Below are 44,297 nucleotides of genomic sequence, written 5' to 3' on the forward strand. Positions count from 1 at the left end.
ATTTGCCTGGCGGCAACAGCGCGGTGGTCCCACCTGACCCCATGCCGAACTCAGAAGTGAAACGCCGTAGCGCCGATGGTAGTGTGGGGCCTCCCCATGCGAGAGTAGGGAACTGCCAGGCATCAAATAAGTGAAGAAGCCCCGGACGAGAGTCCGGGGCTTTTTTACGTCCGTACTCCGGCAAATTTACCGCTAAAAACCCCTCCATAACGACTTATTTAACCCTGAAAAAATTCTAACGCGCTCTTTTCCCTACCTTATTACTGCTGCTCATCGCGCGGCGCTCGCGGCTATTGCCGTTCAATGCTGAAACATTTTCATAAACCGCATGAAGACTCGACATCCAGCGGCAGCCAGGCTAATCTCGGGCATCTGGATGTCTAAACGTTTATATGGTTATCAGCAAGAGGTCAGCAGGTTATGCCAATCAGGATCCCCGACGAATTACCGGCAGTGAATTTTTTGCGTAATGAGAATGTCTTTGTCATGACCTCATCGCGCGCCAGTGTTCAGGAGATTCGTCCGCTTAAAGTGTTGATCCTTAACCTGATGCCTAAAAAAATTGAAACGGAAAACCAGTTTCTGCGCCTGCTCTCTAACTCGCCGCTGCAGATCGATGTCCAGCTGTTACGCATCGACAGTCGCGAGTCGCGCAACACACCAAGCGAGCATCTGAACAACTTCTACTGCAACTTCGACGATATCGCTAACGATAACTTTGATGGCCTGATTGTCACCGGTGCGCCGCTGGGGCTGGTTGATTTCAATGATGTTGCCTACTGGCCACAGATTCAGCGCGTGCTGCACTGGGCAAAAGAGCACGTCACTTCTACCCTGTTCGTTTGCTGGGCGGTGCAGGCGGCGCTTAACATCCTGTATGGCATTCCTAAACAGACGCGACAGAACAAGCTGTCTGGCGTCTATGAGCATCAGATCCTTCATCCGCACGCGCTGTTAACGCGCGGATTTGATGACAACTTCCTGGCGCCGCATTCACGCTATGCTGATTTTCCCAGCCAGCTGATTCGTGACTACACCGATCTCGAGCTGTTTGCCGAATCAGAAAGCACCGGCGCCTATCTGATGGCGAGTAAAGACAAACGCCTGGCGTTTGTCACCGGCCATCCGGAATATGACGCTCTCACGCTGTCGGGGGAGTACCATCGGGACTATGAGGCTGGTCTGCACCCTGAGGTGCCGTTCAACTACTTCCCGCAGGACAACCCGGAATTGCCGCCGCGCGCCACCTGGCGTAGCCACGGCAACCTGCTGTTCTCTAACTGGCTCAACTACTACGTCTACCAGATTACGCCATTCGATCTGCGCCACATGAATCCAACGCTCGAGTAGAACGCCTGCTAACAACGCGTTTAAACCTTCCGTGACAGCCGCGTGATGTCGCGGCTTTTTTTTGCCTTTTTTCTATGATGGAACGTATTGCCTTTATTTCGTGAGATTAAATTACAGTTAAATCAGATAAATAAAATCAAATAACCAATAAAATGGAAATAGTTTTTGAAATTAAAATAAAAATGATTATGCTCTGATCTTGCCGGTTAAAAAACACCCTACAGCCCGATCCTGTCGTTAGAAAAAGGATCAAACCAGGAGGCAGCCCGCATGACAGACACGGTTATCAGCCCGACACTGACCTTTAGCCAGCCCTTTACCCACGCGGAGAAGCAGCTGCTGACGCCCGAAGCCATTGATTTCCTGCACTCGCTGGTGGTGCGCTTTGCACCCGAGCGCGAGCGTCTGCTGAAAGCGCGTCAGCAACGCCAGCAGCGCTACGATCAGGGGGCGTTGCCAGACTTCGATTCGGAAACCGCTTCCATTCGGCAAAGTGACTGGCAGGTGAGGCCCATTCCTCAGCTGCTGCGCAATCGCCGCGTCGAAATCACCGGTCCGCCAGATCGCAAAATGGTGATCAATGCGCTGAACGCTAACGTCAAAGTGTTCATGGCCGATTTTGAGGATTCGCTGGCACCGACCTGGCAAAAACTGCTTGATGGTCAGCTGGCGCTGCGCGATGCGGTTAACGGCACGCTGAGCTTCACCAGCGAAAACGGCAAGATCTACCAGTTACGATCCGATCCGGCGCTGCTGATGTGCCGGGTTCGCGGCTTACATCTGGATGAGAAGCATGTTGAGTGGCGCGATCGGGCCATTCCCGGCGGGTTATTCGACTTTGCGCTCTATCTGTTTCACAACGTCACCGCGCTGCTGGAGAAGGGCCACGGTCCGTGGTTCTATCTGCCGAAAACCGAGCATGCGGCGGAAGTGGCATGGTGGCGGGAAATCTTCCGCTTCAGTGAAGATCGTTTCGATCTGCCGCGCGGCACAATCAAAGCCACGGTATTGATCGAGACGCTGCCCGCGGTATTCCAGATGGATGAGATCCTGTGGGAACTGCGCGATCACGTGGTTGGCCTCAACTGTGGTCGCTGGGATTACATCTTCAGCTATATCAAAACGCTGGGCCAGCATGGTGACCGCATTCTGCCGGATCGTCAGCAGATCAGCATGGACCAGCCGTTCCTCGAGGCTTATTCGCGCCTGTTGATCAAAACCTGCCACCGGCGCGGTGCGCTGGCGATGGGCGGCATGTCGGCGCTCATCCCGGCCAAAGACGCTGAACGCAACGCCTGGGTGATGCAGAAAGTGCAGGAGGACAAAGCACGGGAAGCGGGCAACGGCCATGACGGTACCTGGGTCGCACATCCCGGTCTGGCGGATATCGCCATGGCGGAGTTTGACCGTCAGCTGGGCGATCGCCCCAATCAGCTGCACGTCAGTCGTGAACAGGATACGCCGATCACCGCCGAGCGCCTGCTGCGCCCGTGCCGTGGTCAGCGCACCGAAGCCGGGATGCGCGCCAACATCCGCGTTGCGCTGCAGTATCTGGAAGCGTGGATCAGCGGCAATGGCTGCGTGCCTATTGATGGGCTGATGGAGGATGCCGCTACCGCAGAGATTGCCCGCACCTCCATCTGGCAGTGGATTCACCACAAGCAAATCCTCAGCGATGGTCAGCTGGTGACCGCCGCGCTGTTCGAACAGTTTCTTGATGAAGAGCTGGCGGCCCTGCGCCACAGCCTGGGTGACACGCGCTTTGACGCCGGTCGCTATGAAGATGCGGCTGCGCTAATGGCGCAAATCACCACCGACGAACAACTGGTTCCTTTCCTCACCCTGCCGGGCTACCGCCTGCTGCCCTGACTCTGGAGATACTGCTATGTCAAATCGTACCCAACAGATCGCTCAACTGGAAAACAGCTGGCTGGCATCTCGCTGGCAGGGCATTACCCGTCCTTACAGTGCCGAAGAGGTCATTAACCTGCGCGGCTCCGTTAATCCCGCCTGCACGCTGGCGGATCGCGGCGCGAGAAAGCTGTGGGCACTCCTGAACGGTGAGGCGAGCAAAGGCTATATCAACAGCCTCGGAGCCCTGACCGGCGGACAGGCGGTGCAGCAGGCGAAAGCCGGCATTGAGGCGATTTATCTCTCCGGCTGGCAGGTGGCGGCCGATGCAAACCTGGCCGGGCAGATGTATCCGGACCAGTCGCTGTATCCGGTCAATTCGGTGCCGAACGTGGTGGAACGTATCAACCAAAGTTTTCAGCGCGCCGATCAAATCCAGTGGGCGAGCGGACTGTCGCCGGACGATGACGGCTTTATCGATTACTACCTGCCGATTGTCGCCGATGCGGAAGCCGGATTTGGTGGGGTGCTCAATGCTTTTGAGCTGATGAAAGCGATGATTCAGGCCGGTGCCGGCGCGGTGCACTTTGAAGATCAGCTGGCGGCAGTGAAGAAGTGCGGGCACATGGGCGGCAAAGTTCTGGTGCCGACGCAGGAAGCGATTCAGAAACTGGTGGCGGCGCGGCTGGCGGCCGATGTGATGGATGTGCCCACGGTGCTGATTGCGCGCACCGATGCCGACGCTGCCGATCTGATCACCTCCGATTGCGACGAGCGTGATGCGCCGTTTATTACCGGGGAACGGACCGCTGAAGGCTTCTTCCGCACCCATGCCGGTATCGAACAGGCGATAGCCCGTGGCCTGGCGTATGCGCCGTATGCCGATGTGCTGTGGTGCGAAACTTCCACGCCGGATCTGGCGCTGGCGCAGCGCTTCGCCGAGGCGATTCACGCGCAGTATCCCGGCAAGCTGCTGGCTTACAACTGCTCGCCTTCGTTTAACTGGAAGAAGAATCTCGACGATCGCACCATTGCCCGCTTCCAGCAGGCGCTGAGCGAGATGGGCTACCGCTTTCAGTTCATCACCCTGGCGGGTATCCACAGCATGTGGTTCAACATGTTCGACCTCGCACACGCTTATGCGCAGGGCGAAGGCATGCGCCACTACGTGGAAAAGGTGCAGCAGCCGGAATTTGCCGCACGCGAACGCGGCTACACCTTCTCTGCGCATCAGCAGGAAGTGGGCACTGGTTATTTTGACCGCATCACCACGGTGATTCAGGGCGGCAGCTCGTCGGTTACCGCACTGACCGGCTCCACCGAAGCCGCACAGTTCTGATCAGCGTACTCGCGGTGCGCAGCATGGCGCACCGTTTCACTGGCTCACGCTTGCCGGAGATTGCCGATGTCACCGAGAGAATCCCTTATCGCCCACACGATTCTGCAGGGTTTTGATGCGCAGTACGGCCGCTTTCTCGACATTACCGCAGGCGCGCAGCAGCGCTTTGAACAGGCGGACTGGCAGGCGGTGCAGCAGGCGATGAAAGCGCGTATCCATTTGTACGACCATCACGTCGGGCTGGTCGCCAATCAGTTGCGCATCCTCAACGAGATGGCCGACTGGGATGACGCTTTCTGGCTGCGGGTGAAAAGCCATTATGCCACGCTGCTGCCGGGCTATCCGCGTCATGAAATTGCCGAAAGCTTTTTTAATTCTGTCTATTGTCGCTTGCTGGGGCACAGCCACTTACTGCCTGAGCGGCTGTTTATCCTGCCGTCGCAGCCGTACGCGCCCGCGCCGCCGGCGCAGCGACCGCTGTCGCGCCTGTACCGGCCGCAGCACAGCTGGCATGAAACGCTGCGTCAGGTATTGAATGACATTCCGTTGCGGCTGACGTGGCAGGATCAGACCCGCGACATCGGCTGGATTGTGCGTCATCTGCACGAGCAGTTCAGCGCGGCACAGCTGGCCAATGCCACGCTGGACGTCGCCAGCGAGCTGTTTTATCGCAACAAAACCGCCTGGATTGTGGCGCGGCTGCAGCTGAGCGCGGGCGAGATCGTGCCGTGTCTGCTGCCGATCCAGCGCGATGACGCCGGGCGGTTGTGGATTGATACCTGTCTCACCGACAGCAATGACGCCAGCATCGTGTTTGGCTTTGCCCGCGCCTATTTCATGGTGTATGCGCCGGTGCCGGCCGCGCTGGTGGCCTGGCTGCAGCCGATTTTGCCGGGCAAAACCCTCGCCGAGCGCTATATGGCGATTGGCTGCCAGAAACACGGTAAAACCGAATGCTATCGCGAATATTTAGATTACCTGGCGCACAGTCAGGAAGCGTTCACCATCGCGCCCGGCGTGCGCGGTATGGTGATGCTGGTATTTACGCTGCCCGGTTTTGATCGGGTATTTAAGGTGATTAAAGATCGCTTCGCGCCGCAAAAAGAGGTGACGGATGCGCAGGTGCGCGCCTGTTACCGGCTGGTCAAAGAGCATGACCGCGTCGGGCGCATGGCTGACACCCAGGAGTTTGAGCATTTCGCCATCCCGCGCGCGCGCATTCCGGCGGCGCTGATGGCGGAATTTGAGCGCGACATTCCGGAAAAAATCGAGCTGCGCGATGACGTACTGATCATCCGCCACTTATGGCTGGAGCGTCGTATGCAGCCGCTTAACCTGTGGCTGATGCAGGCGACGCCGGAACAGCGCCAGCACGCCATTGAGGAGTACGGCGATGCGATTTGTCAGCTGGCGGCGGCCAATATCTTCCCCGGCGATATGCTGTTTAAAAACTTCGGCATGACGCGCCATGGCCGCGTGGTGTTTTACGACTATGATGAAATCCGCCCGATGACCGAGCTGGTGTTCCGCGATGTCCCGGCGGCGCGTTACGAAGAGGATGAGCTGCAGGCCGAGCCGTGGTACAGCGTCGGGCCGGATGATGTGTTTCCGGAAACCTTCCGCTACGCGCTGTGCAGCGAACCGGCGACCGGAAAATTGCTGCAGGCGCTGCATCCGCAGTTGTTCGATCCTGGCTGGTGGCGCGCACTACAGACGCGGATCCGTGCCGGGCATATTGAGGAGGTGATGGCGTGGCGCGCCGGACAGCGTTTCAGCGCGCGCTACGCGTTAGTGGCCGCCTAGCGGCCGGCATAGCTTAGCGTCACCTGCTTCGCCGCGCGGATCACCAGCGCCCCGAGTTCAGTAATGCGGTCGTCGGTCATGCGCGCCAGCGGGCCGGAGATGGAGATGGCGGCAAATGGTTCGCCGTGTTCATCATAAATCGGTGCCGCCACACAGCGCAGGCCGAGCGCGTGCTCCTCGTCGTCGTGCGAAAAACCCATCTTACGGATCAGGGCCAGATTCTCCTTCAGGCTATGCGGCGACATCAGGGTTTTCGGCGTGTAGTGATGCAATCCCTTCTGATGCAGCAGAGCGGTGACCTGATCATCGCTAAGGTGAGCGAGAAACGCTTTGCCGGCACCGGACGCATGCATCGGCAACTTGCCGCCAATCGGCGCTGACATGCGCATCAGCTGGGTGCACTGTACCTGGTCAATAATCACCGCCTGATAATCACTGAGATCCAGCACCGCCAGATTCACGGTTTCGCCGGCTTCTTCCATCAGCCGGCGCAGGATCGGGTGCACGATCGCCAGCAGATTGCGGCTCTGCAGAAAACTGCTGCCGACCACAAAGGCATGAGCGCCAATGGTCCATAAACCGAGGTCGCCCACCTGATGCACAAATCCCTGCTGCTGCATGGTGGTCAGCAGGCGATGAGTGGTGGAGTTGGGTAGCCCGGCCTGTTGCGCCAGCTCGGTCAGCGCCACGCTACCGTGTGATTCGGCAATCAGCTCCAGCAAACGCAGCCCGCGCGTCAGAGATTGTACCTGGCCGCCGACAGGGGCACTGGCCGCCGGAGCCGTACGGGGTTTTTTGCCGCGTTTCGCGGGCGCAGGGGTTGCCATAACATCTCCACAGTCATTGCAGGTATGGAAACCATTTTCGTTTTTAATGGTATGAATGCAAACGCTGGCTGACTGGTCGGATCTGCTGGTCATTTTGCCGCCGGTGGCCGCAAACGGGTGACTTTTGCTCATTTGAAAGTTGTGCCAGTATGACTGGCTGGCATTTAGCCAACGTAATGACGTGGATGGGGCAAGAGTGAGCAATAAAACCGCAACGCTACAGCAGCAGCTGGCACAACGCATCATGATTCTGGACGGTGGCATGGGCACCATGATCCAGAGTTACAAACTGGATGAGCAGGATTTTCGCGGCAGCCGCTTCGCTGACTGGCCGTGCGATGTGAAGGGCAATAATGACCTGCTGGTGCTGAGTAAGCCGGACGTCATTCGCGAAATCCACGATGCTTACCTGGCGGCTGGCGCGGATATTCTCGAAACTAACACCTTCAACGCCACCCCGATTGCCATGGCCGATTATGAAATGGCCGCGCTGTCGGCGGAGATCAACTTCGAAGCGGCGAAACTGGCGCGCGCCTGCGCCGACGCGTGGACGGCAAAAACGCCCGATCGCCCGCGCTACGTTGCTGGCGTGCTCGGCCCGACCAACCGCACCTGCTCGATCTCGCCTGACGTCAACGATCCCGCGTTTCGTAACATCACCTTCAATCAGCTGGTGGACGCCTACCGCGAATCGACCCATGCGCTGATTAGCGGCGGTGCTGACATCATCATGATCGAAACGGTGTTCGATACCCTGAATGCCAAAGCGGCGATTTATGCGGTACAGAGCGAGATGGAAGCGATGGGCGTGACGCTGCCGCTGATGATCTCCGGCACCATTACCGATGCGTCAGGCCGTACGCTCTCCGGCCAGACCACGGAAGGATTCTACAACTCACTGCGCCACGCGGAGCCGCTGTCGTTCGGCCTCAACTGCGCGCTTGGCCCGGATGAACTGCGCCAGTATGTGCAGGAGCTGTCGCGCATTGCCGAAGGCTATGTCAGCGCCCACCCCAACGCCGGTCTGCCGAATGCCTTCGGCGAATATGACCTTGATGCGGCGACGATGGCGGCGCAGATTGGCGAGTGGGCGCGCGCCGGTTTCCTCAACATTATTGGTGGCTGCTGTGGCACCACGCCGCAGCACATTGCGGCGATGGCGGCAGCGGTCGAGGGCGTGCCACCGCGGCCGCTACCGGAAATAGCCGTCGCCTGCCGTTTGTCTGGCCTCGAACCGCTCAATATTCAGGCCGATTCACTGTTCGTTAACGTGGGTGAGCGCACTAACGTGACCGGCTCGGCCAAATTTAAGCGCCTGATTAAAGAAGAGAAGTACAACGAAGCGCTGGACGTGGCGCGCCAGCAGGTGGAAAACGGCGCGCAGATTATCGATATCAATATGGATGAAGGCATGCTGGATGCGGAAGCGGCCATGGTGCGCTTTCTCAACCTGATTGCCGGTGAGCCGGATATTGCGCGTGTGCCGATCATGATCGACTCCTCGAAATGGGAGGTGATTGAGAAAGGCCTGCAGTGCATTCAGGGCAAAGGCATCGTCAACTCCATCTCGATGAAAGAGGGCGTCGGGCCGTTTATTGCGCACGCGCGCAAAGTGCGGCGCTACGGCGCGGCGGTGGTGGTGATGGCGTTCGACGAAGTGGGCCAGGCGGACACCCGCGCGCGCAAAATTGAGATCTGCCGCCGCGCCTACCACATCCTCACCGAAGAAGTCGGTTTCCCGCCGGAAGACATCATTTTCGACCCCAATATCTTTGCCGTCGCCACCGGCATCGAAGAGCACAACAACTACGCGATGGATTTCATCGGTGCCTGTGAAGACATCAAACGCGAACTGCCGCATGCGATGATCTCCGGCGGCGTTTCCAACGTGTCGTTCTCGTTCCGCGGTAACGAACCGGTGCGTGAGGCGATTCATGCGGTGTTCCTCTACTACGCCATCCGCAACGGCATGGACATGGGCATCGTCAACGCCGGTCAGCTGGCGATTTATGACGATCTGCCGGCGGAGCTGCGCGATGCGGTTGAGGACGTGATCCTCAACCGGCGCGACGATGGCACCGAGCGACTGCTGGCGCTGGCGGAGAAGTATCGCGGCAACAAAGGCGAGGGTGAGCAGGACAAGCAGCAGGCCGAATGGCGCAGCTGGGACGTGGTGAAGCGGCTGGAATATTCGCTGGTGAAAGGCATCACCGAGTTTATCGAGCAGGACACCGAAGAGGCGCGCCAGGCCGCGGCACGGCCGATTGAAGTCATTGAAGGGCCGCTAATGTCCGGCATGAATGTGGTCGGCGATCTGTTTGGCGAGGGCAAAATGTTCCTGCCGCAGGTGGTGAAATCGGCGCGCGTGATGAAGCAGGCGGTGGCTTACCTCGAACCCTTTATCCAGGCGAGCAAAGAGGCCGGCCGCAGCAATGGTAAAATCGTGCTGGCGACGGTAAAAGGCGACGTGCACGACATCGGCAAAAACATTGTTGGCGTGGTGCTGCAGTGTAACAACTACGAAATTATCGACCTGGGCGTGATGGTGCCGGGCGACAAAATCCTGAAAACCGCGCGTGAGGAAAACGCCGACATCATCGGACTTTCCGGCTTGATTACCCCGTCGCTCGACGAGATGGTGAACGTGGCGAAAGAGATGGAGCGCCAGGGCTTTACGCTGCCACTGCTGATTGGCGGAGCCACCACCTCGAAAGCGCACACGGCGGTGAAGATTGAGCAGAATTACAGCGGCCCGACGGTCTATGTGCAGAACGCCTCGCGCACCGTCGGCGTGGTCTCTTCGCTGCTGTCACCCACGCTGAAAGAGGCGTTTGTGGCGCGCACGCGTAAGGAGTACGAAACCGTGCGGATTCAGCACGCGCGTAAAAAGCCGCGCACGCCGCCGGTCACGCTGCAGGCCGCGCGCGATAATCATTACGTCATTAACTGGCAACGTTACACGCCACCGGTGGCGCATCGTACCGGCGTCAGCGCAGTGGAGGCCAGTATCGATACGCTGCGCAACTACATCGACTGGACGCCGTTTTTTATGACCTGGTCACTGGCCGGCAAATATCCGCGCATTCTCGAAGATGAGGTGGTGGGCGAAGAAGCCACGCGGCTGTTTGCCGATGCCAATGCGATGCTGGATAACCTCAGCGCGCAGGGCACGCTCAGGCCGCGCGGCGTGGTCGGTATTTTCCCGGCTAACCGGGTTGGCGACGACATTGAAATCTACCGTGACGAGACCCGGCACGAGGTGCTGTGCGTCAGCCATCATTTACGTCAGCAAACGGAAAAAACCGACTTTGCCAACTACTGTCTGGCGGACTTCGTGGCGCCGAAATCCAGTGGTAAAGCGGATTATCTCGGCGCGTTTGCCGTCACCGGCGGGCTGGAGGAGGATGCGCTGGCGGCGGCGTTCGATCAGCAGCACGATGATTACAACAAAATCATGGTGAAAGCGGTGGCGGATCGCCTGGCGGAGGCGTTTGCCGAATATCTGCATGAGCGCGTGCGTAAGGTGATCTGGGGCTATGCCGCCCATGAAAATCTCAGCAACGACGAGCTGATTCGCGAAAATTACCAGGGCATTCGTCCGGCGCCGGGCTATCCGGCCTGTCCGGAACACACTGAGAAGGCACAAATCTGGCAGCTGCTGGATGTGGAGCATCACACCGGCATGAAACTGACCGAATCTTTTGCCATGTGGCCCGGTGCCGCGGTGTCGGGCTGGTATTTTAGTCATCCGGAGAGTAAATATTTCGCCGTGGCGCAGATTCAGCGCGACCAGGTGGAAGATTACGCGGTGCGTAAAGGTATGAGCGTCAGCGACGTGGAGCGCTGGCTGGCACCGAATTTAGGCTACGACGCGGATTGATGAATTGCCGGCGCAGAGCGCGCGCAATGAAATGTGCCCTATTGTTTGCGCAATAAATTGCGCCGCTACAAATACGTGCACACTCTGTAGCGGCGCGATTCATCGCGCGTTTTTTAAAACCGGCGCGGGTTCTACCCGCGCTGCAATTTAATTGAAACGCGCATCGCGATCGGCGGTCAGATCGTACAGCTGGTACTTACGGCCCAGCATCTGACCACCGTCACGCGTCAGCGGCACCCAGTTCACCTGCGCACGGCCACGGGTTGGCGTGACGGTAAACAGATCCATCGGAATCGAAATATAGAAACCTTTGGTGAAATCCCCTTCGCCATACGCTTCGGCTGACACGTTGGTTTTGGTGGCGTAGAAGCCGACCATCACGCCGCTGTCAAAGCGCTTCGACACATCCAGCGTGACCCCTTTGTCCTTCGCCAGATATTCACCGACGCTGGCTTTCACCAGCACATCCTGCATGAACCACGGACGCCAGTAAGCGGTAAGGTGCCCGGTCGGCGCCTTGTAGTCGGTGAACTGCATCATGTTGTCCCAGTCACGCTGCTTCACGTAGTTCGCATCGAGACCGAAAGCCCAGTTGCTGTCCACCGGGCGATACAACAGCTCGCCGCCCACGCCGCCGTACATGGTTTCCAGATAGCCACCGTACACCTGGCCGTAGAAGCCATTGCCGAGATAGCGCATGTAGTTGGCCTGCAGATCATTCACGTAAACGTTGTTCTCCACGTAGTCGCGAATGTGGGTGCGCACGCGCGGCAGCGTCGAGTCGGCTGGCGCGCCGTTGTAGTTGAACTTGTCATAGTTATTGGCGATGTTGCCAAACAGGCTGCCACCAATCAGCCAGTGATCGGTCAGCCAGTAATCGACATTGCCCATTACGCCGAGCTGATACATGTAGAAGCTTTCCGGACCGCCGACCGACTGGTTGAGCACCGGCGACAGGCTGTAGTTGAGGCGATCCTTACGGATGAAATAGCCCTGTTCGGTGGTGCCCGGATCGATCGGTTCTTCACGCGTCTGCTGCAGCGGCTGCTCGTGGCCGAGCGGATAGCCGCGCAGTTCGTTATTCAGGCTGGCCACATCGGTGCGCGTGGTAACCTGCGGCATGTTAAAGCGCGACTCGGTGACTTCAATCGTATCAATGCCCGCCGGCAGATTGTTCATGATGATGCGGTTAGCGCGGTCAACGCCTTCGCGCGTGTCGCGATATTTGGTCTGCTCACCGGAGACGTATAGCGTGCGGCCTTTGGTCTGGATGCGCGGACCATCCAGTCCGGCATTGTATTTCAGATCGGTAAGCTGATTAGCGACCACCGTCGGCTGCAGCAGATCGCCCTGCGGCTGTGGCTGATAAGCCGGTTTTGCGCTATCAAGGTGCGACTGGTGTAAGGAATTAAAGTTGGTGCGTACGGTCACGCCAAACATAAATGTATTGCCGCGCTCGTAGCTGGCGTTGATATCCGCCCAGTCGGTAAGGCGATAGATTGCGCCAACGTTGACCTTACTGCGCTGCTCCAGCCGGCCGGCAAAATCGTCCTGATAATCGTTGCCTTCATACTCCAGCTTCAGACGCAGCGGCTGCCACGGCGTCTGGTATTCGATGCCACCAAACAGTGCCGCCGGGCCGTGGAACATCTGCGAGCCGTTAATGGAACCCGCCGAGCCCCCGCCGGTGCGGCTGCAGAAGCTATCGCTGTAGGAGCAGAACGGGTTTTTGATGGTGCCGCTGTTGCCGAGATAGCCCCAGCCCAGCCCGAGGCTAAAATCAAACGGCCCCCAGGCTTTACTCGCCACCAGATATTCACTGTCGAACAGGCCGGTACCGCCCAAATCGCGCGAACCCACCGCCACTTCCGGCAGCCAGAAGCTCTCCTGCCACAGGCGCAGCTTCAGGTCGAAGGCTTTGTCTTTATAGCTCTGGTTGCCGCTGAAGCCTTCCACCGCACTGTAGCGGCGGGTGCGTACGTCGGTATAGCGCACCGTGGTTTCCAGCCACGGGAACAGCTGCAATGACGCAGAATAGTAACGATATTGATCGTTATCGCGGAAGTTCAGGCTAAATTCGCCCTCTTTTGCCATGCGCGCGGTCGGGGTTTGCATCAGGCCCACGCCGCCAAAATCAGATTGTGAAGGACCGACCGGTTCCGGCCAGGTTTCCGCCTGCACCTGGCATGCGGCGGCGACAGAAGCAGCCAACAGGCTGAGGAGTAATTGTTTTTTCATCAGTCTGGCATCCGGTGAGTCAGAACGGAAAGCATGCGCGCATTCAAATCAGGCTGGCCCCAGGGCAGGCTCCATGTGGAAAAGCCCAGCCAGATGATGCTGCCAGGCTCGACTTCAACATGCCGCTGATTCCAGTAAGCGATCGGCACCTGCTGCGTCTCACCTGACGGCGCAATCACCGTGGCCACGCTGCGTTCGGCACCCGATAAACGCGCATGCGGCGCGAGATAGTCACGCACCGTGCGTCCTGGCTGCCAGCTCTCACTGCCGGGATGGCTGAGTGCGCCCATCACCCGTACCTGCGTCGGCGCTGCCACGATGTACAGGTCGTAGCTGCCCTGCAGTTTACGGTTGGCTTCCGGACGCAGCCGCACCCAGTCGGGATCGAGCGAAGTAAACTGGCGCCCGGTAACCTGCAGGGCGCTGAGCTGCTGGATTACGCTGCCGATGGTTGCGGCCAGTGAAGTACCGCTGTCGGCCTGCCAGGCGCGCAGATCCGCCAGCAGCTGAGCGTGCTGCTGCTGCGCCACGGCGGTCGCACCGCGTTCGGCAATCACCGTGCCCGGCCACCAGCTGTGCAGCGCCGGGTTCGTTACCAGTTCGCTAAGCGTGCTGGCATGATCGATCTGGAAACTGCGCTGATCGTGCGCAAGGTGTACCGTCACCTGGCTATCCGCCAGCGCGTGGCTGGCCGCCGTGAGGGCGAATGCCGCCAGCAAAGAATTGATTTTTTTCATGATTTCGCCGGCTTCAGAAGGGTGGTTGCAATCGGGAACTGGTCAGCCGCCAGCATCTGCTGCGCCTGCAGCACCGTACCGTCGCGGTTATCGATCCAGAAGGTGTTCTGCCAGCTGACGCCGGGGCTCTCCATCTCTACCGTTTCGTGCCAGACGCGGCAGGGCACCCGCTCGCCGGCGAGGTTCAGCACTTCATCGTCGCCGCGCTGAAAGGTGGAGTGAGCGGTGGCGGCGCGCACGTTGTCCTGCTCGCGCCACTGCACGACGCGCGTCCACTGCGCGCCATTTTGCAGCCGCAGCGCATCGGCCAGCGGATCCTGCGCCAGGTTACTGACGGCCTGCAGGTTGTCGCGCAGGCCGAGGGTTTTCACCAGGCGGCCGTGCTGCATCACCAGCATGGCTTTATCCTGGGTTACCCATTTCTGCTGGCCGTTTTCCAGGTAGCCCAGCACCACAAAGATGCGCGGACCGTTGTCGACGCGCGCATACAGGCTGGCATAGGGCAGAGTAGCGATTTGTTCATCGCTGACGGTGACATCGTCCGGACCGCTGATGGCGAGCATTACGGTCTGTTCGAGGCCTTTTTGCGTTTGTGTGCAAGCCTGCAGCAACAGGCAAAGAAGCAGCAAAGTGAGTCGGCGCACTGTGTATCCCTGTCTCAATAGAGGCAAAAAAACAAAAAATAACCACACGACTGTGTGGTTATGTTTAAAGGTGCTACATCAACGAGTGGTGCTCGTTGTGGTAGTGGTTGTTGTACCGGTATTTGCACCGTCGCCACCGCCAGCAGCGGCAACGCCGAGACCCACTAACGCACCGAGTGCGCCGATACCCACAGCGGTGGTCGCACCGGTCGAGATTGCTCCCGCCTGCGCGCCTGCTGCAGCACCGGCTTCTTCCGGTGCGGCAATCGCAGCGGAAGAAACGGCAACGTAAAGTAAGGCTGCACCGGCAACCATCAGTTTTTTCATAACAACGTTTCCTGCATCTTGATAAAACGTGAATGAAGGATATTACCCGTCATACCGTACGCTGCCGTCCGATGGCCGCTGGGCCGCATGCAGCTGGCTAACCGTGGTCAGCGCGCAATAATGTTTCCCGGGCCGCCGGGCGACAGCGGGGAAGTATTCAGGGCAGCCTTGAAGGCGCGTTCAGTATAGGGCAACAAATTACCAGAGTTCAGCGCCAGAAAAAGAGGGGGATTAAGCAGGACATTTCTGGTGATAAATAAGGCGAATTGGCGTTAGCTGCTTTTTTTAATTGCGCTTTTTTCGCTGGCTGGAATATTTGCGCAGGACGTTATAGCACAGCAGCATTTTTCACTTTTGCATTAAAAAATGGCACGGAATAGGAATAATCAGATTTTCCTGAAAGGGTTAAAATAGAAAGGTAAATTTAATCAGTTGCTTAGGTGGGTGAGGTGGACAAATCAGATCCATTTTTTATCAGATAAGCCCGCCACGAATGATGGCATCTTCCGATTTTCCTTAGGGCATTTTAAGAATTATCTAACCGCAGCGTGGCAGCAAAATCCGCTTATTTGCGGCGGGGCAGTTGATCGGAACAAAAAAAAGGCGGCATGTGCTGCCGCCTGATGAGCCTGGGCGTGAAATTAACGCCAGGATTTGTAGCGATTAATTAAGCCATTGGTGGAGCTATCGTGGCTGTTAATCTGCGCATCGTTTTCCAGCTCCGGCAGAATGCGGTTAGCCAGCTGTTTGCCCAGCTCAACGCCCCACTGATCGAAAGTGAAGATGTTGAGAATCGCGCCCTGAGTGAAGATCTTGTGCTCGTACAGCGCAATCAGCGCGCCGAGGCTGAACGGAGTGATTTCACGCAGCAGAATCGAGTTGGTCGGGCGGTTACCTTCAAACACCTTGAACGGCACGATATGCGCGACGGACTCCGCCGATTTACCGGCATCGGTAAACTCTTTCTCTACCACCTCGCGGGCTTTACCAAACGCCAGCGCTTCGGTCTGAGCAAAGAAGTTAGAAAGCAGCTTCTGGTGGTGATCGGCCAGCGCGTTGTGAGTCTGCGCCGGCGCAATGAAGTCGCATGGAATCAGCTTGGTACCCTGATGGATCAGCTGATAAAACGCGTGCTGCCCGTTGGTGCCGGGTTCACCCCAGATAATTGGGCCAGTCTGGTAATCCACCGGCTTGCCGTCGCGGTCGACGTACTTACCGTTGGACTCCATGTTGCCCTGCTGGAAGTAAGCGGCAAAACGGTGCATGTACTGGTCGTACGGCAGAATCGCTTCAGTTTCGGCACCGAAGAAGTTGTTGTACCAGATACCTATCAGCGCCAGCAGCACCGGCAGGTTTTGCTCCGCCGGCGTGTTCGCGAAGTGCTGGTCCATGGCATGAGCGCCGCTCAGCAGCTGTTCGAAGTTTTCGAAGCCGATGGACAGGATGATCGACAGACCAATCGCGGACCACAGTGAGTAGCGGCCGCCGACCCAGTCCCAGAACTCGAACATGTTGGCGGTATCAATACCAAACTCGCCGACCGCTTTCGCGTTGGTTGAGAGCGCGGCAAAGTGCTTCGCCACGTGCTGCTGATCGCCGGCGGTGTTCAGGAACCAGTCGCGCGCGCTGTGGGCGTTGGTCATGGTTTCCTGCGTGGTAAAGGTTTTCGACGCCACGAGGAACAGCGTGGTTTCCGGGCTAAGCGGTTTCAGCGTTTCGGCAATGTGCGTGCCATCAACGTTGGAAACAAAGTGCATGTTGAGGTGGTTTTTATACGGACGCAGCGCTTCGGTCACCATGAACGGGCCGAGGTCTGAACCGCCGATACCGATGTTCACCACGTCAGTAATCGGCTTGCCGGTGTAGCCTTTCCACTCGCCGCTGATGATGCGCTCTGAGAAGGCTTTCATCTTCGCCAGCACCGCGTTCACTTCCGGCATTACATCTTTGCCATCCACGAGAATCGGCGTATTGCTACGGTTGCGCAGGGCCACGTGCAGCACGGCGCGATCTTCGGTGCGGTTAATCTTCTCACCGGAGAACATGGATTTGATGGCGCCCGCCAGATCGGTCTCTTTCGCCAGCGCATGGAGTTTGTCGAGGGTTTCCTGGGTGATGCGGTTTTTTGAGAAATCCACCAGCATCTGATCATCAAAGGTGGCAGAGAATTTCGCAAAACGATCGGCATCCTGCGCAAACAGGTCGGCAATCTCTACCGATTTCATCTGATCAAAATGCTGCTGCAGCGCTTTCCAGGCTGCGGTTTGTGTCGGATTGATATTTTTCATGGCAACACTCTTGTTGATATAAGAACCGTCATTGCATCCGGGCGCATCCTGTCTGGCCCGGCATGCTGAGCATTTGTTACGGCTTGCACGCGTTTCAGTATGACCACAGTTGCAACTGAAAGGAAAAAATTTGTGACGCCAGCCGCAGCGTTTCAGGTAAATCCGGCGGCGATTGTCGGCCGGTTCGCCGCGCATTACTCTGCGCGGCATCAGCAAAACACCGGTTTTTTCGCACCGCTGACTACTTTAGGCGGCTGGCGGCTGCCGGGTTTGTTTAGCAATGCGCTGCATAAGTGTAAAAATGAATTTTCCCGGCGCCGCAAGGCTGGACAGCGGAACAATTAATCAGTATTTTGTGCGCGCGACTTGCACCTCCGGGTGCAAGCCAGAAGAGGCGCGTCGCCCAGGCAGTGTGTTTGAGGATCCGTATCCAGCGAGAACACATCAGGGGGTGCGACGCCGAGGTGGTGCAACACGCGGAGTGTTGTGCTGTCGGCTGCAGGGGCTGAATCCTCTGGGTTGTCACCAGAAGCGTCCGCAGTCGGACGTTTCGCAAGGTGAAGTGCTTTTGGTGACTCATCTCCTGATCTTGTCTGTCCAATTCTGCTCTTCTCTTGTGCCAAGGCTGTTACCCGATCTTCTCTTCCGCGAATGGGAGGAGATAACCTGACACGAGGTTTTGTTACATGTCTCAATCGTTGATCGTGGCAAAATTTGGCGGCACCAGCGTTGCCGATTTCGATGCCATGAACCGCAGCGCGGACGTCGTGCTGTCTGATGCCAATACCCGTCTGGTGGTGCTCTCTGCCTCGGCGGGCGTGACTAACCTGCTGGTTTCGCTGGCTGAAGGCCAGGAACTCGAGCAGCGCGCTTATCTGCTGGATCAAATCCGCACCATTCAATATGCCATCATCGATCGCCTGCAGTCGCCGGACGTCATCCGTCAGGAGATTGATCGCATGCTGGAGAACATCATCATGCTGGCGGAAGCGGCGGCATTAGCCCGTTCGACCGCGCTGACCGATGAGCTGGTGAGCCACGGCGAACTGATGTCGAGCCTGCTGTTCGTGGAGATCCTGCGCGAGCGCCAGGTGAATGCCGAGTGGTTTGACGTCCGCAAAGTGATGCGCACCAGCGACCGTTTCGGCCGCGCCGAGCCGGATGTGGCCGAGCTGAAAACGCTGGCAGCGGCTCAGCTGCAGCCGCGCACCGCAGAAGCGCTGGTGATCACGCAGGGCTTCATCGGCAGCGAAGGCAAAGGCCGCACCACCACGCTGGGCCGTGGCGGCAGCGATTACACCGCTGCGCTGCTCGGCGAAGCGCTGCAGGCGACGCGTGTGGATATCTGGACCGACGTGGCGGGCATCTACACCACCGACCCGCGTGTGGTGCCGCAGGCGAAACGCATCGAAGAGATCACCTTTGAAGAAGCGGCGGAGATGGCGATCTTCGGCGCGAAAGTGCTGCATCCGGCGACGCTGCTGCCGGCGGTGCGCAGTGATATTCCGGTGTTTGTCGGCTCCAGTAAAGATCCGGCGGCGGGCGGCACGCGCGTCTGCAACGAAACCAAAAATCCACCGCTGTTCCGCGCGCTGGCGCTGCGGCGCAAACAGACGCTGCTGACGCTGCACAGCCTGAACATGCTGCACGCGCACGGCTTCCTGGCGGAAGTGTTTGCTATCCTGGCACGCCACAGTATTTCGGTTGATCTGGTTACCACCTCGGAAGTGAGCGTGGCGCTGACGCTGGATACCACCGGTTCAACCAGCACCGCCGACAGTCTGCTGACCCAGGCGCTGCTGACCGAGCTCTCTTCCCTGTGCCGGGTAGAAGTGGAAGAGAATCTGGCGCTGGTGGCGATCATCGGCAACAATCTGTCGAAAGCCTGCGGCGTCGGCAAAGAGGTGTTCGGCGCGCTGGAGCCGTTTAACCTGCGCATGATTTGCTACGGCGCAAGCAGCTACAACCTGTGCTTCCTGGTGCCAACGCCGGACGCGGAAGAGGTGGTGCGCGCGCTGCATAAGAATCTGTTCGAATCTTAATTGACGCATAAGCCACCTGAAGCCGGACAATGTCCGGCTTTTTTTATCTCTGCCGTTCAGCCTGACGCTATTTCGGACAAATGCCAGCGGAATGCCTATGCCTGCCTGGCGATCTTTAGCAGCCGATAGGCATTTTCTGTCGTCGGCCACGCTTATGATAATGAAATGTTATGATCCGGCGCAGGTCGCTGCGGTCGTTCCCCGCGCGCCGTTTCATCTGTGGCAAAAAACCAATTAAGTAAAACGCTAAGGACATTTCTTCATGCTCGCCAAACTCACCCGCCTGTTTCCGCTCTGGGCCGTACTGCTGTCCGTTGCAGCCTATTATTCGCCGTCCACCTTCCTCGGCATCGGGCCGTGGGTAACCTACCTGCTGATGCTGATCATGTTCGGCATGGGCGTGACGCTCAACATTGACGATTTTAAACGCGTGCTGGTGCGTCCGGCGCCGGTGATTGCCGGCACGTTCCTGCACTATCTGGTAATGCCGCTGGCGGCCTGGGCGCTGGCGAAACTGTTCCAGATGCCGCCGGATCTGGCCGCCGGGATGATTCTGGTCGGCAGCGTGGCCAGCGGGACAGCCTCGAACGTGATGATTTATCTGGCGAAGGGCGATGTGGCGCTGTCGGTGACCATCTCGTCGGTTTCGGCGCTGGTGGGCGTGTTCGCAACGCCGCTGCTGACGCGCTTCTACGTAGATACCCACATTCAGGTCGATGTGGTGGGCATGCTGCTCAGCATCGTCAAAATCGTGGTGATCCCGATTGGGCTTGGCCTGATTATTCACCACTCCATGAACAGCGTGGTGCGCCGCGTTGAGCCGTATCTGCCGGCGTTTTCGATGGTGTGTATTTTGCTGATCATTAGCGCGGTGGTCGCCGGTAGCCAGGGCTTTATCGGCTCGGTAGGGCTGATGGTGATCGCGGCGGTGATCCTGCACAACGCCATTGGACTGCTCGGCGGCTACTGGGGTGGCAAGCTGTTTGGCTTTGACGAATCCACCTGCCGCACGCTGGCGCTGGAAGTCGGTATGCAGAATTCCGGACTGGCGGCCACGCTGGGCAAACTGTACTTCTCACCGCTGGCCGCGCTGCCCGGCGCACTGTTCTCGGTGTGGCACAACCTCTCCGGTTCGCTGCTGGCGGGTTACTGGTCGGGTAAAACGATTGAGAAGAAGCAGAAATAACGGGGCATGCGTATCGGTGGTCATCAATGACGATCGGTTACGCACCATCGTCCTGTTGATACCGGTGCGCATAAATGCGCACCCTACAAAAACACGCAATGATCTTGCAGAGGCGCAATAATCTTGTAGGGTCGCCATTCATGGCGACCGTAAACGCTCAACGGTCAAGGGTTCCCCCATAAATGCGCCCTCTGTAAAAACGCGCAATAACCTTGTAGGGGCGCCATTCATGGCGACCGCAAACACGCAACGGACAGCGTGGCGTCATAAATAGTCATTCAAAAATATTCTACTGGCGCACTAATCCTAACCTCATATAAATATGCAAGCACCAGGAACCCCTACACGGGCCAGCCCGATTTATTCTTTTTTTACTGATGCAGGAAAAGCCAGAAATGGAAACAGTAAATAAGGCGCAACGATCAAAAGAATAAATACTCCCCGTGAATATCCCGCATCGTTTATTCTTCTGCTGCCACAAGCCAGCGATGGCAGAACGAAAAGCAGTAAAGGAATCCATGCTATTTCATTCGTGGATGAAGCGAACACACTGAGATAACAACAAAACCAGATAATCTGGAACATCATAAAAATGATGTAGCATAAGCGGCTATCTTTGCCACTATAATCAAACGTCTTAATCAATCCATTCTTTATGGATGTTAGTAAGAGAGTCAGCGCCATTTTATTCTAACCACCACAAAAAAGATGAGAGACCGCAAGCTGTTCACTGTCGAAAAACACGTAAAATAGCGATTTTACGATAAAACGGATAACGCGTGTTGTGAACCTGAATGTTGTCTATAGAATACCAGGCAATAACATGTGTTGAATCATGCCATTCCTGGTATTATTAATTAGCGCCGCCACCATGCGAAACGCTATAGCTTCAGGTAAACCCGAATCCCGTCCAGGAACATCTGCGTCGCCAGCATAATCAGGATCAGGCCCATTAATCGCTCCAGCGCGTTGACGCCTTTATCCCCCAGCAGGCGCAGGAACAGGCCGGACATCAGCAGAATCACTACCGTGACGCCCCAGGCAATCAGCAGGGCGCCGACCAGATGCGTCATCTGATTGGGATACTGGTGTGACAGCAGCATCAGGGTGGCGAGCAGCGAGGGTCCGGCGACCAGCGGGATCGCCAGCGGCACCAGGAACGGCTCTTCGCCGGCGGGCAGGCCGCTGGTGCTGGTCTCGCCGGACGGGAAAATCATGCGAATGGCGATCAGAAACAGAATGATGCCGCCGGAAATCGACACCGTTTCGGTGCGCAGATTAAGAAACGCCAGAATGCGTTCACCGGCGAACAGGAACAGCAGCATCAGAATCAAGGCGATCAGCATCTCGCGCATCAGCACCACGCGGCGGCGCTTCGGCTCCAGGTGCTTCAGCACCGACATGAAAATCGGCAGGTTGCCCAGCGGGTCCATAATCAACAGCAACAATATGGTCGCGGATATCATTTCAGTCATCAGAGGTAAATCATCCCTTCAGGTCGGCCACAGCCGTTATAAGTTGTACTGCTGAAAAAGTTAGCGCAATCGAATTAATTCACTTGCCAGAAGTGCTGCATTTTGTAGAGTTGTGGGTCATAGGTAAACCTGATTATTACGCAGACTGGCGCGTTGCTGGCGCTGGTCTTTTTTCGCACCACCCAGGCCCCGGCCCGAGTTCCTGAGACGGACAGAAAATGAAGAATGTAGGTTTTGTTGGTTGGCGTGGCATGGTCGGCTCTGTGCTGATGTCACGTATGAGCGAAGAACGCGATTTCGATGTGATCAATCCGGTCTTCTTCTCCACTTCGCAACTGGGTCAGGCTGCGCCGACGTTTGGCGGTAAGTCGACCGGTGCGCTGCAGGATGCGTTTGATATTGAGGCGCTGAAGGCGCTGGATATCATCATCACCTGCCAGGGCGGCGATTATACCAGTGAAGTCTACCCGAAGCTGCGCGAGAGCGGCTGGCAGGGCTACTGGATTGATGCGGCCTCCACGCTGCGTATGAAAGATGACGCCATCATTATTCTTGATCCGGTCAACCATCAGGTGATTCGTCAGGGCCTCGACAGCGGCATCAAAACCTTTGTCGGCGGTAACTGCACCGTCAGCCTGATGCTGATGTCGCTGGGCGGACTGTTCGCTAACGACCTGATCGAGTGGGCCTCCGTCGCGACGTATCAGGCGGCCTCCGGCGGCGGCGCGCGCCATATGCGCGAACTGCTGACCCAGATGGGCATGCTGCACGACCACGTTGCGACTTCGCTGCAAAATCCGGCCTCCGCCATTCTCGACATTGAGCGCAGCGTGACTGACTTTACCCGTTCCGGCACGCTGCCGACCGACAACTTCGGCGTACCGCTGGCCGGCAGCCTGATCCCGTGGATCGACAAGCAGCTGGACAACGGCCAGAGCCGCGAAGAGTGGAAAGGCCAGGCGGAAACCAACAAAATTCTCTCGACCCGTCACACCATTCCGGTCGATGGCCTGTGCGTGCGCGTCGGCGCGTTGCGCTGCCACAGTCAGGCGTTCACGTTGAAGCTGAAAAAAGATGTGCCGCTGAACGAAATCGAACAGCTGCTGGCCGCGCACAACGAGTGGGTGAAAGTGGTGCCGAACGATCGCGACATCACCATGCGTGAACTGACGCCTGCTGCGGTGACCGGCACGTTGACCACGCCGGTGGGCCGTCTGCGTAAGCTGAACATGGGGCCGGAGTATCTGTCGGCCTTCACCGTCGGCGATCAGTTACTGTGGGGCGCTGCCGAACCGCTGCGTCGCATGCTGCGTTTGCTGATCGACTAAGCGCAGCGCGAATCCAGACAGGCCGGGGTTTCCCGGCCTTTTTTCTTTCCACGGGAGTGCAAAACTTAACCCAAATTGCGCCCGACAAGTGATCAGCTTCCCCTTTTTGCTCGCCCGATAACAATTTTTTGCGTTCCACCCTGGCTTCTGCCAACCCCAAGCTATGATTTAACAGTGATGTGCCGGTTGTTAACTGTTTTTACTTTGCGAATGGAATAGTTGTTGTACACGGCCAGGATCTTTCCCACGGAGGGTGTCCTTCCTTGCTGCTGTATGTATGGCTCATGAAAAGCAGCGCACCTATAGCGACAATCCTGTCTCTCCGGTCGCCTGCGCAAAAAATCATAGGAAGAAAGTCATGTCAGAGCTTCCCGATCGCCATGCGATCAATGCCCTTTTCGCCGGGAATTATGCCGACCCCTTCTCAGTACTGGGGATGCACCAGACCACACAAGGTCTTGAAGTGCGTGCGCTGTTACCGGATGCATCCGAAGTCTGGGTGATTGAAACCAACACCGGCCGCAAATGCGCCCAGCTTAAATGTCTTGATTCGCGCGGCTTCTTCAGCGGCGTGATCCCGCGCCGTAAAAACCTGTTTCGCTACCAGCTGGCAGTCAACTGGCACGGCCAGCAAAACCTGATCGACGATGCCTACCGCTTTGGCCCGCTGCTGGCGGAGATGGATGCCTGGCTGCTGGCCGAAGGCACGCACCTGCGGCCGTATGAAACGCTCGGCGCGCACGGCACCACCATTGATGGCGTTGCCGGCACGCGCTTCGCCGTCTGGGCCCCGAACGCGCAGCGCGTTTCGGTGGTAGGCGAGTTTAACTTCTGGGATGGCCGCCGCCATCCGATGCGTTTCCGCCGCGAACTCGGCATCTGGGAGCTGTTTGTCCCCGGCGCGGTTAACGGCCAGTTGTACAAATTCGAGATCATTGATGCGCACGGTCAGATGCGCATCAAAGCCGATCCGTTCGCCTTCGAGGCGCAAATGCGCCCGCAGACCGCCTCGATGATCTGCGGCCTGCCGCCGAAGCTGGAGATGCAGCCACAGCGCAAAATTGCCAACGGCTTTGACCAGCCGATCTCCATTTACGAGGTGCATCTCGGTTCGTGGCGTCGCCACACCGACAACAATTTCTGGCTGAGTTACAAAGAGCTGGCCGAACAGCTGGTGCCCTATGTCAAAGAGATGGGCTTTACCCATATCGAGCTGTTACCGATCAATGAGCATCCGTTCGACGGCAGCTGGGGCTATCAGCCACTCGGCATGTACGCGCCGACGCGCCGCTTCGGCACGCGCGATGAGTTTCGTCACTTTATCGCCGCTGCCCACGAGGCGGGTCTCAACGTGCTGCTCGACTGGGTGCCGGGCCATTTCCCCAGCGACGATTTTGGCCTCGCCAAATTCGACGGTACCGAGCTGTACGAGCACAGCGATCCGCGCGAAGGCTACCATCAGGACTGGAATACGCTGATCTACAACTTTGGCCGGCGCGAGGTCAGCAACTATCTCTCCGGCAATGCGCTGTACTGGATGGAGCGCTTCGGCATTGATGGCCTGCGCGTCGATGCGGTGGCGTCGATGATCTATCGCGACTACAGCCGCAAAGAGGGTGAGTGGGTACCTAACCAGTTTGGCGGCCGTGAAAACCTCGAAGCCATCGCCTTCCTGCGCCATACCAATCGCACGCTGGGCCGCGCCGCACCCGGCAGCATCAGCGTGGCGGAAGAGTCTACCGATTATCCGGGCGTGACGCGGCCATCCGAAGATGGCGGCCTGGGCTTCTGGTTCAAATGGAACCTCGGCTGGATGCATGACACCCTCGACTACATGAAGCTCGATCCGGTGCATCGCCGCTACCATCATCAGCTGATGACCTTCGGCATGCTGTACAACTACACGGAAAACTTCGTGCTGCCGCTGTCGCACGACGAAGTGGTACACGGCAAAAAGTCGATCCTCGACCGCATGCCGGGTGATACCTGGCAGAAATTTGCCAACCTGCGCGCCTATTACGGCTGGATGTGGGGCTTTCCCGGCAAAAAACTGCAGTTTATGGGCAATGAATTCGCCCAGGGTCGGGAATGGAACCACGACACCAGCCTCGACTGGCATCTGCTGGAGGGGCTGGATAACTGGCACCACGGCGTGCAGCGACTGGTACGTGACCTGAACCACAGCTATCGCCACTTTTCGCCGCTCTATCAGCTCGATTTCGATGCCAGCGGCTTCGAGTGGCTGGTGGTCGACGATCACGAAAACTCGGTCTTTGTATTTGTACGCCGCGACCGCGAGGGCAACGAACTGATCGTCGCCAGTAACTTCACGCCGGTGCCGCGTCACAGCTATCGCTTCGGCGTGAATCAGCGCGGCGGCTGGCGCGAAGTGCTGAACACCGATCAGCATGATTATCACGGCAGCGATCTGCGCAATCACGGTATCGTCCATACCGATGACATCGCCAGCCACGGGCGCGCGCAGTCGCTAAGCCTGACGCTGCCGCCGCTCGCCACACTGTGGCTGGTGCGGGAGGGCGATTGATGCTCCAGCCGGGCCAGCCGGTACCGCCGGGTGCCCATTATGACGGGCGCGGCGTCAACTTTACGCTGTTCTCGCGCCACGCGGAGCGGGTGGAGCTGTGCCTGTTTGATGAACAGGGGAGTGAGCAGCGTTTCCCTCTGCCGGCGCGCAGCGGTGACATCTGGCACGGCTATGTTCCGGCGCTAAAGCCGGGGCAGCGCTATGGCTACCGCGTGCATGGGCCGTGGCAGCCAGAGCGCGGTCATCGTTTCAATCCGGCCAAACTGCTGGTCGATCCCTGTGCCAAAGCGGTGTGCGGCGCGGTGCCAGATGACGCGCGCCTGCTGGGTGGAGAGTTGCAGCAGGATGATGCCGACAGCGCTGGCGTTGCGCCCAAATCGCTGGTGATCGCCGACGATTTTGACTGGCAGGACGATTGTGCGCCGCGCACGCCTTGGGGCAAGACGGTGATTTACGAGGCACACGTACGCGGCCTGACGCAGCAGCATCCGGAAATTCCGGAAAGGCTACGCGGGACATATGCGGCGCTGGGGCATCCTGCTATGGTGAGCTATCTGCGCCGGCTGGGTATCACCGCGCTGGAGCTGCTGCCGATAGCCGCGTTTGCCAGCGAGCCGCGCCTGCAACGGCTCGGCCTGAGCAACTACTGGGGCTACAACCCGTTTGCGCTGTGGGCGCTGCATCCGCATTACGCGGCGGGTGAAGCGGGCCAGACGCCGCTGCAGGAGTTTCAGCAGGCGGTAAAAGCGCTGCACGCGGCGGGCATTGAAGTGATTCTGGACGTGGTGTTCAACCACAGCGCCGAGCTGGAAGAGATTGGCCCGACACTGTCGCTGCGCGGCGTCGACAACGCCAGCTATTACTGGCTGGGCGATAACGGTGAATATCACAACTGGACCGGCTGCGGTAATACGCTGAACCTCAGCGATCCGCAGGTGCTTGACTGGGCGCTGGGCGCGCTGCGTTACTGGGTGCAAACCTGCCACGTTGACGGCTTTCGTTTCGATCTTGCCAGCGTGCTCGGGCGCACGCCGGATTATCGCCAGGATGCGCCGCTGTTTGTGGCCATGCAGGCCTGTCCGGTGCTGTCGCAGGTGAAACTGATCGCTGAACCCTGGGATATCGGGCCCGGCGGCTATCAGGTGGGCAACTTTCCGCCCGGCTTCGCCGAATGGAACGACCACTTTCGCGATACGGCGCGCCGCTACTGGCTGCACGGTGAGTTGAGTAACGGTGATTTTGCCCGCCGCTTTGCCGGCTCCAGCGATGTATTTCAGCGCGCGGCGCGTCTGCCGCACGCCAGCATTAATCTGATCACCGCGCACGACGGCTTCACGCTGCGTGACGTGGTGAGTTATAACCAGAAGCATAATCAGGCCAACGGCGAGGATAATCGCGACGGCAGCAGCAGTAATTTCAGCCATAACCATGGTTTTGAAGGGCTGCAGGGCAACTTCGATGTGGTCGAGCGGCGGCGGCGCAGCGTGCACGCGTTGCTGACCACGCTGCTGCTGGCGCAGGGCACGCCGATGCTGCTGGCCGGTGACGAACGCGGTCACAGCCAGCACGGCAACAATAATGCGTACTGTCAGGATAACCCGCTCACCTGGCTGAACTGGCAACAGGATGATTTTGGACTGGTCGACTTCACTGCCGCGTTAATCCGGCTGCGTCAGCATATTCCCGCGCTGACGCAGGACAGTTGGTGGCAGGAGGGCGATGGCAACGTGCAGTGGTTGAATGCCAGCGGCAAACCACTGGAAAGGGATGAGTGGGAACAGGGGATGCACAGACTGCAGATCCTGCTCTCCGGCCGCTGGTTACTAACGATAAACGCCACGGATTCGGTGAGTGACCTTGCCTTACCAGACGGAGAATGGCGAGCCATTCCTCCTTTCGCCGGGGAAGATAACCCCATCCTGACAACTGTCTGGCACGGGCCCGCACACGGCGTGTGTGTGTTCCTAAAGCAATCATAAGGAGTCAGACATGGTGAAATTAGATAGAAACGACCCCCTGATGCTGGCGCGCCAGCTCCCTACACAGACGGTTGCCCTGATCCTTGCTGGCGGGCGCGGTACGCGCCTGAAAGATCTTACCGCCAAACGCGCCAAGCCTGCCGTGCACTTCGGCGGCAAGTTCCGCATCATCGACTTTGCGCTCTCCAACTGTATCAACTCCGGGATTCGGCGCATCGGCGTCATCACCCAATATCAGTCACATACGCTGACGCAGCACATTCAGCGCGGCTGGTCATTGTTCAACGAAGAGATGAATGAGTTTGTCGATCTGCTGCCGGCGCAGCAGCGCGCCTCGACCGAACACTGGTATCGCGGTACCGCCGATGCGGTCACGCAGAATCTCGACATCATTCGCCGCTATAACGCGCAGTACATCGTGATTCTCGCCGGGGATCACATCTACAAAATGGATTACTCGCGCATGCTGCTCGACCACGCCGATCGTGGCGCTAAGTGCACCATCGCCTGTCTGCCCGTACCGCTGCATGAGGCCACCGCGTTTGGCGTGATGGCAGTCGATGCGGACAACAATGTAATCGATTTCGTTGAGAAACCGGCGCAGCCGCCGTCCATGCCGGGCGACGACAGCAAAGCGCTGGCCAGCATGGGCATCTACGTGTTCAACGCCGATTACCTCTATGAGCTGCTGGAGGAGGATTTGCAGATCGCCGACTCGAGCCACGATTTCGGTAAAGATCTGCTGCCGAAGATCGTCGCCAGCGGCGAAGCCTACGCGCATTCCTTCACGCTGTCGTGCGTACAGAACGACGAAAACGCGGAACCTTACTGGCGCGACGTCGGTACGCTGGAAGCTTACTGGCGCGCCAACCTCGATCTGGCCTCGGTGACGCCCGAACTCGATATGTATGATCACGAATGGCCGATTCGTACCCACATGGAGCCGCTGCCGCCGGCCAAATTTGTCCAGGATCGATCCGGCAGTCACGGCATGACCATGAATTCGCTGGTCTCCGGCGGCTGCATTATCTCCGGCTCGGTGGTGGTGAATTCGGTGCTGTTCCCACGCGTGCGCGTTAACTCGTTTTGCAATATTGATTCGGCGGTGCTGCTGCCCGATGTGGTTATCGGGCGATCGTGCCGTTTGCGTCGCTGCGTCATAGACCGTGCCTGCGTCATTCCGGAAGGCATGGTGATTGGCGAAAATCCGGATGAGGATAGTCGCCGTTTTTACCGTTCAGAAGAGGGCATCGTACTGGTGACGCGCGCCATGCTGGCCAAATTGGCCGCTGCGGGTCAGTAAGTGACGAAAGGCAAAGAACATTGCCGCGTGGAACGCGGGCGATAACACAATAGGGGTTCAGGATGCAGGTTTTACATGTCTGTTCAGAGCTTTTCCCGCTGCTAAAAACCGGCGGACTGGCTGATGTCGTCGGCGCATTGCCTCAGGCACAAATTGCCGAAGGTATGGACACGCGGGTGCTGATTCCGGCGTTTCCGGATCTGCGTAAAGGGATTCCTGATACCGAAGTGGTGGCGGAGCTGCAAACCTTTGCCGGGCCGGTCCGCTTGCTGTTTGGGCCCTTCAACGGCGTGGGGATATATTTGATTGATGCGCCGGGACTGTACGATCGTCCCGGCAGCCCGTACCACGATACGTCGCAGTTTGCCTATGTCGATAACTACCTGCGCTTTGCGCTGCTCGGCTGGATGGCGGCCGAGCTGGCCAGCGGGCTGGATACTTACTGGCAGCCGGACATCGTGCACGCGCACGACTGGCACGCCGGTCTGGCTCCGGCCTATATCGCCGCACGCGGACGTCCGGCGAAAACGGTGTTTACCGTGCATAACCTGGCGTATCAGGGGCTGTTTTCCGCGCGGCATCTGGACGAAATCCAGATCCCGCGCGCCTATTTTGAAATGCACGGGCTGGAATTCTACGGCCAGATTTCTTACCTAAAGGCCGGCCTGTTTTATGCCGATCATATAACTGCCGTCAGCCCGACCTATGCGCTGGAGATCACCCGGCCGGAGTTCGGCTACGGCATGGAAGCGCTGCTGGAGCAGCGGCTGCGCGAAGGACGGCTGAGCGGGATTCTCAACGGCGTCGATCCCGGCATCTGGGATCCGGCACACGACCTGCTGCTCACCGCCCGCTACGATCGCGACACGCTGGAGAGCAAAGCGGAGAATAAACGTCAGCTGCAGATTGCCATGGGGCTGAAGGTTGATGACAAAGTGCCGGTGTTCTGCGTTATCAGCCGTTTAACCAAACAGAAAGGGCTGGATCTGGTGCTGGAAGCACTGCCGGGACTGCTGGCACAGGGCGGGCAACTGGTGCTGCTGGGCCAGGGCGATGCGGAACTGCAGCAGGGCTTCCTCGCCGCAGCTGCTGAGCATCCGGGCAGCGTCGGCGTGCAAATTGGTTATCACGAAGCGTTCTCGCACCGCATTGTCGGTGGCGCGGACGTCATTATGGTGCCCAGCCGTTTCGAACCGTGCGGTCTGACGCAGTTGTACGGCCTGAAATATGGCACGCTGCCGCTGGTCAGGCGCACCGGTGGTCTGGCGGATACCGTACAGGACAGCTCGCTGGAAAACCTCGCCGACGGCGTAGCCAGCGGCTTCAGCTTCGAAGACAGCAATGCCTGGTCACTGCTGCGCGCGATTCGTCGTGCTTTTGTTTTATGGTCCCGTCCTTCACTCTGGCGTTATGTTCAGCGCCAGGCGATGGGGATGGATTTTAGTTGGCAGGTGGCAGCACAAGCCTACCGCGATCTTTATCAACGCTTGCTGTAATGAGAGATTGGGATACCGCATATGAACGCACCTTTCACCTATGCCTCACCCACGCTGACGGTTGACGCCCTCAAGCACTCAATCGCCTATAAGCTGATGTTTACCATTGGTAAAGATCCGTCGATCGCCAACAAGCATGAGTGGCTGAACGCCGCGCTGCTGGCGGTACGCGATCGCATGGTGGAGCGCTGGCTGCGCTCCAGCCGTGCGCAACTGTCGCAGGATGTGCGCCAGGTTTATTACCTGTCGATGGAGTTCCTGATGGGGCGCACGCTGGGCAATGCCTTGCTGGCGATGGGCATCTATGACGACCTCAACCAGGCGCTGGATGAGATGGGACTCGACCTCAGCGAGCTGATGGAAGAAGAGAATGACCCCGGGCTCGGCAACGGCGGTCTTGGCCGGCTGGCGGCCTGCTTCCTCGACTCGCTGGCCACGCTGGGCCTGCCCGGGCGCGGCTACGGCATTCGCTACGATTACGGCATGTTCAAACAGAACATTGTTGACGGCCAGCAGCGTGAATCGCCGGATTACTGGCTGGAGTACGGCAACCCGTGGGAGTTCCAGCGCTTTAACACCCGCTACAAAGTGCGTTTTGGCGGGCGGTTGCAGCATGAAGGCAGCCGGGTGCGCTGGGTTGAGACCGAAGAGATCGTGGCGATGGCCTACGATCAGATCATCCCTGGCTTCGACACCGATGCCACCAACACGCTGCGGCTGTGGGGTGCGCAGGCCAGTAACGAAATCAACCTCGGCAAGTTCAATCAGGGCGACTACTTCGCGGCGGTGGAAGATAAAAACCACTCGGAGAACGTTTCGCGCGTGCTCTATCCCGACGACTCGACCTACTCCGGGCGCGAGCTGCGTCTGCGTCAGGAGTATTTTCTCGTCTCCGCCACGGTGCAGGATATCCTCAATCGCCACTGGCAGATGCATGAAACCTGGGACAACCTGGCCGACAAAATTGCCATCCACCTCAACGATACCCATCCGGTGCTGGCGATTCCCGAGCTGATGCGTCTGCTGATTGATGAGCACAAGTTTACCTGGGACGACGCCTTTGAAGTCACCTGCCAGGTGTTCTCGTACACCAACCATACGCTGATGAGCGAAGCGCTGGAGACCTGGCCGGTGGACATGATCGGCAAGATCCTGCCGCGTCACCTCAGCATCATCTTCGAAATCAATGACTACTTCCTGAAGACCATTCAGGACTACTATCCGGACGACTGGGATCTGATGGCGCGCATCTCGATCATCGACGAAAACGATGGTCGCCGCATCCGCATGGCGTGGCTGGCGGTGGTGGTTAGCCACAAGGTCAACGGCGTGTCGGAGCTGCACTCTAATCTAATGGTGCAGTCGCTGTTCGCCGATTTTGCCCGCCTGTTCCCGGGGCGCTTCTGCAATAAAACCAACGGCGTGACGCCGCGCCGCTGGCTGGCGCTGGCTAACCCGGCCTTGTCAGAAGTGCTGGATGACGCCATTGGCCGCACCTGGCGTACCGATCTGGCTCAGCTGAGCGAGCTGGTGCCGCACATTGACTATCCGGCGTTTATTGAACAGATCGCCGATGCCAAGTTCGCCAACAAAAAGCGCCTCGCGGAGTGGGTGGCGAAGAATATGGATATCGTGCTGGATCCGCAGGCGCTGTTCGACGTGCAGATCAAGCGTATTCACGAATACAAACGTCAGCTGCTGAACGTGCTGCACGTCATCACGCGTTACAACCGCATCAAAGCCGATCCGACCGCGGAGTGGGTGCCGCGCGTCAATATCTTCGCCGGGAAAGCGGCGTCGGCCTATTACGTCGCCAAGCACATCATTCACCTGATCAACGATGTCGCCAACGTGATCAACAACGATCCGCAGGTGAAGAACAAGCTGAAGGTGGTGTTTATCCCTAACTACGGCGTCAGCCTGGCGCAGATCATCATTCCGGCGGCGGATCTCTCCGAGCAGATCTCTACCGCCGGCACCGAAGCCTCCGGCACCAGTAACATGAAATTTGCGCTAAACGGCGCGCTGACCATCGGTACGCTGGACGGGGCCAACGTGGAGATGCGCGAGCACGTCGGCGCAGAGAATATCTTTATCTTCGGCAACACCACGCCGCAGGTGGAGAAGCTGCGCACTGAGGGCTATAACCCGCGCAAATACTATGAAGAGGATGCGGAACTGCACCAGGCGCTGACGCAAATCGCCAGCGGCGTCTTCAGCCCACAGGAGCCGGGGCGCTACCGTAACCTGTTCGACGCGCTGGTCAACTTTGGCGATCACTATCAGCTGCTGGCGGATTACCGCAGTTATGTGGATACCCAGGATAAGGTAGATAAGCTTTATCGTCAGCCGGAAGAGTGGCAGCGGCGTGCGGCGCTGAACATCGCCAATATGGGTTATTTCTCCGCCGACCGTACCATTCAGGAGTACGCGGATGAGATCTGGCATATTTCGCCGGTGAGGTTATAAACGAGGCACATTCTGTAGCGGCGCAATTTATTGCGCGGTTTTTAACAACGCGCGATAAATCGCGCCGCTACCGTTGGTGCAAACTTACTTCAGGGTAATGCTCTTCACAATCGCATCGGCATCGCTCTGCGCCTGCTGCTGATTGTCGGCGGGCAGGGTGATCTGCAGTGTCAGCAGTTTACCGTCCACCTTCGCCAGAATAACCGAGGACCAGGAGGTCTGGTTATTGGCGGAAATCACCGTATCCAGCTGCTGTGCCGGCTGGTCTTTCAGCGTCACCGTTTTGTTCGACACCACCTGCAGCTGCGGATCGCGGTTGCGCTGCTGCTGCTCCAGACGCTGAGCCAGCGCATCCAGTCCTTCACTGGTCGGATCGCCCGCAATCACGATAATTGCGCGCTGGCCGGTTTCATCGGCATACACGTGCATATTGGTGGATTCCGAACCCAGCTTGCCGCTCTTATCCGACATGCCTGCTGGCAGGCTGAAACTCAGCTTACCGTCCATCAGGTTCACCGTCTGTGCTGACTGACTGGCGCTGGCGCCGTTGCTGTTTGCCGCCGTGTCGTCTTTCTTCTGATCACACGCCGCCAGGCCTAACACCAGCAGGCCGATGCCCGCATATTTCACTAAGTTACGCATTCTTATCCCTTCGTAAGGTTTCCATCAGCCGTTATCAAAACGGAATCGGTGCTTAAAAGCAATCAGCGCTTTGTCAGGAAATCTTAGCGTGCCGTGGCGTTTCGTCTACGTTCAATTAGCCGAAATTCATCTGGCGCTGAGCCGAACGTTCCGCCAGACGCTTAAGTGCCGCATTGAGCAGAACACCGTAAGCAGGCAGGAAGAAAACCATGCAGATCAGCACTTTGAAGCTGTAATCCACCAGTGCGATCTCCACCCAGTGGCTGGCCATGAACGGGTCCGGACTCTTATAAAAGGCGATAAAGAAGAAGGCCAGCGTATCGCTGATATTGCCGAGGAACATGGCACAGGCAGGCGCAATCCACCACTGCGGCAGTTTACGCAGGCGGTTAAACACGTGCACGTCAAGGATCTGCCCCAGCGCATAGGCCATAAAGCTGGCGCAGGCGATACGCGCCACGAACAGATTGACCTCCTGCAGCGAGGCCCAGCCCTGCCACGCGCCCTGATAAAACACGCACGACACGATGTAGGAGATAAACAGCGCCGGAATCATCACCGCAAGGATAATGCGCCGTGCCAGCGGTGCGCCAAAAATACGCACGGTGAGATCGGTGGCGAGAAAAATAAACGGGAAGCTAAACGCACCCCAGGTGGTGTGGAAACCGAAAATCGCGACCGGCAGCTGCACCAGATAGTTACTGGAGGTAATCACCAGCAGGTGAAACAGCGACAGCCAGAATAGCGCATGCATGCGCTGACGAGCAGAGAAGTTGATCATAAAGGCCTTTTTAGTAATGGGGTGAGGGAACCCATCCTCTTCATACTTCAGGTTTTATGTGCGTTGGCTGCGCCTGCTCACCCCAGTCACTTACTTCAGTAAGCTCCTGAGGTGAGCAGGCTTGCCGCCTTCCTAAAACCTGAATTATTTTGAGGAATTGGCAATAACATTAAAAAATCGGACGGCATCTTAGCGTGTTGCGCAACAAATGCAATGGTTAATTTTAACGCAATCGTTCTCGCCTTGCGCGCGCGCTGTAGCGCGTTAGAATGAGCGCCCACCCTGAATAAAGACAGAGAATCATGAGCGATCCTTTTTCCGCTGCGGACCATACGCTTGATGCGCTTGGGCTGCGCTGCCCGGAGCCGGTGATGATGGTGCGCAAAACTGTGCGTACCATGCAGGCGGGCGAAACGTTGCTGATCATCGCCGACGATCCGGCGACCACGCGTGATATTCCCGGCTTCTGCCGCTTTATGGAGCATCAGCTGCTGGCACAGCAGACCGAGAGCCTGCCGTACCAGTATCTGATCCAGAAAGGCGCGGATGCCTGATCGCGGCATCCGCCCGCCTCAGCGCTGACGCAGCAGGCGCAGCGCGTTGGCGGTGACCAGCGCGGTGGCACCGGAATCGGCCAGCACCGCCAGCCACAGGCCGGTAAAGCCGAGCAGCGTGGTGACGAGGAAAATCGCCTTCAGCCCCAGCGCCAGCGCAATATTCTGACGGATAATGGCGCGCGTGCGGCGTGCCAGCTGCACGGTGCGCGGCAGAATCGCCAGGTTATTCTGCGTCAGAGCCGCATCGGCCGCTTCCAGCGCCACATCGGTGCCGCTGCCCATGGCAATCCCCAGCGTTGCGGCCTTCATGGCTGGCGCATCGTTGATGCCATCGCCGACCATCGCCAGCGGCTGCTGCTCGCCCAGTTCACGCACGGCGGCTACCTTATCCGCAGGCAACAGAGCGGCGCGATAGCTGATGCCGAGTTCGGCGGCTATCGCGGCGGCGGCGCGCGGATTATCGCCGGTCAGCATCACGCTATGAATTCCCAGCGCCTGCAGCGCCGCCAGCGCACTGCGGGCCTCCTCGCGCAGCAAATCCTGCAGCGCCAGCAGCCCGAGCGGCTGTGCTTCGCGCAACAGCACCACCACAGTTTTGCCCTGTGCCTCCAGCTGCGCAATCTGCTGCTGCTGCGCGTCACTCAGCGCCGCCACATCACGCGGTGCCAGCAGTTGATGCATCACGCCGTTGATCTGCGCGCGAATGCCGCTGCCGGCCAGCGTTAGCTGATGCTGCGCCGGCGGAATCACCTGCTGCTGGCGCTGCGCTTCCGCGACTATCGCCCGCGCCAGCGGATGGCCGGAGCCCTGCTCGATAGCGGCCGCGAGGCTGAGCAGCTGTTGCTGTGTATCCGTGCCAAACGGATGCACGTCGGTGACCTGCGGTTTACCGGCGGTCAGGGTGCCGGTTTTATCAAACGCCAGTGCCTGCACCCGGCTGAGGCGTTCCAGCGCCGCGCCGCCTTTAATCAGCGCGCCCTGGCGAGCCGCCGCTGCCAGGCCGGAAGTGATAGCGGCAGGCGTGGAGATCACCAGCGCGCACGGACAGCCAATCAGCAGCAGCGTCAGCCCTTTGTAGATCCACGGCAGCCAGGCGCCTAATCCGAGCAGCGGCGGCAGCACCATCACCAGCAGTGCCAGCAGCATGATGGCCGGCGTGTAGAGGCGGCTGAAGCGATCGATAAAACGCTCCACCGGCGCGCGGTGACTTTCAGCTTCTTCTATCAGCTGCAGAATGCGGTCGATAGCGCTGTGGCCCGGCTGTGAGGTCACGCGCAGCGTCACCAGCCGATCCACGCTGGTGGCGCCTGCCATCACGGCATCGCCCGGCTGATGGGCCACCGGTAGCGATTCGCCGGTCAGCGCGCTTTCATCAAAGCTGGCGCTGGCGTGCAGCAGCTCGGCATCGGCGGGCAGACGACCGCCTGCCGCCACTTCAATCACATCGCCGGGCTGGAGCGCCGCCAGTGCCACCTGCTCACGCTGTGTGCCATTGACGCGCGTGGCGGTGTCCGGACGCAGCGCCATCAGCGCGGTGACGCCACGGCGCGCCCGCGCGGCGGCATAGGCTTCCAGCCGTTCTCCCAGCTGAAACAGCAGCAGCACCATGGCAGCTTCGGCATGGGCGCCAATCACCAGCGCGCCCGCGGCGGCGAGGGTCATCAGGGTTTCAATGCTGAACGGCGAGCCGCTGCGTATGGCCTGCCACGCGCTGCGGGCTACCGGCGCCAGACCGACCAGCGTGGTAAGCACAAACAGGCGATCGCCCCATAGCGGCGTGAGCTGGCTCAGCAGCCAGCTGGCGATCATCAACAGCGTGAGCAGTATGAGTGAGGCATTATCGCGCCAGCGGCGCGCCGCCGGTGCGGGGTTCTCAGTGGATTTCAGGCTAAAGCCGGCGTGGTTAACGGCCTGTTCGATAGCCGGACGAATATCGCTGTGCGCCTCCACCAGCAGATTTTCACTGGAGAATATCACCCGCGCGCTGGCGACCTGCGGCAGCTTTTGCACGGCGGTTTCGATTTTGCGGGCGCAGCTCGGGCAGTCCATGCCGGCAATCTGCCAGCGGAACTGATAGGACGCGGATGCGCGCCTGTCGCTATCGGCGTCGCCGCCGCCGGGACTGTCGTCATCGCTGGTGCAGCAGCCGCAATCGCTGGACGCGGCCACCGGTTGCGCGGCGGAAATCTTCAGGGATGCAGGCTGAACGCTGCGTACCGCGCACAGCGGTTTTGGCTGACGGTGTGATTTGCCACAGCGGCAAGAGTGGGCATGTTGATGCATGTGACCTCCGGTTGCAGAAGCGGGCCGATGCCCGCAGTCTGCATGCTACACTCTGGAGTGGACTCCAGAGTCAAGCGGTGAGGTCACTTTTTTTCAGTACAGCCACAGTGAACGCACAATCATGAAGTGACCGGCGAAGTAGCAGGCGGCAACGATGGCGCTGTCAGCGCTGAAGCGACGGCGATAGTGCGAGATAAACCACACGATGTTAGCCAGCAACAGCAGCACGGCACCCACCAGCAGCGAGAAACTGTAATCGGTCGGACGGAAGAAGTAATTTTCCGCCGCCATCCAGTTCATCACCAGCGTCATGCCAATCAGCGTACAGATCGGCCAGCGCAGCGTATCCAGTTTTGACCAGATAATGGCGATCACGATGATACCAATCACCAGGAAGGTGAGCGGAATCGGCCAGAAGAAGCTCATGGTCATGTGCGCGGCAAAGCTGATGGTGTACAGCAGATGCGAGAGGAAAAAGGCGCCGAGCGCATACAGCATCTGCTGACGCGGCAGCAGGGTTAACGCATCGCCCACCAGCGTAGCGACCAGGCCAGCCAGAATCAGGTAGTCGGTGGTGTTAAGCGTGGGAGCCTGCCACGCCCAGGCAACCAGCAACAGCAGCGTAACGGGTTTGAACAGCCAGCGCTGCCACTGCGGGCCGCGGTAGGAGGCATCGACATACAGCCAACCGGAAAAAAGGACTGCAAGGAAAGACCAAAGCATTTTTTCTCCCTTTTGTGAACGTGTCGCCCACATTGATGAATTTTCCCAAAATCGCGATCTCAGTTTAAGTTACTGGCGGCAAATGTGACAATCGGGCAACTCTGGTTGTATGCTTTGGCGTCTTTTATCTGTTAACCCCCGACGTAAAGTGCGAGAGAAAACATGAGCAAACCACCGCTAATCTTTTTTATCGTCCTGGCTGTAATTGCCATCCTGGCAACCCGTCAGTTTATCAAGCAGCGCCGCGAAGCCGCGGTCAACGACGCTTCACCGGTGCGCTCAATGAGTGTGGAAGTGAAAACCAAGCGAGAGTTTCCGGCCCCCAATCGCCGTTCGCGTCAGCGCGAAGAGATTGTGGCGGAAGAGATGAAGTATGAAGCCTGGTTCCATCCGCTGAACGGCGCCGGTGATTTTAAGGTCAACGTCAGCGCCAGCGATTATCACCAGATGGACAAAGGCGTGAAGGGCGAGCTGAAAATGCAGGGCACGCGCTTTGTCAGCTTTACCCCGGCGCAATAGGCACTAAAGTGCACGGGGCTGAAGCCGCGCGCTGCCTTGCGTTACGACGGATAGTGCTTTTTCTGCCACGCCAGCAGTTCAAATACGCCAAAGAAGAATATTTTCGCCTGAGTGGCGCGGCTCAGCTTTGGCGCTTCCTTCGGCTGCGTAGCACGCAGCAGCACCAGCTGCAGGCCGTGCATCACCACCATAAAGAACAGCGCAACGTGGACAAAGTAGCGCAGCGGCGTCGGGAAGGGGTGCACCAGGTTAAGCAGCAGAAATGCCCAGACGCAAATCATCAGCAAACGTCCCAGATTAAGCCACATCATCGGTCTCCTGTTGGCGTTGATAGAGGCGATAGGCCACCTGACCGGCAATCTTCTCGCGATACAGATCCCAGTTAGCCGGTGCCAGCGGGGTGCCGTGTTCCACTTCGCTCTCAACATAAATCAGCGCGTGGGCGGCGAGCCAGCCATTGTTCTCCAGCAGCGTTAGTGTCTCCTGCAGCAGGCCTTTGCGGAACGGCGGATCAACAAACACCACGTCAAACGGCTCGCCGGGCTGGCTTAGCCACTGCAGCGTATTGGTCTGGACGACGCTGGCGTTACTGGCGCGCAGCGTGTGCAGGTTTTGCGTCAGCTGCTGCGCCACGTGACGTTCCAGTTCCAGCAGGGTCGCGGAGGCGGCATAGCGCGACAGCGCTTCTAAGCCCAGCGCGCCGCTGCCGGCATAGCAATCGAGGCAGCGCGCCTGCTGGATATCCGGCGCCAGCCAGTTGAATAGCGTTTCACGCACGCGATCGGTGGTCGGGCGCAGGCCGGCGCTGTCTGGCACCGGCAATTTGCGGCCGCGCCACTGTCCGCCAATCAGGCGAATCTGGCCTGCCGCGCCGCTGTTGCGGGGGGATTTACTCATTTCGCTCACAACTCGTCATAATTTGTTGCGTAGTTTAACGGGCGTAGCAGGCAGAAGAAACGTTAAAAAAGGGTGCTGTGGTGCGCTGGCAGGAAAGTGTTAGACTACTAAGTTGATAAAGCGGACGTAATTGCCTGATTTTTACGCCGCTCACGCGCGAAAAAGTGAATTTTTTATCCCCTGGGAACAGCGTGCTACCGGGAATAAGCCATCGAGGAGTGTGGTCACACAATGGCAAAAGAGAAAAAACGCGGCTTTTTTTCCTGGCTGGGCTTTGGCAAAGAAGAGCAGCAGCCGACCGATCAACCGGCACCCGCCGCTGAAGAGAGCGCGTTAGCAAGCGCCGAAGCGCAGGCCGCCGAAACCGTGATCGTCACTGAACAGGTGGCAGAACAGCAGGCCGAATCGCCGGTTCACGCCGACGCTGAAACGCATCCCGTCAAGGAAGCAGAAACCGCAGCCGAATCCGACGCTAACGCAGATGACGCAGAAATTGCTGCCGTCAGCGTGATTGAAGAAGAGTTACTGCCGGAAGATCATCCGCAGCCGGAGCTGATGCCGGTTGAAGAGGAACCGCAGGCTGAAGAACTGATTATTGAAGCACCGGTTTTATCTGAGGAGCCTCAGCCAGAGGACGCAGAGGACGCAGACGCACCGCTGAGCGATGAAGAGCTGGAAGCACTGGCGTTAGCGGAAACCTATGCCGAAGACGCGGCAGAAGAGCGCGTGGCGACAGACACCGTGAGCGATCTGCCGCTGGCGGCCGCGCCGATCGTGGCCCAGGAGCAGGAGCGCCCCACCAAAGAGGGCTTCTTTGCCCGCCTGAAACGCAGCCTGGTCAAAACGCGTGAAAACCTCGGATCCGGCTTTATCAGCCTGTTCCGCGGCAAAAAAATCGATGACGAGCTGTTTGAAGAGCTGGAAGAGCAGCTGCTGATTGCCGATGTCGGCGTGGAAACCACGCGCCGCATCATCACCAGCCTGACGCAACAGGCCAGCCGTAAGCAGCTGCGCGATGCTGAAGCGCTGTATGGCCTGCTGAAGGCTGAAATGGCCGGCATTCTGGAAAAGGTCGATGCTCCGCTGGACGTGGCGGGCAAAACGCCGTTCGTTATCCTGATGGTCGGCGTTAACGGCGTGGGTAAAACCACCACCATCGGTAAGCTGGCGCGTCAGTATCAGGCGCAGGGCAAGTCCGTTATGCTGGCGGCGGGGGACACCTTCCGCGCGGCGGCGGTAGAGCAGCTGCAGGTCTGGGGCCAGCGCAACAATATTCCGGTGGTCGCGCAGCATACGGGCGCGGATTCTGCGTCGGTTATTTTTGACGCCATCCAGGCGGCGAAATCGCGCCACGTTGACGTGCTGATCGCCGATACCGCCGGCCGCCTGCAGAACAAAGCGCACCTGATGGAAGAGCTGAAAAAAATCACCCGCGTGATGAAGAAGCTGGACGAAGAGGCACCGCATGAGGTGATGCTGACGATTGACGCCAGCACCGGCCAGAACGCCATCAGCCAGGCGAAGCTGTTCCACGAAGCGGTCGGCCTGACCGGCATCACCCTGACCAAGCTCGACGGCACCGCAAAAGGTGGCGTGATCTTCTCGGTGGCCGATCAGTTTGGCATTCCGATTCGTTATATCGGTGTCGGGGAAGGCATCGAAGATTTACGGCCGTTTAAGGCCGCCGACTTTATTGAGGCACTGTTTGCCCGAGAGGAATAATTGGCATGATTCGCTTTGAAGAGGTCAGTAAGGCTTATCTGGGAGGACGCCAGGCGCTGCAGGGCGTGGATTTCCATTTGCGTCCCGGTGAGATGGCGTTTCTGACCGGCCACTCAGGCGCGGGGAAAAGTACCTTACTGAAGCTGATTTGTGGCATTGAGCGCCCGAGCGCCGGGCAAATCTGGTTCAGCGGTCACGATATTTCCCGGCTGCGTCACAGCGAAGTGCCTTTCCTGCGCCGCCAGATCGGCATGATTTTCCAGGATCACCACCTGCTGATGGATCGTTCGGTCTACGACAACGTGGCGATCCCGCTGATTATTTCCGGGGCCAGCGGCGAGGATATTCGCCGTCGCGTGTCGGCGGCGCTGGACAAAGTCGGCCTGCTCGACAAAGCAAAAAGTTATCCGATTCAGCTCTCTGGCGGTGAACAGCAGCGCGTCGGCATTGCCCGCGCGGTAGTGAATAAACCGGCCGTGCTGCTGGCGGATGAACCGACCGGTAACCTCGATAATGCGCTGTCGGAAGATATTTTGCGCCTGTTTGAAGAGTTCAACCGCGTGGGCGTTACGGTACTGATGGCGACGCACGACATCGGGCTGATCGCACGCCGCAATTATCGCGTGATGACGCTTAATCAGGGACGTCTGCACGGAGGCCACGATGGTCAATAAACGTAACAAGCGTCCGGCTGCGCCGAAAACGGCGAAGCAGCCGTCAAAGAGCAAAGCGCTGAAGGGCGGCTGGCAGGAGCAGTGGCGCTACGCGTGGCGCGGTACGCTGTCCGACATGTATCGTCAGCCGCTGGCGACGCTGCTGACTGTAATGGTGATCGCGATTTCGCTGACGCTGCCCAGCGTGTGCTACATGGTGTGGAAAAACGTCAGCCAGGCCGCCGCGCAGTGGTACCCGGCGCCGCAGCTGACGGTTTACCTCGACAAAGCGCTGGATGACACGGCGGCAGAGAACGTGACCGCCGAGCTGAAAAAGCTCGATGGCGTGGACAAGGTGAACTACCTGACGCGTGAAGAGGCGCAAAGCGAGTTCCGCAACTGGTCCGGCTTTGGTGGTGCGATGGATATGCTGGAGCAGAACCCGCTGCCGGCGGTGGCGATCATCACGCCGAAGCTGAACTTCCAGAACTCCGATACCATGGCCAATCTGCGCGATCGCGTAGCGAAAGTGCAGGGCGTGGATGAAGTGCGCATGGATGACAGCTGGTTTGCGCGTTTAGCCGCACTCACCGGGCTGGTGGGGCAGGTGGCGTCAATGATCGGCCTGCTGATGGTGGTGGCGGTGTTCCTGGTGATTGGCAACAGCGTGCGTCTGAGCATTTTTGCCCGGCGTGACACCATCAACGTGCAGAAGCTGATTGGCGCGACCGATGGCTTTATTCTGCGGCCCTTCCTCTACGGCGGCGCGCTGCTCGGTTTTAGCGGTGCGGTGCTGTCGCTGATTCTGTCGGAAGTGCTGGTGCTGCGCCTGCAGTCGGTGGTGGCGCAGGTCGCCTCTGTCTTCGGTACCAGCTTCGCGCTGGAGGGCTTTTCGTGGGATGAAGGTCTGCTGCTGCTGTTAATCGCGGCCATCATCGGCTGGATTGCCGCCTGGCTGGCGACGGTGCAACATTTACGTCGTTTTACGCCGCAGTAACCCATAGCAACGATTTTTTGATATACTCTTCCTCTGCTGCCGACGACCTGGGAGCAGAGGATTTCTCCGATTTCCCCCGCCGTCATCTGTGTGTAAAATATTCACTGCTATAATTGAACTTGTGGATAACTTTGACGTCCAAGTAGCACAGATTGCTTTTGGTTTTCACGCGTCGTTGACATAATGTAACGGCTGCGCAGGGAAACGAGCAGCAAGTCCATTGAATTTGTGAGGGTTTGAATGACCAAAGAAATGCAAACTTTAGCGATTGCTCCTCTGGGCAACCTGGAATCTTACGTCCGGGCTGCTAACAACTGGCCGGTATTAACGGCAGAAGAGGAAAAAGCACTGGCTGAGCGGCTGCATTACCAGGGCGATCTGGATGCAGCTAAGACGCTGATCCTGTCTCACCTGCGCTTTGTTGTTCATATCGCTCGTAACTATTCCGGTTACGGCCTGCCGCAGGCGGACCTGATCCAGGAAGGTAACATCGGCCTGATGAAGGCGGTGCGTCGCTTCAACCCGGAAGTCGGGGTGCGTCTGGTGTCGTTTGCCGTGCACTGGATCAAAGCGGAGATTCACGAGTACGTGCTGCGTAACTGGCGTATCGTGAAAGTTGCCACCACCAAAGCACAGCGCAAACTGTTCTTTAACCTGCGTAAAACCAAGCAGCGTCTCGGCTGGTTCAATCAGGATGAAGTCGAAATGGTGGCGCGCGAGCTGGGTGTCAGCAGCAAAGACGTGCTGGAAATGGAGTCGCGCATGGCGGCCCAGGATATGACCTTCGACATGTCGTCTGATGACGATGCGGGCGAAGGCAAGCCGATGGCACCGGTGCTGTATCTGCAGGATAAAACCTCTGACTTTGCTGACGGCATCGAAGAGGATAACTGGGATGCGCACGCCGCTGATAAGCTGAGCGATGCAATGCTGAGCCTCGATGAGCGTAGCCAGCATATTATCCGCGCCCGCTGGCTGGATGATGACAACAAAACCACGCTGCAGGAGCTGGCCGACCAGTACGGTGTGTCTGCCGAGCGCGTGCGTCAGCTGGAAAAGAACGCCATGAAGAAACTGCGTATGGCGATTGAAGCCTGATTAACGGCTGACAGATAAATGGGGCGACCAGCGGGTCGCCCTTTTTTATGCGCGCAATAACCTGCGATGACGTATGACCTGTGCGGATTACAGCACGGTCGCCATGAATGGCGTCCCTGCAGGACACGCATGCATATGCATCGTTAATCACGACCCCACGCAATCTGTACGCTCGTTCGCAATCCCCGTAGGGTGCGCATTCAGGTACAAACCGGCCACATGGGTAACACTTTAGACCGGGCACATGGGTAACAGTTATAAACGGCATAGCAGAGGAGACTCACTATGCCCTGGACTGAGACTGTTACCATGCAACGC

General features: G+C 58.4%; 33 protein-coding genes, 1 rRNA gene and 1 riboswitch. Of the genes, 20 read left to right on the top strand and 14 right to left on the bottom strand.

What is annotated here, in order from left to right; genetic code table 11:
- Positions 1–5 precede the first annotated feature (5 nt).
- From rrf to aceK, 5 genes are all read left to right on the top strand, one after another.
- A 5S ribosomal RNA gene (gene rrf, locus F3J36_RS23360) occupies positions 6–121 on the top strand.
- Between the two features lie 299 nt (positions 122–420).
- Positions 421–1,350 (top strand): homoserine O-succinyltransferase, encoded by a 930-nt coding sequence (gene metA / locus F3J36_RS23365; protein ID WP_031279798.1) that lies wholly within the window; start codon positions 421–423, stop codon positions 1,348–1,350.
- Between the two features lie 270 nt (positions 1,351–1,620).
- Positions 1,621–3,219 carry a malate synthase A gene (aceB, locus tag F3J36_RS23370; protein ID WP_166720722.1) on the top strand — a complete coding sequence of 533 codons (1,599 nt, stop codon included), beginning with the start codon at positions 1,621–1,623 and terminating at the stop codon, positions 3,217–3,219.
- Positions 3,220–3,235: 16 nt separating this feature from the next.
- Positions 3,236–4,540 carry an isocitrate lyase gene (aceA, locus tag F3J36_RS23375; protein ID WP_059012753.1) on the top strand — a complete coding sequence of 435 codons (1,305 nt, stop codon included), beginning with the start codon at positions 3,236–3,238 and terminating at the stop codon, positions 4,538–4,540.
- 66 nt (positions 4,541–4,606) lie between these two features.
- Positions 4,607–6,343: a bifunctional isocitrate dehydrogenase kinase/phosphatase gene (gene aceK, locus F3J36_RS23380; RefSeq protein ID WP_166720724.1), complete on the top strand. Its 1,737-nt coding sequence runs from the start codon at positions 4,607–4,609 to the stop codon at positions 6,341–6,343.
- On the opposite strand, the gene iclR is transcribed toward aceK, so the two are convergent.
- Positions 6,340–7,170 (bottom strand): glyoxylate bypass operon transcriptional repressor IclR, encoded by an 831-nt coding sequence (gene iclR, locus F3J36_RS23385; RefSeq protein WP_166720726.1) that lies wholly within the window; start codon positions 7,168–7,170, stop codon positions 6,340–6,342. The two genes, aceK and iclR, sit on opposite strands and share 4 nt — an antisense overlap.
- A gap of 196 nt (positions 7,171–7,366) precedes the next feature.
- On the opposite strand from iclR, the gene metH reads away from it, so the two are divergent.
- Positions 7,367–11,050, top strand: coding sequence for a methionine synthase (gene metH / locus F3J36_RS23390; RefSeq protein WP_166720728.1), 3,684 nt, complete (start codon positions 7,367–7,369; stop codon positions 11,048–11,050).
- Positions 11,051–11,197: 147 nt separating this feature from the next.
- On the opposite strand, the gene F3J36_RS23395 is transcribed toward metH, so the two are convergent.
- The 5 genes from F3J36_RS23395 to pgi form a co-directional block, all read right to left on the bottom strand.
- On the bottom strand, positions 11,198–13,288 hold the full coding sequence (locus tag F3J36_RS23395; protein ID WP_021508034.1) for a YjbH domain-containing protein: 2,091 nt from the start codon (positions 13,286–13,288) through the stop codon (positions 11,198–11,200).
- Positions 13,288–14,025 (bottom strand): capsule biosynthesis GfcC D2 domain-containing protein, encoded by a 738-nt coding sequence (locus F3J36_RS23400; protein WP_166720730.1) that lies wholly within the window; start codon positions 14,023–14,025, stop codon positions 13,288–13,290. The genes F3J36_RS23395 and F3J36_RS23400 overlap by 1 nt, the downstream gene beginning before the upstream one ends.
- Complete coding sequence (locus tag F3J36_RS23405; RefSeq protein WP_166720732.1) at positions 14,022–14,669, bottom strand: YjbF family lipoprotein; 648 nt, start codon at positions 14,667–14,669, stop codon at positions 14,022–14,024. Before F3J36_RS23405 ends, F3J36_RS23400 begins: the two co-directional genes overlap by 4 nt.
- 78 nt (positions 14,670–14,747) lie before the next feature.
- Positions 14,748–14,996: an exopolysaccharide production protein YjbE gene (gene yjbE / locus F3J36_RS23410; RefSeq protein ID WP_021508031.1), complete on the bottom strand. Its 249-nt coding sequence runs from the start codon at positions 14,994–14,996 to the stop codon at positions 14,748–14,750.
- Between the two features lie 641 nt (positions 14,997–15,637).
- Positions 15,638–17,284, bottom strand: a complete 1,647-nt coding sequence (pgi, locus tag F3J36_RS23415; protein ID WP_166720733.1) for a glucose-6-phosphate isomerase — start codon at positions 17,282–17,284, stop codon at positions 15,638–15,640.
- A 381-nt stretch (positions 17,285–17,665) separates the two neighbouring features.
- A riboswitch (Lysine riboswitch) is annotated at positions 17,666–17,860 on the top strand.
- A gap of 110 nt (positions 17,861–17,970) precedes the next feature.
- Here pgi and lysC point away from each other — a divergent pair.
- Complete coding sequence (gene lysC / locus F3J36_RS23420) at positions 17,971–19,326, top strand: lysine-sensitive aspartokinase 3 (protein WP_021508028.1); 1,356 nt, start codon at positions 17,971–17,973, stop codon at positions 19,324–19,326.
- 262 nt (positions 19,327–19,588) lie between these two features.
- Complete coding sequence (gene panS, locus F3J36_RS23425) at positions 19,589–20,512, top strand: ketopantoate/pantoate/pantothenate transporter PanS (RefSeq protein ID WP_021508027.1); 924 nt, start codon at positions 19,589–19,591, stop codon at positions 20,510–20,512.
- A gap of 360 nt (positions 20,513–20,872) precedes the next feature.
- Here panS and F3J36_RS23430 read toward each other — a convergent pair whose 3' ends face one another.
- Both F3J36_RS23430 and F3J36_RS23435 read right to left on the bottom strand, forming a co-directional pair.
- Complete coding sequence (locus F3J36_RS23430; RefSeq protein WP_071813607.1) at positions 20,873–21,196, bottom strand: DUF805 domain-containing protein; 324 nt, start codon at positions 21,194–21,196, stop codon at positions 20,873–20,875.
- 197 nt (positions 21,197–21,393) lie between these two features.
- Positions 21,394–21,987, bottom strand: a complete 594-nt coding sequence (locus tag F3J36_RS23435; protein WP_031279795.1) for a YhgN family NAAT transporter — start codon at positions 21,985–21,987, stop codon at positions 21,394–21,396.
- 218 nt (positions 21,988–22,205) lie between these two features.
- Here F3J36_RS23435 and asd point away from each other — a divergent pair, with 218 nt between their 5' ends.
- The 6 genes from asd to glgP all read left to right on the top strand — a co-directional run bounded on the left by asd (position 22,206) and on the right by glgP (position 33,107).
- Entirely contained in the window at positions 22,206–23,315 is a 1,110-nt protein-coding gene (gene asd / locus F3J36_RS23440) for an aspartate-semialdehyde dehydrogenase (protein ID WP_104093896.1), read from the top strand.
- Positions 23,316–23,673: 358 nt separating this feature from the next.
- Complete coding sequence (gene glgB, locus F3J36_RS23445; protein ID WP_166720735.1) at positions 23,674–25,860, top strand: 1,4-alpha-glucan branching enzyme; 2,187 nt, start codon at positions 23,674–23,676, stop codon at positions 25,858–25,860.
- Positions 25,860–27,839: a glycogen debranching protein GlgX gene (gene glgX / locus F3J36_RS23450; protein WP_166720737.1), complete on the top strand. Its 1,980-nt coding sequence runs from the start codon at positions 25,860–25,862 to the stop codon at positions 27,837–27,839. The genes glgB and glgX overlap by 1 nt, the downstream gene beginning before the upstream one ends.
- A 10-nt stretch (positions 27,840–27,849) precedes the next feature.
- Complete coding sequence (gene glgC / locus F3J36_RS23455) at positions 27,850–29,142, top strand: glucose-1-phosphate adenylyltransferase (protein WP_058757590.1); 1,293 nt, start codon at positions 27,850–27,852, stop codon at positions 29,140–29,142.
- Positions 29,143–29,204: 62 nt separating this feature from the next.
- Positions 29,205–30,638 carry a glycogen synthase GlgA gene (gene glgA / locus F3J36_RS23460; protein WP_058757589.1) on the top strand — a complete coding sequence of 478 codons (1,434 nt, stop codon included), beginning with the start codon at positions 29,205–29,207 and terminating at the stop codon, positions 30,636–30,638.
- Positions 30,639–30,659: 21 nt separating this feature from the next.
- Positions 30,660–33,107, top strand: a complete 2,448-nt coding sequence (gene glgP / locus F3J36_RS23465; RefSeq protein ID WP_058769996.1) for a glycogen phosphorylase — start codon at positions 30,660–30,662, stop codon at positions 33,105–33,107.
- Between the two features lie 84 nt (positions 33,108–33,191).
- On the opposite strand, the gene F3J36_RS23470 is transcribed toward glgP, so the two are convergent.
- Together F3J36_RS23470 and F3J36_RS23475 are read right to left on the bottom strand one after the other, a co-directional pair.
- Positions 33,192–33,749, bottom strand: coding sequence for a DcrB family lipoprotein (locus tag F3J36_RS23470; protein WP_166720739.1), 558 nt, complete (start codon positions 33,747–33,749; stop codon positions 33,192–33,194).
- A 115-nt stretch (positions 33,750–33,864) separates the two neighbouring features.
- Positions 33,865–34,530 (bottom strand): 7-cyano-7-deazaguanine/7-aminomethyl-7-deazaguanine transporter, encoded by a 666-nt coding sequence (locus F3J36_RS23475; RefSeq protein WP_021508018.1) that lies wholly within the window; start codon positions 34,528–34,530, stop codon positions 33,865–33,867.
- 302 nt (positions 34,531–34,832) lie between these two features.
- Here F3J36_RS23475 and tusA point away from each other — a divergent pair, with 302 nt between their 5' ends.
- Positions 34,833–35,084 carry a sulfurtransferase TusA gene (gene tusA, locus F3J36_RS23480; RefSeq protein WP_021508017.1) on the top strand — a complete coding sequence of 84 codons (252 nt, stop codon included), beginning with the start codon at positions 34,833–34,835 and terminating at the stop codon, positions 35,082–35,084.
- Positions 35,085–35,102: 18 nt separating this feature from the next.
- Here the strand turns inward: tusA and F3J36_RS23485 are convergent, their stop codons facing one another.
- Entirely contained in the window at positions 35,103–37,370 is a 2,268-nt protein-coding gene (locus F3J36_RS23485) for a zinc/cadmium/mercury/lead-transporting ATPase (RefSeq protein WP_166720742.1), read from the bottom strand.
- A 93-nt stretch (positions 37,371–37,463) separates the two neighbouring features.
- Entirely contained in the window at positions 37,464–38,093 is a 630-nt protein-coding gene (locus F3J36_RS23490) for a lysoplasmalogenase (RefSeq protein ID WP_021508015.1), read from the bottom strand.
- A 162-nt stretch (positions 38,094–38,255) separates the two neighbouring features.
- Between F3J36_RS23490 and F3J36_RS23495 the strand changes: the two genes are divergently transcribed.
- Positions 38,256–38,612, top strand: coding sequence for a DUF2500 domain-containing protein (locus tag F3J36_RS23495; protein WP_021508014.1), 357 nt, complete (start codon positions 38,256–38,258; stop codon positions 38,610–38,612).
- A 41-nt stretch (positions 38,613–38,653) separates the two neighbouring features.
- On the opposite strand, the gene F3J36_RS23500 is transcribed toward F3J36_RS23495, so the two are convergent.
- Complete coding sequence (locus tag F3J36_RS23500) at positions 38,654–38,920, bottom strand: DUF1145 family protein (protein WP_021313674.1); 267 nt, start codon at positions 38,918–38,920, stop codon at positions 38,654–38,656.
- Positions 38,910–39,509 (bottom strand): 16S rRNA (guanine(966)-N(2))-methyltransferase, encoded by a 600-nt coding sequence (gene rsmD / locus F3J36_RS23505; RefSeq protein ID WP_059009888.1) that lies wholly within the window; start codon positions 39,507–39,509, stop codon positions 38,910–38,912. Before rsmD ends, F3J36_RS23500 begins: the two co-directional genes overlap by 11 nt.
- Before the next feature lie 231 nt (positions 39,510–39,740).
- Between rsmD and ftsY the strand changes: the two genes are divergently transcribed.
- From ftsY to rpoH, 4 genes are all read left to right on the top strand, one after another.
- Entirely contained in the window at positions 39,741–41,231 is a 1,491-nt protein-coding gene (ftsY, locus tag F3J36_RS23510) for a signal recognition particle-docking protein FtsY (protein WP_166720744.1), read from the top strand.
- A 5-nt stretch (positions 41,232–41,236) separates the two neighbouring features.
- Positions 41,237–41,905 carry a cell division ATP-binding protein FtsE gene (gene ftsE, locus F3J36_RS23515; RefSeq protein ID WP_021508011.1) on the top strand — a complete coding sequence of 223 codons (669 nt, stop codon included), beginning with the start codon at positions 41,237–41,239 and terminating at the stop codon, positions 41,903–41,905.
- Positions 41,895–42,881 carry a permease-like cell division protein FtsX gene (ftsX, locus tag F3J36_RS23520; protein ID WP_021508010.1) on the top strand — a complete coding sequence of 329 codons (987 nt, stop codon included), beginning with the start codon at positions 41,895–41,897 and terminating at the stop codon, positions 42,879–42,881. The genes ftsE and ftsX overlap by 11 nt, the downstream gene beginning before the upstream one ends.
- Positions 42,882–43,121: 240 nt before the next feature.
- Entirely contained in the window at positions 43,122–43,979 is an 858-nt protein-coding gene (rpoH, locus tag F3J36_RS23525) for an RNA polymerase sigma factor RpoH (RefSeq protein ID WP_021508009.1), read from the top strand.
- Positions 43,980–44,297 lie beyond the last annotated feature (318 nt).

It is taken from the genome of Pantoea sp. Cy-640 (assembly GCF_011752635.1).
Classification (GTDB): Bacteria; Pseudomonadota; Gammaproteobacteria; order Enterobacterales; family Enterobacteriaceae; genus Pantoea; species Pantoea dispersa.

Excerpts from the sequence above, each read along its gene's own strand:
- ftsX (WP_021508010.1), top strand. The coding sequence starts at position 41,895 with ATGGTCAATAAACGTAACAAGCGTCCGGCTGCGCCGAAAACGGCGAAG.
- aceK (WP_166720724.1), top strand. The coding sequence starts at position 4,607 with ATGTCACCGAGAGAATCCCTTATCGCCCACACGATTCTGCAGGGTTTT.
- asd (WP_104093896.1), top strand. The coding sequence starts at position 22,206 with ATGAAGAATGTAGGTTTTGTTGGTTGGCGTGGCATGGTCGGCTCTGTG.
- tusA (WP_021508017.1), top strand. The coding sequence starts at position 34,833 with ATGAGCGATCCTTTTTCCGCTGCGGACCATACGCTTGATGCGCTTGGG.
- rsmD (WP_059009888.1), bottom strand. The coding sequence starts at position 39,509 with ATGAGTAAATCCCCCCGCAACAGCGGCGCGGCAGGCCAGATTCGCCTG.
- iclR (WP_166720726.1), bottom strand. The coding sequence starts at position 7,170 with ATGGCAACCCCTGCGCCCGCGAAACGCGGCAAAAAACCCCGTACGGCT.
- glgP (WP_058769996.1), top strand. The coding sequence starts at position 30,660 with ATGAACGCACCTTTCACCTATGCCTCACCCACGCTGACGGTTGACGCC.
- F3J36_RS23495 (WP_021508014.1), top strand. The coding sequence starts at position 38,256 with ATGAGCAAACCACCGCTAATCTTTTTTATCGTCCTGGCTGTAATTGCC.
- F3J36_RS23490 (WP_021508015.1), bottom strand. The coding sequence starts at position 38,093 with ATGCTTTGGTCTTTCCTTGCAGTCCTTTTTTCCGGTTGGCTGTATGTC.
- F3J36_RS23475 (WP_021508018.1), bottom strand. The coding sequence starts at position 34,530 with ATGATCAACTTCTCTGCTCGTCAGCGCATGCATGCGCTATTCTGGCTG.
- F3J36_RS23395 (WP_021508034.1), bottom strand. The coding sequence starts at position 13,288 with ATGAAAAAACAATTACTCCTCAGCCTGTTGGCTGCTTCTGTCGCCGCC.
- ftsE (WP_021508011.1), top strand. The coding sequence starts at position 41,237 with ATGATTCGCTTTGAAGAGGTCAGTAAGGCTTATCTGGGAGGACGCCAG.
- glgC (WP_058757590.1), top strand. The coding sequence starts at position 27,850 with ATGGTGAAATTAGATAGAAACGACCCCCTGATGCTGGCGCGCCAGCTC.
- yjbE (WP_021508031.1), bottom strand. The coding sequence starts at position 14,996 with ATGAAAAAACTGATGGTTGCCGGTGCAGCCTTACTTTACGTTGCCGTT.
- F3J36_RS23470 (WP_166720739.1), bottom strand. The coding sequence starts at position 33,749 with ATGCGTAACTTAGTGAAATATGCGGGCATCGGCCTGCTGGTGTTAGGC.
- lysC (WP_021508028.1), top strand. The coding sequence starts at position 17,971 with ATGTCTCAATCGTTGATCGTGGCAAAATTTGGCGGCACCAGCGTTGCC.
- ftsY (WP_166720744.1), top strand. The coding sequence starts at position 39,741 with ATGGCAAAAGAGAAAAAACGCGGCTTTTTTTCCTGGCTGGGCTTTGGC.
- F3J36_RS23500 (WP_021313674.1), bottom strand. The coding sequence starts at position 38,920 with ATGTGGCTTAATCTGGGACGTTTGCTGATGATTTGCGTCTGGGCATTT.
- panS (WP_021508027.1), top strand. The coding sequence starts at position 19,589 with ATGCTCGCCAAACTCACCCGCCTGTTTCCGCTCTGGGCCGTACTGCTG.
- F3J36_RS23430 (WP_071813607.1), bottom strand. The coding sequence starts at position 21,196 with ATGGCGCTGACTCTCTTACTAACATCCATAAAGAATGGATTGATTAAG.
- aceB (WP_166720722.1), top strand. The coding sequence starts at position 1,621 with ATGACAGACACGGTTATCAGCCCGACACTGACCTTTAGCCAGCCCTTT.
- rpoH (WP_021508009.1), top strand. The coding sequence starts at position 43,122 with ATGACCAAAGAAATGCAAACTTTAGCGATTGCTCCTCTGGGCAACCTG.
- glgX (WP_166720737.1), top strand. The coding sequence starts at position 25,860 with ATGCTCCAGCCGGGCCAGCCGGTACCGCCGGGTGCCCATTATGACGGG.
- F3J36_RS23485 (WP_166720742.1), bottom strand. The coding sequence starts at position 37,370 with ATGCATCAACATGCCCACTCTTGCCGCTGTGGCAAATCACACCGTCAG.
- glgB (WP_166720735.1), top strand. The coding sequence starts at position 23,674 with ATGTCAGAGCTTCCCGATCGCCATGCGATCAATGCCCTTTTCGCCGGG.
- glgA (WP_058757589.1), top strand. The coding sequence starts at position 29,205 with ATGCAGGTTTTACATGTCTGTTCAGAGCTTTTCCCGCTGCTAAAAACC.
- aceA (WP_059012753.1), top strand. The coding sequence starts at position 3,236 with ATGTCAAATCGTACCCAACAGATCGCTCAACTGGAAAACAGCTGGCTG.
- F3J36_RS23435 (WP_031279795.1), bottom strand. The coding sequence starts at position 21,987 with ATGACTGAAATGATATCCGCGACCATATTGTTGCTGTTGATTATGGAC.
- pgi (WP_166720733.1), bottom strand. The coding sequence starts at position 17,284 with ATGAAAAATATCAATCCGACACAAACCGCAGCCTGGAAAGCGCTGCAG.
- metA (WP_031279798.1), top strand. The coding sequence starts at position 421 with ATGCCAATCAGGATCCCCGACGAATTACCGGCAGTGAATTTTTTGCGT.
- F3J36_RS23400 (WP_166720730.1), bottom strand. The coding sequence starts at position 14,025 with ATGAAAAAAATCAATTCTTTGCTGGCGGCATTCGCCCTCACGGCGGCC.